At 60.2% G+C, this 53394-nt stretch carries 65 protein-coding genes and 1 pseudogene; 28 read left to right on the forward strand and 38 right to left on the reverse strand.

The genetic code is table 11. From position 1 onward, the window contains the following. The first annotated feature begins 253 nt into the window (after positions 1-253). The 7 genes from AC1ECN_RS17760 to AC1ECN_RS17790 all read left to right on the forward strand — a co-directional run bounded on the left by AC1ECN_RS17760 (position 254) and on the right by AC1ECN_RS17790 (position 7374). The gene (locus AC1ECN_RS17760; RefSeq protein ID WP_245484715.1) at positions 254-1321 is read left to right on the forward strand and encodes a lysylphosphatidylglycerol synthase transmembrane domain-containing protein; all 1068 of its coding nucleotides are present in this window, start codon (positions 254-256) and stop codon (positions 1319-1321) included. A gap of 3 nt (positions 1322-1324) precedes the next feature. Continuing rightward, complete coding sequence (locus AC1ECN_RS17765; RefSeq protein ID WP_477953689.1) at positions 1325-2656, forward strand: glycosyltransferase family 2 protein; 1332 nt, start codon at positions 1325-1327, stop codon at positions 2654-2656. Positions 2657-2658: 2 nt separating this feature from the next. Continuing rightward, positions 2659-3441, forward strand: coding sequence for a class I SAM-dependent methyltransferase (locus tag AC1ECN_RS17770; protein ID WP_128440272.1), 783 nt, complete (start codon positions 2659-2661; stop codon positions 3439-3441). A 2-nt stretch (positions 3442-3443) separates the two neighbouring features. Further along, positions 3444-4193, forward strand: coding sequence for an FkbM family methyltransferase (locus AC1ECN_RS17775; protein WP_204333912.1), 750 nt, complete (start codon positions 3444-3446; stop codon positions 4191-4193). Positions 4194-4209: 16 nt separating this feature from the next. Then, positions 4210-5073: an FkbM family methyltransferase gene (locus tag AC1ECN_RS17780; protein ID WP_130672202.1), complete on the forward strand. Its 864-nt coding sequence runs from the start codon at positions 4210-4212 to the stop codon at positions 5071-5073. 312 nt (positions 5074-5385) lie between these two features. Further along, positions 5386-6393, forward strand: coding sequence for a fatty acid desaturase family protein (locus AC1ECN_RS17785; protein ID WP_130725826.1), 1008 nt, complete (start codon positions 5386-5388; stop codon positions 6391-6393). Between the two features lie 51 nt (positions 6394-6444). Continuing rightward, positions 6445-7374 carry a class I SAM-dependent methyltransferase gene (locus AC1ECN_RS17790; RefSeq protein ID WP_130672200.1) on the forward strand — a complete coding sequence of 310 codons (930 nt, stop codon included), beginning with the start codon at positions 6445-6447 and terminating at the stop codon, positions 7372-7374. A 12-nt stretch (positions 7375-7386) separates the two neighbouring features. Here AC1ECN_RS17790 and AC1ECN_RS17795 read toward each other — a convergent pair whose 3' ends face one another. From AC1ECN_RS17795 to AC1ECN_RS17865, 15 genes are all read right to left on the reverse strand, one after another. After that, entirely contained in the window at positions 7387-8025 is a 639-nt protein-coding gene (locus AC1ECN_RS17795) for a hypothetical protein (protein WP_477953692.1), read from the reverse strand. Positions 8026-8304: 279 nt separating this feature from the next. Further along, positions 8305-8604: a hypothetical protein gene (locus AC1ECN_RS17800; protein ID WP_197727390.1), complete on the reverse strand. Its 300-nt coding sequence runs from the start codon at positions 8602-8604 to the stop codon at positions 8305-8307. After that, on the reverse strand, positions 8604-9608 hold the full coding sequence (locus AC1ECN_RS17805; RefSeq protein WP_130672197.1) for a tail fiber domain-containing protein: 1005 nt from the start codon (positions 9606-9608) through the stop codon (positions 8604-8606). Before AC1ECN_RS17805 ends, AC1ECN_RS17800 begins: the two co-directional genes overlap by 1 nt. Next, positions 9574-9990: a GNAT family N-acetyltransferase gene (locus tag AC1ECN_RS17810; protein WP_113546232.1), complete on the reverse strand. Its 417-nt coding sequence runs from the start codon at positions 9988-9990 to the stop codon at positions 9574-9576. The genes AC1ECN_RS17805 and AC1ECN_RS17810 overlap by 35 nt, the downstream gene beginning before the upstream one ends. After that, positions 9987-11810 (reverse strand): hypothetical protein, encoded by a 1824-nt coding sequence (locus AC1ECN_RS17815; protein WP_130672196.1) that lies wholly within the window; start codon positions 11808-11810, stop codon positions 9987-9989. The genes AC1ECN_RS17810 and AC1ECN_RS17815 overlap by 4 nt, the downstream gene beginning before the upstream one ends. Further along, entirely contained in the window at positions 11807-12514 is a 708-nt protein-coding gene (locus AC1ECN_RS17820) for a phage adaptor protein (protein WP_477953695.1), read from the reverse strand. Before AC1ECN_RS17820 ends, AC1ECN_RS17815 begins: the two co-directional genes overlap by 4 nt. A gap of 16 nt (positions 12515-12530) precedes the next feature. Further along, on the reverse strand, positions 12531-13103 hold the full coding sequence (locus tag AC1ECN_RS17825) for a hypothetical protein (protein WP_130672194.1): 573 nt from the start codon (positions 13101-13103) through the stop codon (positions 12531-12533). Positions 13104-13420: 317 nt separating this feature from the next. Then, positions 13421-14206 carry a hypothetical protein gene (locus tag AC1ECN_RS17830; RefSeq protein WP_130672193.1) on the reverse strand — a complete coding sequence of 262 codons (786 nt, stop codon included), beginning with the start codon at positions 14204-14206 and terminating at the stop codon, positions 13421-13423. 22 nt (positions 14207-14228) lie between these two features. Further along, on the reverse strand, positions 14229-15203 hold the full coding sequence (locus AC1ECN_RS17835) for a phage major capsid protein (protein ID WP_017990701.1): 975 nt from the start codon (positions 15201-15203) through the stop codon (positions 14229-14231). 15 nt (positions 15204-15218) lie between these two features. Further along, the gene (locus AC1ECN_RS17840) at positions 15219-16292 is read right to left on the reverse strand and encodes a hypothetical protein (protein ID WP_130672192.1); all 1074 of its coding nucleotides are present in this window, start codon (positions 16290-16292) and stop codon (positions 15219-15221) included. Between the two features lie 62 nt (positions 16293-16354). Further along, on the reverse strand, positions 16355-16666 hold the full coding sequence (locus AC1ECN_RS17845) for a hypothetical protein (protein ID WP_130672191.1): 312 nt from the start codon (positions 16664-16666) through the stop codon (positions 16355-16357). A 13-nt stretch (positions 16667-16679) separates the two neighbouring features. Further along, positions 16680-18797 (reverse strand): hypothetical protein, encoded by a 2118-nt coding sequence (locus AC1ECN_RS17850; RefSeq protein WP_130672190.1) that lies wholly within the window; start codon positions 18795-18797, stop codon positions 16680-16682. Then, the gene (locus AC1ECN_RS17855) at positions 18797-20368 is read right to left on the reverse strand and encodes a terminase (protein WP_130680860.1); all 1572 of its coding nucleotides are present in this window, start codon (positions 20366-20368) and stop codon (positions 18797-18799) included. Before AC1ECN_RS17855 ends, AC1ECN_RS17850 begins: the two co-directional genes overlap by 1 nt. After that, entirely contained in the window at positions 20334-20807 is a 474-nt protein-coding gene (locus tag AC1ECN_RS17860; RefSeq protein WP_130672189.1) for a terminase small subunit-like protein, read from the reverse strand. Before AC1ECN_RS17860 ends, AC1ECN_RS17855 begins: the two co-directional genes overlap by 35 nt. Before the next feature lie 22 nt (positions 20808-20829). Then, the gene (locus AC1ECN_RS17865) at positions 20830-21066 is read right to left on the reverse strand and encodes a spike base protein, RCAP_Rcc01079 family (protein WP_130672188.1); all 237 of its coding nucleotides are present in this window, start codon (positions 21064-21066) and stop codon (positions 20830-20832) included. Positions 21067-21764: 698 nt separating this feature from the next. Here AC1ECN_RS17865 and AC1ECN_RS17870 point away from each other — a divergent pair. After that, positions 21765-22646 (forward strand): dienelactone hydrolase family protein, encoded by an 882-nt coding sequence (locus AC1ECN_RS17870; RefSeq protein ID WP_130664258.1) that lies wholly within the window; start codon positions 21765-21767, stop codon positions 22644-22646. Positions 22647-22863: 217 nt separating this feature from the next. Here the strand turns inward: AC1ECN_RS17870 and AC1ECN_RS17875 are convergent, their stop codons facing one another. Next, positions 22864-23394 (reverse strand): YidB family protein, encoded by a 531-nt coding sequence (locus AC1ECN_RS17875; protein WP_018068858.1) that lies wholly within the window; start codon positions 23392-23394, stop codon positions 22864-22866. Positions 23395-23547: 153 nt separating this feature from the next. Then, complete coding sequence (locus tag AC1ECN_RS17880) at positions 23548-23889, reverse strand: hypothetical protein (RefSeq protein ID WP_024322773.1); 342 nt, start codon at positions 23887-23889, stop codon at positions 23548-23550. A gap of 193 nt (positions 23890-24082) precedes the next feature. Here AC1ECN_RS17880 and AC1ECN_RS17885 point away from each other — a divergent pair, with 193 nt between their 5' ends. The 3 genes from AC1ECN_RS17885 (at position 24083) to AC1ECN_RS17895 (ending at position 25354) form a co-directional block, all read left to right on the forward strand. Continuing rightward, positions 24083-24412, forward strand: coding sequence for an ArsR/SmtB family transcription factor (locus tag AC1ECN_RS17885; protein WP_018485380.1), 330 nt, complete (start codon positions 24083-24085; stop codon positions 24410-24412). Continuing rightward, the gene (locus AC1ECN_RS17890; RefSeq protein ID WP_477953701.1) at positions 24409-24873 is read left to right on the forward strand and encodes an SRPBCC family protein; all 465 of its coding nucleotides are present in this window, start codon (positions 24409-24411) and stop codon (positions 24871-24873) included. The genes AC1ECN_RS17885 and AC1ECN_RS17890 overlap by 4 nt, the downstream gene beginning before the upstream one ends. A gap of 64 nt (positions 24874-24937) precedes the next feature. Beyond that, on the forward strand, positions 24938-25354 hold the full coding sequence (locus AC1ECN_RS17895; RefSeq protein ID WP_018068861.1) for a GFA family protein: 417 nt from the start codon (positions 24938-24940) through the stop codon (positions 25352-25354). A gap of 98 nt (positions 25355-25452) precedes the next feature. Here AC1ECN_RS17895 and AC1ECN_RS17900 read toward each other — a convergent pair whose 3' ends face one another. The 6 genes from AC1ECN_RS17900 to AC1ECN_RS17925 form a co-directional block, all read right to left on the reverse strand. Continuing rightward, positions 25453-25860 (reverse strand): GFA family protein, encoded by a 408-nt coding sequence (locus tag AC1ECN_RS17900; RefSeq protein ID WP_130672187.1) that lies wholly within the window; start codon positions 25858-25860, stop codon positions 25453-25455. Positions 25861-26147: 287 nt separating this feature from the next. After that, a complete protein-coding gene (locus AC1ECN_RS17905) occupies positions 26148-26546 on the reverse strand; it encodes a hypothetical protein (RefSeq protein ID WP_130672186.1) in 399 nt (132 codons plus the stop codon). A gap of 180 nt (positions 26547-26726) precedes the next feature. Beyond that, positions 26727-27629 carry an NADP-dependent oxidoreductase gene (locus AC1ECN_RS17910; RefSeq protein ID WP_130725825.1) on the reverse strand — a complete coding sequence of 301 codons (903 nt, stop codon included), beginning with the start codon at positions 27627-27629 and terminating at the stop codon, positions 26727-26729. Positions 27630-27713: 84 nt separating this feature from the next. Beyond that, positions 27714-28112, reverse strand: coding sequence for a DoxX family protein (locus tag AC1ECN_RS17915; RefSeq protein WP_018068866.1), 399 nt, complete (start codon positions 28110-28112; stop codon positions 27714-27716). A gap of 32 nt (positions 28113-28144) precedes the next feature. After that, positions 28145-28525: a glutathione S-transferase N-terminal domain-containing protein gene (locus tag AC1ECN_RS17920; RefSeq protein ID WP_130672185.1), complete on the reverse strand. Its 381-nt coding sequence runs from the start codon at positions 28523-28525 to the stop codon at positions 28145-28147. Then, positions 28522-29370 (reverse strand): DODA-type extradiol aromatic ring-opening family dioxygenase, encoded by an 849-nt coding sequence (locus tag AC1ECN_RS17925; protein ID WP_130672184.1) that lies wholly within the window; start codon positions 29368-29370, stop codon positions 28522-28524. Before AC1ECN_RS17925 ends, AC1ECN_RS17920 begins: the two co-directional genes overlap by 4 nt. A 151-nt stretch (positions 29371-29521) precedes the next feature. On the opposite strand from AC1ECN_RS17925, the gene AC1ECN_RS17930 reads away from it, so the two are divergent. The 3 genes from AC1ECN_RS17930 to AC1ECN_RS17940 all read left to right on the forward strand — a co-directional run bounded on the left by AC1ECN_RS17930 (position 29522) and on the right by AC1ECN_RS17940 (position 31913). Continuing rightward, entirely contained in the window at positions 29522-30418 is an 897-nt protein-coding gene (locus AC1ECN_RS17930) for a LysR family transcriptional regulator (protein WP_197727389.1), read from the forward strand. Positions 30419-30517: 99 nt separating this feature from the next. Continuing rightward, positions 30518-30922 carry a hypothetical protein gene (locus tag AC1ECN_RS17935; protein WP_245484713.1) on the forward strand — a complete coding sequence of 135 codons (405 nt, stop codon included), beginning with the start codon at positions 30518-30520 and terminating at the stop codon, positions 30920-30922. A 199-nt stretch (positions 30923-31121) separates the two neighbouring features. Then, complete coding sequence (locus tag AC1ECN_RS17940; RefSeq protein WP_024322786.1) at positions 31122-31913, forward strand: aldolase; 792 nt, start codon at positions 31122-31124, stop codon at positions 31911-31913. Between the two features lie 15 nt (positions 31914-31928). Here the strand turns inward: AC1ECN_RS17940 and AC1ECN_RS17945 are convergent, their stop codons facing one another. Beyond that, entirely contained in the window at positions 31929-32279 is a 351-nt protein-coding gene (locus tag AC1ECN_RS17945; RefSeq protein WP_130672183.1) for an AraC family ligand binding domain-containing protein, read from the reverse strand. Positions 32280-32343: 64 nt separating this feature from the next. Then, the gene (locus AC1ECN_RS17950) at positions 32344-32793 is read right to left on the reverse strand and encodes a VOC family protein (RefSeq protein ID WP_018068872.1); all 450 of its coding nucleotides are present in this window, start codon (positions 32791-32793) and stop codon (positions 32344-32346) included. 51 nt (positions 32794-32844) lie between these two features. Here AC1ECN_RS17950 and AC1ECN_RS17955 point away from each other — a divergent pair, with 51 nt between their 5' ends. Next, positions 32845-33447 carry a TetR/AcrR family transcriptional regulator gene (locus AC1ECN_RS17955; protein ID WP_130672182.1) on the forward strand — a complete coding sequence of 201 codons (603 nt, stop codon included), beginning with the start codon at positions 32845-32847 and terminating at the stop codon, positions 33445-33447. Positions 33448-33455: 8 nt separating this feature from the next. Here AC1ECN_RS17955 and AC1ECN_RS17960 read toward each other — a convergent pair whose 3' ends face one another. Then, positions 33456-34394, reverse strand: a complete 939-nt coding sequence (locus tag AC1ECN_RS17960; RefSeq protein WP_130672181.1) for an AraC family transcriptional regulator — start codon at positions 34392-34394, stop codon at positions 33456-33458. A 79-nt stretch (positions 34395-34473) separates the two neighbouring features. On the opposite strand from AC1ECN_RS17960, the gene AC1ECN_RS17965 reads away from it, so the two are divergent. Continuing rightward, positions 34474-35301: an oxidoreductase gene (locus AC1ECN_RS17965; protein ID WP_130672180.1), complete on the forward strand. Its 828-nt coding sequence runs from the start codon at positions 34474-34476 to the stop codon at positions 35299-35301. A 24-nt stretch (positions 35302-35325) separates the two neighbouring features. Here the strand turns inward: AC1ECN_RS17965 and AC1ECN_RS17970 are convergent, their stop codons facing one another. The 4 genes from AC1ECN_RS17970 to AC1ECN_RS17985 form a co-directional block, all read right to left on the reverse strand. Next, the gene (locus AC1ECN_RS17970; protein WP_130672179.1) at positions 35326-35565 is read right to left on the reverse strand and encodes a hypothetical protein; all 240 of its coding nucleotides are present in this window, start codon (positions 35563-35565) and stop codon (positions 35326-35328) included. Beyond that, positions 35562-35882 (reverse strand): hypothetical protein, encoded by a 321-nt coding sequence (locus AC1ECN_RS17975; protein ID WP_018067968.1) that lies wholly within the window; start codon positions 35880-35882, stop codon positions 35562-35564. Before AC1ECN_RS17975 ends, AC1ECN_RS17970 begins: the two co-directional genes overlap by 4 nt. Before the next feature lie 75 nt (positions 35883-35957). Continuing rightward, on the reverse strand, positions 35958-36677 hold the full coding sequence (locus AC1ECN_RS17980) for an SOS response-associated peptidase (protein ID WP_018067967.1): 720 nt from the start codon (positions 36675-36677) through the stop codon (positions 35958-35960). Between the two features lie 202 nt (positions 36678-36879). Then, positions 36880-38262: a tetratricopeptide repeat protein gene (locus AC1ECN_RS17985; RefSeq protein ID WP_477953707.1), complete on the reverse strand. Its 1383-nt coding sequence runs from the start codon at positions 38260-38262 to the stop codon at positions 36880-36882. Positions 38263-38342: 80 nt separating this feature from the next. Between AC1ECN_RS17985 and AC1ECN_RS17990 the strand changes: the two genes are divergently transcribed. From AC1ECN_RS17990 to AC1ECN_RS18005, 4 genes are all read left to right on the forward strand, one after another. Beyond that, on the forward strand, positions 38343-38618 hold the full coding sequence (locus AC1ECN_RS17990; RefSeq protein WP_130654921.1) for a DUF4242 domain-containing protein: 276 nt from the start codon (positions 38343-38345) through the stop codon (positions 38616-38618). Between the two features lie 374 nt (positions 38619-38992). After that, entirely contained in the window at positions 38993-39583 is a 591-nt protein-coding gene (locus tag AC1ECN_RS17995; RefSeq protein WP_130672177.1) for a TetR/AcrR family transcriptional regulator, read from the forward strand. 72 nt (positions 39584-39655) lie between these two features. Then, positions 39656-40285, forward strand: coding sequence for a hypothetical protein (locus AC1ECN_RS18000; protein ID WP_130672176.1), 630 nt, complete (start codon positions 39656-39658; stop codon positions 40283-40285). A gap of 231 nt (positions 40286-40516) precedes the next feature. After that, the gene (locus AC1ECN_RS18005; protein ID WP_130672175.1) at positions 40517-41095 is read left to right on the forward strand and encodes a DUF308 domain-containing protein; all 579 of its coding nucleotides are present in this window, start codon (positions 40517-40519) and stop codon (positions 41093-41095) included. A 137-nt stretch (positions 41096-41232) separates the two neighbouring features. On the opposite strand, the gene AC1ECN_RS18010 is transcribed toward AC1ECN_RS18005, so the two are convergent. Together AC1ECN_RS18010 and AC1ECN_RS18015 are read right to left on the reverse strand one after the other, a co-directional pair. After that, positions 41233-41703, reverse strand: coding sequence for a hypothetical protein (locus AC1ECN_RS18010; RefSeq protein WP_197727388.1), 471 nt, complete (start codon positions 41701-41703; stop codon positions 41233-41235). 238 nt (positions 41704-41941) lie between these two features. Continuing rightward, positions 41942-42919, reverse strand: a complete 978-nt coding sequence (locus tag AC1ECN_RS18015; RefSeq protein WP_163862058.1) for a DUF4238 domain-containing protein — start codon at positions 42917-42919, stop codon at positions 41942-41944. Between the two features lie 244 nt (positions 42920-43163). Between AC1ECN_RS18015 and AC1ECN_RS18020 the strand changes: the two genes are divergently transcribed. Then, the gene (locus AC1ECN_RS18020) at positions 43164-43610 is read left to right on the forward strand and encodes a hypothetical protein (protein ID WP_130672173.1); all 447 of its coding nucleotides are present in this window, start codon (positions 43164-43166) and stop codon (positions 43608-43610) included. A 246-nt stretch (positions 43611-43856) separates the two neighbouring features. On the opposite strand, the gene AC1ECN_RS18025 is transcribed toward AC1ECN_RS18020, so the two are convergent. Next, positions 43857-44453, reverse strand: coding sequence for a TetR/AcrR family transcriptional regulator (locus tag AC1ECN_RS18025; RefSeq protein ID WP_024322798.1), 597 nt, complete (start codon positions 44451-44453; stop codon positions 43857-43859). A 127-nt stretch (positions 44454-44580) separates the two neighbouring features. On the opposite strand from AC1ECN_RS18025, the gene AC1ECN_RS18030 reads away from it, so the two are divergent. The 3 genes from AC1ECN_RS18030 to AC1ECN_RS18040 all read left to right on the forward strand — a co-directional run bounded on the left by AC1ECN_RS18030 (position 44581) and on the right by AC1ECN_RS18040 (position 46295). Then, positions 44581-44961, forward strand: a complete 381-nt coding sequence (locus AC1ECN_RS18030; protein ID WP_130672172.1) for a DUF4267 domain-containing protein — start codon at positions 44581-44583, stop codon at positions 44959-44961. 1 nt (position 44962) lies between these two features. Beyond that, entirely contained in the window at positions 44963-45283 is a 321-nt protein-coding gene (locus tag AC1ECN_RS18035; protein WP_130672171.1) for a DoxX family protein, read from the forward strand. 199 nt (positions 45284-45482) lie between these two features. Beyond that, a complete protein-coding gene (locus tag AC1ECN_RS18040; RefSeq protein ID WP_130673496.1) occupies positions 45483-46295 on the forward strand; it encodes an alpha/beta hydrolase in 813 nt (270 codons plus the stop codon). Between the two features lie 146 nt (positions 46296-46441). On the opposite strand, the gene AC1ECN_RS18045 is transcribed toward AC1ECN_RS18040, so the two are convergent. Continuing rightward, the gene (locus AC1ECN_RS18045) at positions 46442-46576 is read right to left on the reverse strand and encodes a hypothetical protein (RefSeq protein WP_425328906.1); all 135 of its coding nucleotides are present in this window, start codon (positions 46574-46576) and stop codon (positions 46442-46444) included. A 79-nt stretch (positions 46577-46655) separates the two neighbouring features. After that, positions 46656-47588 (reverse strand): LysR family transcriptional regulator, encoded by a 933-nt coding sequence (locus AC1ECN_RS18050; RefSeq protein WP_130672170.1) that lies wholly within the window; start codon positions 47586-47588, stop codon positions 46656-46658. 121 nt (positions 47589-47709) lie between these two features. Here AC1ECN_RS18050 and AC1ECN_RS18055 point away from each other — a divergent pair, with 121 nt between their 5' ends. Both AC1ECN_RS18055 and AC1ECN_RS18060 read left to right on the forward strand, forming a co-directional pair. Beyond that, complete coding sequence (locus AC1ECN_RS18055; protein ID WP_130672169.1) at positions 47710-48402, forward strand: type 1 glutamine amidotransferase domain-containing protein; 693 nt, start codon at positions 47710-47712, stop codon at positions 48400-48402. Positions 48403-48769: 367 nt separating this feature from the next. Beyond that, positions 48770-49717 (forward strand): sialate O-acetylesterase, encoded by a 948-nt coding sequence (locus AC1ECN_RS18060; RefSeq protein ID WP_130672168.1) that lies wholly within the window; start codon positions 48770-48772, stop codon positions 49715-49717. A gap of 128 nt (positions 49718-49845) precedes the next feature. Here the strand turns inward: AC1ECN_RS18060 and AC1ECN_RS18065 are convergent, their stop codons facing one another. Beyond that, on the reverse strand, positions 49846-50319 hold the full coding sequence (locus AC1ECN_RS18065; protein ID WP_130672167.1) for an AtaL-like protein: 474 nt from the start codon (positions 50317-50319) through the stop codon (positions 49846-49848). Positions 50320-50353: 34 nt separating this feature from the next. Beyond that, entirely contained in the window at positions 50354-51223 is an 870-nt protein-coding gene (locus AC1ECN_RS18070) for an SDR family oxidoreductase (RefSeq protein ID WP_130672166.1), read from the reverse strand. A 104-nt stretch (positions 51224-51327) separates the two neighbouring features. Here AC1ECN_RS18070 and AC1ECN_RS18075 point away from each other — a divergent pair, with 104 nt between their 5' ends. Beyond that, positions 51328-52218, forward strand: a complete 891-nt coding sequence (locus tag AC1ECN_RS18075; protein WP_130672165.1) for a LysR family transcriptional regulator — start codon at positions 51328-51330, stop codon at positions 52216-52218. Positions 52219-52371: 153 nt separating this feature from the next. On the opposite strand, the gene AC1ECN_RS18080 is transcribed toward AC1ECN_RS18075, so the two are convergent. Continuing rightward, on the reverse strand, positions 52372-52545 hold the full coding sequence (locus AC1ECN_RS18080; RefSeq protein WP_130672164.1) for a transposase: 174 nt from the start codon (positions 52543-52545) through the stop codon (positions 52372-52374). 51 nt (positions 52546-52596) lie between these two features. On the opposite strand from AC1ECN_RS18080, the pseudogene AC1ECN_RS18085 reads away from it, so the two are divergent. Further along, positions 52597-52740: pseudogene (locus AC1ECN_RS18085) on the forward strand (SDR family oxidoreductase); the annotation flags it as partial. Between the last annotated feature and the right edge of the window lie 654 nt (positions 52741-53394).

A 53394-nucleotide genomic window follows, 5' to 3' on the forward strand; every position in this document is an offset into this window, starting at 1 on the left:
GCTTAAGCTCCACTTTCGCAGAACGCCACTCAAGGCAACGAAAGCACCAATTCGCTGCCGGGCGATGGTTCGGCGCAGTTGGCCACGCCGGAATAAACACGCCTGTGTGCGACCTGGAAATAGGAGACCTGTGGGTACCGTAAATTGATGCTGCGCCGCAATAAAACTATTGGTAGCGGGCAGCCGGTTTGTGTTGTAGGGGGTCGTTTCATCCTTGACTCGCACTTGCCGCCAATTGAAACGCAGGCCCTTTATGCTCAAACGTCTCGTCAAAAACGCTCTACCCAGTTCGCACTGGCGGATGCGTGAGAGGTTGCACAAATCATGGAGCAAAGCAGCGGCGGCGGCTCCCGCGTATCAACGGCTGCAGATGCTTATAGCCTCGGCAATAAGCATTGTCCTCCTGATATTCCTGCTAAGGGCGGTGGATTGGGAGGAAGCCATCCGCATTTTTCGTAGCGGAATATCCGTCACATCGCTCCTGTGGTTTCTGCTTGTTACCTTCGGTATCGCTGTAGGTTATGCGGTGCGATGGCGCCTGCTGCTGGATGGTAAGATCGGTTACGGAACGTCCCTCATGGCCTCCCTACTCGGTCTGGGCGCCAACATGTTCCTTCCTGCGAGAGGTGGAGACCTTTTGCGTGTACATTACAGCCGAGTTGTCGCGACTGTCCCCTACGCAGACGCACTCGGTAGGCTTCTGATCGAAAAGATGGTTGACTTGGTGACGATCATTTCTGTCGGCATATTTTCTTTGGTTTTACTGAGCCATACATTGAATTCCGAATACCGAAATGTTCTTCTGGTCATCATGCTTGGTGCAATAGTTGGGATATTTCTATCGGCAGTGCTGGTAAGGTATTTCGGCGATCGGCTTGTCCCGATATTGCGGCCAGTCTTCGGTCTCCTGCGACTGCGGGATTTCTTTGACCGTCACATTATCTATTTCATTCGAAGTTGCGCACAAAGCTTATCTCTTTCCGTGACCATCGTTCCGGCCGTTCTCACGCTAGTTTTGTGGCTTTCGGTATACGCCCTTGCGTATATCTTCGTTGCCCGATTTGTCGGCGTCGCGCTGAGTTATCAAGAATCGTTGTTCGTGTTGTTTGTCGGCGGGTTGGGCCTGATGATCCCAGCTGCGCCATCCGGAGTCGGTACCTTTCATGCATCCGTCGTTTCGGCATTCGTACTACTAGGGCGTTCGCCCTCGGAGGGGTTGCTCCTGGCGACGGCCGTTCATTTTCTCTTTTTTGTGGTGTACGTCGTGCCTGCAGCCCTCATTCTGGGACATTGGCGCTTGAACCGCTTGGCGCCGAGGTAACTTATGAGGGACTATTTCTATTCTCAATTGAGAAGGTACATTGGCCTCTTTGTCTTGGGCCAGAATTCCGTGGTCGAGATCGATCCGACGACGCCGCTGCTGATTGGCAGATTTCCTCAGGGCAAGGTAACTTTTCGCTCGATAACGCAAGCTGCAGAACCTATGAATGAGTTTGACGAGCACAAGGTCGTCAAGATCGAAGACGTCACTGACACCAAACCTGATTACCTGGTCATCAGTGGCCTCATCCATTACGAACGAGACATACAGAGCATGTTCGCTCAGGCCCGTGCATTGTGTTCGCCTGAGACACGCCTTGTTCTTACCTATTACAGTAGTATGTGGCGGCCGCTTGCGACTCTCGCATCCAAGTTCGGTCTGCGCCGGCGGGTTCCTGAATCAAACTGGCTTGCCCATGAAGACGTCCAGAATCTTCTGACGCTTGAAGACTTCGAATTGATACGACTGGACCAGAAGATCCTGATCCCGTTCTATATCCCACTTATCAGCGGCTTCGTTAATCGCTGCCTTGCTCCTCTTCCGCTCCTTCGAACTCTCTGCCTTCTCAATATTGCGATTGCTAGGCCGATTGGCTACGCCGCTCCGAAGGCCGAACCTTCGGTGTCGATCGTCGTTCCAGCGCGAAACGAGGCCRGCAATATCGAGGATATCGTCAAGCGGCTCCCGGATATGGGGCCGGATGACGAACTCATTTTTATCGAAGGCAATTCTACGGACACGACTTGGAACGCGATCCAAGAGGTGCAGCAGCGTTATGGGAGCGAGCGGTCCATCCTGATTGCCCAGCAGGACGGCAAGGGAAAAGGCGACGCCGTCAGGAAGGGTTTCTCCATCGCCACAAAGGATGTCCTGATGATTCTTGACGCGGACATGACCGTTCCGCCCGAGGATTTGCCCAAATTCTACAATGCGATCAAGGACGGGAAAGGTGAGTTCATTAACGGCACTCGCTTGGTCTATCCCATGGAAAAGGAGGCGATGCGCTTCTTCAACCTTCTGGGCAACAAGTTTTTCGCATTGGCTTTCTCCTTCGTTCTCGGCCAGAGGTACAAAGATACCCTATGCGGGACCAAGGTAATCAGCCGCTCCAACTATCTGAAGCTTCAGGCGAACAGATCCTACTTCGGTGATTTCGATCCTTTCGGCGATTTCGACTTGATCTTCGGTGCAGCGCGGATGGGCCTTAAGATCGTCGAGGTTCCGATCGGTTATCGCGAGCGAGTCTATGGTGAGACAAACATCTCGCGTTGGCGCCACGGTGCCATTCTGTTGGCCATGCTGGTTTTTGCCGCCAGACGAATAAAGTTTCTCTGAGGATGGAAACCGAAAGCGCTCTTTATGATTCCGACCTTGCCCAGACGCTGGCAAATCGCGAGCGGCTGAGCGCAAATCCAAACCTGATGCACTGGTATGGTGAGCTCTACAAGGAGATGTTTCGGCAGGAGCCGGATATCGCCACGAAGACCGTGCTGGAAATCGGAAGCGGAACATCGCCTCTCAAGCGCTTCCTGCCGAATGTCATCACTTCCGATGTTCTGAAGCTAGATTATCTGGATATTGTCTTCGATTGCCACGAGATCGGGATGCTGCCTGATATCGCGGACCATAGCGTCGATGTGATTACCATGACCAATGTTCTGCATCACCTGAAGGATCCCCTCGCGTTCCTGCGCGGCGCGACGCGCAAGCTCGCAAAGGGCGGCAGGGTTTATGCAACAGAACCTTATTTATCTTGGCTGTCCTACCCGATGTATAAACTTCTTCATCATGAGCCGGTGGATCTCAGCATCCATCGTCCGGTTCTGGATACCGTACAGGGGCCGCTTTCGACCTCAAATCAGGCTATGCCGCATATGATTTTCTTTCAGCGGCCGGACTGGCTCGCCGAGCTTACGGATTGTTATAGCCTGGATGAGACTAGAATCAGCTATTTTACTTCGCTCTCCTATATGGCGACTGGCGGAATATCGAAGAAATTTCCTGTGCCCGGTTGGGCTTATAAGCCGTATTTCAAGATCGATAAGGTAATGAGCAGAACGCTGCCCAAGGTATTCGCCTCGTTCTTCACTGTCTGCCTCGTTTCAAAAGGCGAGGCGTGAAGATGGTTTTGCTTCGCCTCGCCGATTGGCTCTACCGACATTGCTATCCCATTTACTACCCGCTCTACTCCCTGTGGAAGGCGGTCTCGGAACGACGTGAGCGCACGCTCATGCGCAACATGATTTCACCGGGCATGATCGTCGCGGATATCGGTGCAAACATCGGAATATACACCCGCATGTTCTCCTCACTGACCGGAGCAACCGGCCATGTGCATGCCTTCGAGCCCGCACCGGCGAACTTCGAGAAGCTTGAAGCGACGGTAAACGGCATGTCGAATGTATCGCTGCGGCACGCGGCGGTAGGAGCTGGCAGCGGCACCATAAAGCTGTATGTTTCGAACGAGCTGAACGTTGATCACCGAACGTTCGATAGCGGCGACGGGCGAGCGAGCATCGACGTCCCGTTGGTGAAGCTGGATGATTATTTTTCGCCGGGACAGCGGGTCGATTTTATCAAGATCGATGTTCAGGGTTATGAGCTGAGCGTTCTGCAGGGTGCGGAGCGGGTTCTGCGGGAAAATCGCGATATCAGGATATTCATGGAATTCTGGCCTTACGGTTTGTCGAAGGCGTTTGTGAATCCGTCCGAGCTGACCCAATTCTTGGAGATGCTGAATTTCGAATTCCACAATATTGCGGATCCACCAGGCACAGCTTTCAGCTACGAAAGCCTCGATCCAACCAACGCGGGCCACTACTGCAACCTAGTCGTTGCAAGAAGAGCTTCCGCTAAACAAGATATCAATTAAAGGCAGCGTGCGGACGATGTTATCCACCAGCAACAAAATCCTGATCGCTCGTTACCTATCCAGGGCCGTCTTGTTCGTCCGCGGTTGCGTTGGCTTGCCTGCAACGATCGTAGCGCAGCGTCGCGGGATAAGCTGGTCGCTGGACTTGAGGGACGGCGTCGATTTCGCGATCTACCTCCTGGGTGGGTTCGAGGTGCGAACGCTCGACAGATATAGAGAGCTGATAAGGGACGGAGATATAGTCCTCGATATCGGCGCCAATGTCGGTTCTCACACCTTGCCTTTGGCTCAGTTGGTGGGCGGAAAGGGCAAGGTGATCTCCTTCGAGCCCACGGCTCACGCATTTTCGAAACAGAAGACGAATATCTCGCTCAACCCGACGCTCGCCCAACGAATTGACCCTCACCAGATGATGCTGATGGCAAGTGCGTCCGAAACAATGCCAGACGCGGTCTATTCGAGCTGGCCGCTTGAAGTCGCAGACGATCTGCATAGCGAACATCACGGTCGTCTCATGTCGACGCAGGGCGCGCGGCTCGGTACCCTGGACGAAACTCTGCGGGGTCTTGGGGTCGACAAAGTTGATTTCATAAAACTTGACGTTGATGGCAATGAGCTTGAGGTTCTGCTCGGGGCGACGGCAACTCTTGAAAGATCCAAGCCGCGCATAATGCTTGAATTAGCGCCGTATGTTTATGCCGAGAATCCCGGAGACTTCGATCGGTTGCTGAAGCTTCTCTGGGACGGTGGCTACCAAATTGGAGACGTGGCATCGGGTAGAAAACTGCCGGAAGACGCCAGCAAAGTACGCGCGATGATAGCTGATGGTGGTGGTATGAACGTGATGGCTTTCGATAAGAGTCAAAAGGATTCTAGGTAACATGCCTCAGCTGCCACTTGCTGCCGTGCGTCCTTTCCTTAGGGTGGCCGTGGCTTTTAGTGGAGGATTTTTCCTCTCGGCAGGAGACAGGCGATACGCAACGCGCTAACCCGTTTCTACTTGGTTGCCATCTCAATTGTGGTGTATTAATCCGGCGCCGGACACCGCAAGCAAGCGATACAGCCGACGAGGGTCGTGGAGAAGCTCTTTGTCGCGCCGTTTCATCGTAAGACTAAGCAGTTTCGATATCGGCCTTTGGGCTGGCGCTTGCAGATGCGGTTAAATCTTCAATATCTGAGAATTGGTCACTGAATGGATGCGCAGTTCAATGAATGCATGAAGGTAGCAAGAAAGCTTGTCGACCCGAGTTTCCTTGAATCGTTGAAACAGCCTCAACCGCGCGCGATCATCGTGGCGACCGCGATGATCTGGCTTCAGATAGTTGCCTCCTGGTCGATCGCACTCCTCGGCCCTTGGTGGCTCCTATGGCTGCCATTCCTGATCAACTGCGCAGTAACGCAGGGCATGTTGCTCTGGGTTCACGAGGCATCGCATTTCCATCTCTACTCCGACCGCCGTAAAAACGATATCTGGTGCGACATGTTCTTTGCTGCACCTGTCGGGATGTCGGTCGCCGCGTATCGATTCCGCCACATGAGCCACCATGCACATCTGGGTACAGAGAAGGATGCGGATGGCTATCCCTATCGCGAGCCGATCAAGGGCTTTCGGGCGCTCGCCTGGGTCATGGTCAAGGCGTTGAGCGGGGGCATGGGAGTGTGGCTGGCGGCAGACAAATATGGTGGTTCGGCCCGAAAGCAGGCATCGGGGAACTCGCTGTCGCCTTCCTGGTTGGCGCCGATGGTAACTATCGTCTTCAACGGCTTGCTGTTTGCGCTCTGCATTGTGACAGGCCGCTGGTATCTTTACATTCTGCTATGGGGCTATCCCATCGCGGCGGTAGCGATCGCCCTGAATATCGTGCGCACCATTGCGGAGCATCAGCCAGAGGACTATCCAGTTTATAAGGACGGACGGGAACAGGCCATGATGCCGCTGGCTCGGACGACGGCGCCCAATTGGTTTGAAAAATGGCTTATGTACCAAGCAAATTTCAACTATCACATCGAACATCACCTATTCCCCGCCATTCCGCAGCACAATCTTGCAAAACTTCATAGGCACCTCTTCGAACGGGGGTTCTATGAGCATTTTCCGGGGTGCCTGCAGCGCAGCGGTTTTGCAAAATTCATCCGACTCTCGAGAAATCGTAAGAACGATGATTTCTCGGATTCGGTTCAAGATGCATTGGCTCTCTAAGGCGTTGCACGCGGAAAAACGAAGATTCAAGTGACAGCTCAGATAAGATCAATGTCGACGGCATGCTCCAGTTGTGGCAGTCAGGCCTCCACTATTGTTGCTACCGGGCAGGACTACATATATCACGGCACCGAAGACAACTTCAGATACGTTCGATGCGATGGTTGCGGTCATTTCTATCTCAATCCGAGGCCCGACATCAGCCAGCTGTCTTTGATGTATCCGGCCAACTACGGCACCTTCTCGAACAGATTTCAGGGCCGTGCAAATCTTCTTGGTCGAATAAAGACCATCGTCAATCGAAAGCGCTTGAAGGGTGTCGTCGCGCATCTTCCTTCGGGGGGAAGGGTGCTCGATGTGGGATGCGGCAACGGCGAACTTTTGATCGCACTTCGTCAAGCGCGTCCCGATCTTGAACTTTTCGGTCTGGATTGGCATTTCCCGGCTGAAACGCGCAACAGCCTGGAAAGCCAGGGAATAGGTCTAATCGAAGCGCCGCTTGAGGCTGCGGAACTGCCGGCACAACCCTTTGATTTCATCATCATGCTCCAGCTTATAGAGCATCTATGGGAGCCGGAGGAGAGCTTGCGACGCCTCGTCCGTGCCTTGGCGAACGATGGCCGGCTGTTGATCGAAACGCCTAATACTGACGGCTGGGACAGGCGGCTCTTCGCGGGCGGTGCGTGGGGCGGGTATTATTTCCCGCGCCACTTGAACCTTTACAGTTTTGAGCGATTGGCTGAACTCCTGCGCAGAGTGGGGTTGGCCGTTGAATCTCAACGCAATCTTCCCGCTCCATTGATCTGGATTTACTCCCTCCAAGGAGCTGTGCAGGCGCGTTTCGGCTGGAAGAGCTCCTTGACGAAGATTTTCGGCGTCAAAAATATACCTTTGATTGCTGCCTTTGCTTTTCTTGATATCGGCGCCATCGCGATGAGGTTTACAACGTCAAACCAACAGGCAATATCGAGGAAGGTTTAGCCGCGATATCTGTTACCAGCCACCACCACCGCCGTTTCGACCGCCAGCTCTAAGAAGCGCCCGCGTAAGAGCAGCCTTCGCGCCGGCTTTACGACCACCTCCGGTACCGCCTTCCGCCGGCATCATAYGGCGTCTTTTTAAAGCATCCATACCGAATCCTTTCAAAGCCTCTTCGGCAGCGCCGTCAAAGGCCTGCTCGGCTCGGTTGCTGAAACCACCTTCCCCGTCGCCGAAACCTTGAGCAGCAGCGAGCGCGATGTCGCCCATCCTTCCTGACGGCAACTTAAAAGCTGCGTCCGAGGCCACCTCTCCGAGACCTTGCAGAGTTTTGGAGATATACGGATGCTGGTCGTCGAAGGCCTGATCCATCCCGCGCTGAATAGCGAGTGCGTTGTCATAGCGCTCTCCAAACGTTCGGCCCGGCAGCGGCGGAAACAAAAAATCGGGCAGCAATGGGTCGAAAGCGGGCGCCAGAAATGCAGCTGTCCCAGCGTCCATTTCGTCGAGGTAGGAACCGACGACCGTGCCGCGGCCGATGGCGCGTATGGCATTGTTAACCGACAGATCGCCCGATTGCCCCGCGTAAGGGTCATTTCTAAGCTCGGCAACTCTTCTCGGCGGTGCAACCGGTGTTCTATTAAAGTCTGACATTACGACTCCTGTGGATGGTGGTTGGGATCGACATGGCTTCCGAACAGCAGCTTGGAGATCTGCCTCAGTTTTAGGACGGGTCGGAGCGGACCGCCGGCTTCTTCAGCGCTTGCAGAATTGCATCGCCATCGCGCGCTGCCGCAGTGGGACATTCGCGTTGGCAATGGCCTTCAGAAGCGGCTAGCCTCGGTCCGCTCATCGGATTTGGGGTTGAAGATGGCTGCTGAACCGCGAGTGGGATGCTGGCGCCCCAAGACGGCAACGAAGGCTCATGAGTTGTCAGGGAACACTGCGCTTGCCGCCGAAGATCGACGGCAGGAAGCCGGGAAACTTCGCCGGCGGAGTTGAAGGCATGCCCGTTGGCGCTGCGGAGGCCTCGGCTGCCCGCTGCTCCTCATCCTGCTGCCTGATCTCCAGCCCGCCCATCAGCGCCTGCGCCAGCCGCGCCGCGCCCTGCCACGGAGATTGCACCGGGCTCATGTCCATGCCTTGCTGCAGCATGGCGTAAGCCAGCCGCTTGCGCTGGTCGCTGAGGTCACCCTGTGTCTTGCCTGTATCGCCGCCGAAGATATATGCCATCAGCCCACCGCCCTTCCGTAATCGACGCGGTCGAAACCGTCTGCGTGTTCGAACACCGCGTCCGGATGCATCGTGCGCACATCGTCGGACATCAGGCCGATCTGCATCGGGCCACCGTCCTTGTATTTGAAGGCGTAGACCGGCAGGCCGTTGTCCAGCGTGCCGACGCGTTTGATGTCTTCCTTCAGCCGACGGTCGGATTTCGCCCAGCCGCCGAGCAGCGAGCCGCCGAGACCGAACAGGCCGCCCATGGCGGCGTTCGACTGGGCAAGCTGCTGATTGTAGAGGCCCATCTTCTGGTTGAAATTTTCGTTGATCAGCCCAGCCTGATCGACGGTCGGCAGCTGCGTCGTCGGCGTGTTGACATAGCTCGGCTGGTGGACCTGCGAGCCCGACATCAGCGCCGAAATCTCGTTCAGCGGCTGGTTTCGTTCGGTCAGGATCGAGTTCTGGGCATTCGAATACATGTCGCCGAGATACTGGTCGGATGCGGCCTGCTTGCGCGTCGAAAAATCGCGCAGCGCATTGTCATAGGCGGCCGAACCCATCGAGATGCCCTTGTCGGCAAGGCTCTGGTCGAGGCTTGCCTGATCGCGATCCCACTGGTTGTTGAAGCCGGACTGCCAGTGATCGTTGACATATTTGTCGACATTGCCGGCGCTGAGATCGACATTGGTGCCCAGCACGCCCGAAATCTTGCCGGTCTGGTCGTTGGCGAGCTTGGCAAGGCCGAGTTGCGTCTGCTGCGTCTGGTCGTAGATCGCCTGGTTCTCGGGCGAATAGGTCTGATAGGCCGAATAGGTCGGCAGCCGATAGGTCTTGCCGTTCTGGTCGGTCATCGTCTGGTAGCCGCTGACCTTGTATTCCAGCGAACCATCCGGCGTGTACTGATTGGTGTGGCTGAGCCCCGCATTGGCGATGGCGGTGTCGACGTTGGTGGCCGTCTGCGCCGCTGCGGTCTGTGTCGGATCAGGCGCCTTTGGGGCCTTCGGCGTGGAGACCATAGGGAAAATCCTCTTTCATGATTGCGTAAAGCAGCGCGTCGCAGTCGCCGAAATAGGCCTGCTGGCGGCCCTCCAGGCGGGCGCCGAGTCTTGCCAGAACCTTCTGGGATTCGGCATTGTCGGCGCGGGTTCTTGCGGTTGCGCGGCGGCAGCCGAGCTGATGCACGACATAGCGGAAGACCGATCGCATCAGCGTCAACGTCAGCCGGTCGGCGGCCAGCGAGACCTCGACGTCATGCTCGGTCCAGACGTTGAAGACGAAGCCGGCGATGATCCGGCCGCGGTCGATATGGGCGAGCGTGGTGTAAGGCGGGTGGAAGCTCACGCCGATCCTGTTGCCGACCCATGCCGCGATCTCCTCGCGCGGTTCGGAGACGATCAAATCGGCGCGCCCTTTTCGTAAAGCACCGAGCCGCCGACCACAGCCGCTTCGGAGACGGAGCCGGACGAGCCCGAGATCAGCGCCCGGATCGTCGGCGCCAAGGCCGAACCGGCGCCGCCGGCGGAGGCGAATTTGCGGACAAGCGAAATGCCCGGGAATTTCGCGACACCCCAGACCGCCGTTCCCCACTTTGCCGCCGTGTTGTTCTCGATCGACGACAGAAGCGCATTGGGAATCTTGGTCTGGTAGTCAACCGAGATCCCGGCATACATCAGCGTCGACACCCCGATCTGCGCCGTCACCCCGATCAGCTTCGAGAGCTTGGTCGAGAGGCCGTCGCCATAGCGGCTCCAGGCGCCGACCATCAGCGCGTCGATCGCCACGCCATTGTCGTTGGCGCCGACCTCGGCCTCATAAACCGTGCCGTCGCCCGCCCCGAAGAACAGCCGGTCCTGCCATGTCGCCCAGCAGGAGGCCGGCATGCCAACGAAGCGGCACCAGGCCCCGGTTTCGGTGTTCATCACATATTGATAGGGGCCGAAGGAGGACGGCAGGTTGACGATCGCCATCTGCCGCGCCGGAAAGCTCGAAAGCTGCCACTCCTCAGAGGTCGTGCCGGTCGCCGCAACGGTCTCGCGCCAGGTCGGGCCGATCTTGGCGGTGATCGCCCCGAGGCTGGTCGCACCCCGGTCGAGCTGCACGGCCTTGGTGATCGGCACGATGCCATCCGTCGTCATGATCGCCAGATCGGCGCCGACCGACAGCAGGCATCGATCGGTGCCGAGCGGCCGGCCGAGCTTGAAGGTGCCGATCAAGCCCCAATTGGAAGCACTCGAGGGATCGGAACCCTGGAAGACGATCACCTCGCCCTCCGAGGAGATCAGCACCAGGCACTGCTGCAGGCCCGTCGAAACCGGGATGGTCCAGACGTTGATCGCAATCAGCGTGCCGCCATATTTCATGTTGCCGCCGACCGGCAGCACCGTCGCCGTACCGCTGACGGCGTCGGTGGCGAGATACCAGACATTGGTCGAATTCTTCTCGATGAACCACAGCCGCGAGCGATAGGCCGTCACCGCAATCAACAGCGAGGCGTCCGGAATACCTGATATCATCGTCGAGGGGACATAAGGTGTCGCGACGGCACCTTTTTCAAGCTGCGCATTGGTGACCGTTCCCGAGACGTTGACGACAAGCGTGCCGGCCGCCGGCGTGAAGGTGAGCGTCACTCGATTGGCGACGCCCGTGCCGTTCAGCGTGCCGGTGAAGGCGCCGGAAAGGGTGATGGAGCCGGTGCCGAAGAAGCTCAGCGTATAGGGCGTGTTCCTGATGGCAACGTTCTGGGTGGCGAGTGTGGCCGTGCCGACCAGAAAATTGTTCGTCCAGGCGGTGCCGTTGAAGAGCAGCGGCGTGTCGAGGCCGTTGACGAGGCGCAGAAACTCCTGGCCGGCCGGGTTGGTATATTGCTGCACCGACCAATGGGCGCTTGCCATGCCGGAGACGACGGGCGCACCGACGGCACCGCCCGCCGTCACGTCGAAGATCTTGTCGCCGGCGGCGGCAAAGAGCCGGTTGCCGACGCCGGAATAGGGAATGACCGTCTGCACGTCGGCGCCAAGCCCGGTGGCGAAGGCGAGGAAGCCATAACGGGCGCGCACCCGGTTGGCCTCGGGAAAGAAGTTGTCGAGCTGAAAGGCCGCATCGGCGGGCATATCCGCCATCTCGACATCGGTTCGCCAGCCGCCGATCGGTGCGATCCAGTCTTTGCTTGGCGAAACGCGGCCGGTGCGCCCGTTTTGAGGGACAGGTCTGCGGGTCATGGGTTGGACACCGTGATCGTGCCGGGCCAGTAATTCTCAGGCGCCTGCCCCCTCGCCGGCAGCGAGAGGTCGACCGGGCTTGCCGCCCGATCGGCGCCGATCGCGGCTTCCTTGGATCGCTCGAAACTGGCGATCTCCTCGCCATAGTCGAGGCCCTTGGCCCGCTTCCAGCGCCAGATCAGCGAAAGTTCGAGGAGGTCTTCGGGGAAGCGGGCGGTATCGGTGTCGCCAGYCCAATTGGCGGCATAGGTCGCCTCGCCATTCAGCGCCACCCAGAAGCCGGAAATATACGCGTAAGCCATCGTTTCGCCGGCAGCGTTCGGGTGGATGTCGAGCTTGCCGCCGGCCATGCGCCAGATCTGCGGCACCGGGTTGGAGTTGAGGATGCTGTTGCGCTGCCAGGTCTGCGGCTCCACCGGGCCATTCATCTGCCAGAGGCGCGAGGCGTTCCAGATCTTCGAATTGGCGGCGAAGCGGTCCCAGTCAGCGGGCGGCTCGGCCGGCTCCGGGTTGGCGCCCGTCGTTGTGAATTGCCGCTGCACCATCAGCGTCGACCAGTCATGTTCGCGCATCAGGTCGCGGCCGGCGCGGGTGGAGAGGATGCGCAGCTGCATGATCTGCGGATCCGCCGAAGACATGACGGCCGTCGGCGGATCGAGGTCGATTTCCGCGCAGACATTCTGAATGATGGTCAGGAGCGACATGCGCGGGATCTCCGGTTCAAGCGGCGACGTGGCCGCGGGACTTGGCCCCGGCTTGACGTTCGTTTTCGAGCGCCTCGAAGCGGGAGGCCATCTCCCTCATCTGCTCCTGCAGCCGCGTCACCTCGTCTTTCAGCCGCTCGTTTTCGGCGGCAAAGGCCGAGGCAGCACTCGAGTTTTCAGCGGTGGCCAGATAGGCCCGGGCGGCAGCGACGAGTTCGTTGGCCCCCATGCCGATCTTCTGCTTGACGCTATCGGAGAGTGCTGCGAGCTGCTCGACGGTGTAGATGTTGACCGCCTCCAGCTCCTTGATCTGGCTGGGCTTCAGATAGGGCCATTGCGCCAGCGGCGTGCCGGTCAGCTGCTCGCGGGCGGCGGCGCCTTCCTTGAAGCGCTTATAGGCGTCGGAAAAGCGCTGTTTGTCGTTGTCGGTGACCTCGCGATAGACTTCGGTGTGTTTGTCGCCGGAGATGAAGATGCGGACGAATTCCTTGTCGGCGAAGATCGGCCGGCCTTCCTTCTCCGTCAGAAAGGTCTGTTCGACCGGTTCGAGGCTGAAGGAGGCATAAATTCCGGTGTTGCTGTCGGGCATGGTGTGTGTCTCGCTGTTGATGGCGGGGAAATGGGGAACGGGCACCGAGGCGCCGGCTTGATGTCGTGCGGATGGCTGCCCCTCACCCTAGCCCTCTCCCCGTTCTGACGGGGAGAGGGGACGTGCCCCGCGATAGGTCTGAGAGGAACAGAGAGGTCTCGGCATACTCCTTCGCCCCGCGCGCGGGGGTCCGAAGGACGGGTCGAGACCCGTGGCTCGACCCCGGTGGTGGCGGCAGCCGGATGAGGGGCAGGCCGCGCATGACGAAAGAGAGGTTGAAAGTCTGGCGGGCGCCGAAACGCCCGTCGATGCTTGGTTTAGTTCACCTTCGACAGGAACGGACGCATCAGCGTTGCCTCGAGCACGCCCGTCGCCGTGATGGTGATGCCCGTGCCGTTGGCGGTGGCGTTGGCTGAGAGCGTGATGCTCTGGACGACGCCATTCGGGCTGTAGGTGATGCCCGAGATGGTCGTTCCGCCTGATATGCCGGTACCGGAGACGGCCGCACCGATGAACGGGCCGGAACCGGCATTCAGACCGGAAAGGCTCGTCAGCAGGTTGGAGCCGTTGACCGTGGTTGCAGTGAACGTCTGGTTGGCCGCCGCGAAGTTGACGTTGGCGATGGCCTTGGTGGTTGCCGTGGCGGATGCCGGGGCGCTCGCCTGGCCTGCCGTGGTGGTGGTTTCGGCAACGACGAGGGCGGCTGTTGCGGTTGCGACCAATGCCGGCGCCTGGCCATTGCGCTGCAGCCAGACGTAATAGGTGCCGGGTGCAAGCGTGATGGCACCGACCGGGCCGCCCGTGATGGTCGGCGGTTGGGCGGCGCCCGAGAAGACGCCGCAGCGCTGGCCGACGACGGCGGCCGCCGTGGTCAGCAGCGAAGCGACATAATCCCTGGTCCACTGGAACCACTGGCCGGGCTGAAGGGTCGTCTGCGAGGCCAGCACCAGCTGGCAATAGACCCATTCGGATTCGCGGTCCCCGCCGGCGACGGCGCCGAGGGAGAAGTTCGGGCCCGGAATACCGGAGCCGGAAACGATCGGGCCTTCGACGACGAACGGGTTCGCGCCAAGACGATCGGACTGGATTGTTGCGACCGACATTTGCTTTTCCTTTCGTTGACGATCAGGCGAACAACACGCCCTGCAGGAAGGCGTTGTTCATGGTGAGGTTGCCGGCGAAGCCCATGAGCTGCACGAAGGCGTCCTGGTTGGTGTTCATACGTTCATCGCCGATCGGCGCCATGTCGCGGTCGCGGTGCGGGCGGTAGAACAGATACTTGGTGTTCAGGAAGAACATCTGGTTGAGAGGCGCACCGCCGCCGAAGCCGCCATCGAAGATCACGTCGGCGCCCATGTACTGGAGCGACTGGAAGCCGGCCATGCCCTTGTCCGCCGAGGTGATGCGCTGGATCGCCTGCAGCGATTCCCAGTAGAGGCGGAAGAAGTTGTTGTCGGCGACGACGAGATCAGGCGCGTCGGAGCCGCGAACGCAGGACATGTAGAGCCGGTTCATGTAGCTCTGGATGTTGGCGTTCGAGGCGGCGGCACCGCCATCGGCCGAGGCCGAGAATTTCTGGTTGCGCCAGAAACCCCAGGTGGCGCGCGAAATGCCGCCGACGGTGCCTGATGTCGGAGAGGTCGAGATCAACAGCTGCAACCCGCCGATCTGACGCCCGCCATCGGCCGTGCCATCGGAATAGCAGTCGAGCGCGATGTTGTTCTTCAGCGTCGTTTCGGCGTTTTCGATGCGCTGCTCAAGCAGGTCGAGGATTGCATCCTCGCCGGAGTTCTGCAGCTGTTCGAGGCCGGACATCGAAACGGCGACCGCAGCCTGCTTGAGGTCGTATTCGGCAGCGGTGATGACGTCGGAGGGTTGAACGTTGAGGATATCGTAGCCGGAATAGCGCTTGAAAGTGCTGTTTTCCTGGTACTGCAGTTCCTGAACGATGGTGCGGCCGCCGGAGATGGGCTTCTTGCGGCCACGGCTGTTCAGACGGGTGAGAAGACCGTTGTTCTTCGTCACGTCGTCGGCGACCGTGCCGCTGCGGTTGCGCAGCGTCGTGGTCACGATTTCAGAGAGGTTGGGCGAGATGGGCATTGATCATTCCTTTGATCAGACTTGACCGCGCGAAAAACGCATGGCGTCGCGCAGCGAGTCCCGGATTGAGGTGGGCTGGCCTCTTGCCGCATCGCGGGTCGGGCCCGGCGCGGAAGATCCAGAGATGGATCGCGAGGCGCGGCGGGCTTGATCTGCCGCTGCTGCCCTCTGGGCTTGCTGTTGGTGAACGGGCGCCTGCGCAGTCTGGCTGATCAACTGCCGGCGAATGTCCGGGCGCATCCAGCATGCGGCGTCGTAGGCGTCCTGAAGCGATGATGCCCGCCCTGCGTTGATAAGGGCGATCATATCGTCCAGCACATCATCGGCGTGCGCGTTTGCCGGGTCGGAAAGGAAGGCATCGACTTGAGTTTCGGTGTCCCTTTTCCGCAGAACATGTTCGACCGTCGCCTCGACATTGACGTGTCGCGGCTGCGGTCCTCCTTGTTGTAGTCCGGGCTGTGGTCCGGCCTGCTGCGAACTCCGCTGCAGGACGTGGTCCATCTGGCCATTGACCAGGGCATGAAGATTGACCCCGGCCATCCTGGCGACGTGAACGACGGTGTTGACGGGATCGTGGATCAGCGCCTTTTCCCAGTCGATCGCCCGGCGCATGACATCGGCATGGGTCATGCCGGCCTGGCGGACGAGCGGCGTGAACTCCTCGAGCCCCTTGTAATCCTGCAGGACGCGGAAGCCGTTATCGACCTCCTGTTCCCGCTTGGTGATGGCCGCCTGCACTTCTCCGGGAAGGGTCGCGAATTGCGCCTTGGCTTCCGCCGACCAGCCGGGCGGAACCCGGCCGCCGATGGCTGCCGGCTGTTCCCGGGTCTGCATCTGGGTCTGTGCCTGGGGTGTCTGTTGAGCGGCGTTTGCCGCGGGCGCCTGCCCTGCCCTCGCCGCTGCTGTCGCTTGCTCCTGTCCCTTGGCCAGGAAGCGGCCGTTTTCCCCGTCGCGCGGCTGGCCCGCAATATCGCCTTCGACGGTATCGATCGCCGCCTTCAGGCTGTCGCGGATGCTGACCGGCCTGTCGTCGAACGCGCCAAAATCTTCGCTGCCGTTGCCGGCCTCGTTCAGGTCTTCCATGTCCATGTCGGAAACTTCCTTTGTCGGGGATTGATGCCCGTAAAAACAAAAGGTTAGAGCAGTTTGTTCTAGGCGTTGTATTCGGCGTGAACTCGCCGCAGCTCCTTGCGGATCTCGGCGCGATCCGTCTTCGGCTTTTCGATCGGCTGCGGCCTTTCATTGCCGATCTCGACCACGCCGGCTGCCCGGTAGGCGGAGCGCAGCATGGCTTTCGAGGTGTAATGCCTGCCGTCATGCATCGACTGGATGTCGATGCTGTCGCTGACGAAATGCGGCGCCGGCAGATCGGACTGCGCCGGATTCTCAGCCGGCATGCAGTTGTGCGGCCACTCGTCGAGCTGGTGCCAGCCGCCGCAGACACGGCAATAACGTTCTCTCATGCTTCAACCCCAATCATTGATAGGCGGGCTGCTGCGCCTGGAACTGCTGCAAGGCCTTCGCCGCTGCCTCACCGCGCGCCTGCTCGACTATGGCGCGATGCTCGATCTCGGCCTGCGCAACGCCAAGCTCGGCCTTGCGCTGTTCCGCACCCGCCTTCACTTCAGCCGTTTTCAGCTTGATCATCTGCTCGGCCGGTGGCTCCGGCGGTGGTTTTGGCGCGGTGGCGGCCTCGGAGAGCTGGGCGCCGACCTGTTCCAGCGTGCTTTCCAGCTGGCGGCCGGCCCTGAAGCCGCGGGCGGCAAAGAGCAGCGTCTCGACCATCACGGGCACCAGCATCGGGTTCTGCTGCGCCATGGCGCCGGCCTGCTGCAGGAAGCCGCCGATCATCTGCACGAATTCCATGCGGCGCTGCTTTTCGGCGTCCTCGTCGGGCTCGATGGTCGAATCCGTTTCGATGTCGATCTGGAAGCCGCGAATGCTGTCATTGCGCAAGAGCTGCACGACCTCGTCGATCGTCGGTTGCTGCATCATCTGTTGAAGCTGCGGCGGCATCTCTGGTGGCGGTGGTGCGCGTTGACCCATCTGCTCGGCACGCGCTGCGGCCTGCTGTGCGGCCATCTGCATCTGCTGCATCTGCATTTGGACCTGCTGCTTCTCGGCCATGCTGGGAAGCTTGATGCCGCTCACCAACATCAGCGTTTCCGGCTGGAACTGGTCGCAGATGATTTCGCCGGCAAGCCGGATGATATCGCGGGCGAAGCGGGCAAGCTCGGACTGGCGGTCGCGAATGCGGATCGAGCCCCACTGGCTCTTGATGCGCTGGGCCGTCGCCGTCTCGGACGCCTGGGTATCGCCCCGGACGATGTCGGAGATGCCGGTGATCTGGTAGACGTCCTCGATCAGCTGCTTGCGGGCCTGGATGCAGGCGATGATGACCTTCTGCACCTCGTCGATCGGCAGCGTCACTATGGCTTTCGAGCCGCCCTTGTCGGTGAAGGCAGCCCATTCCGGGATCGGCACCATGACGGTATCGTTTTCCGGCCGCATCGCCTTCTCGATCGCCGGCGAGATCGCACCGTCGCCGGAGGGATAGAACACTTTCAGGCGCAGCTGATCGGTCAGCTTGTTGACGCGCTTCGTCAAGAGATCGATCTCGTCGCATTGCTGCTGATAATAGACATAGTCGGGAACCGGGATCAGCGAGCTAGTCGACATCGTTCCATAGGCCGGGCGCGGGCAAGGCCAGAAGTGTGTCAGATCCAGCGGCGGCTCCGACACTTCGAGCGCCACCGGCGCGCCGTCGGCGATCCAGACGGTACAGTTTTCGCTCTTGCACCAGATTTCCCAGACATGGGTCTTGCCCTCGTTTTCGGCGCGCTCCGTCTGGTTGCTGCCCTTGTTGCTGCCGGCAGCTTGCGCCTGGAGCGATGTCATCGCGTCCGGGCCGAACCGCTTCTGCATCTCCTCGTCGGTCATCGGAACGCGCCGCGCCACCCATGTCACATCCTTCCAGCGACGGGCCGGCGAATGCAGGAAATCCGACCAGTGGACATAATCGATGCAGACACGCTCGTCGCTGATTGCCTCCGGCGGAACGCCATTCTCGCCCATGCCACCGGGCAAGCCGCCGAGGAGACTCTCGGGCAAGCTGCCATTGGCCGGCGGGTCGGAAGGCTGGACGCCCATGTCGAGCGGCTCGAAATCGGCCTCGTAGCGCAGCCACACCGTGCCGCGGGCACAGAGCAGGAAATCATCGCGCACCGCCCGCATGATCGAATCGATGTCGGCTTCGTCGCCCATATAGGCGAGATTGCGTTCGACGAGCTCGGAGGCCATGCGCGCCACCGGCTGAGCGTCTTTGAAGCGGCGCTCGACGACGGGCTGCGGCACCCGGGCATAGACGGCCGGCTGCAGCACCGAGGTGTTGGCCCACAGCATCGGAAACCTTCGCTTGGCCGCATTCGTCTGGTCCGACTGCTGGTCGAGATAGATCTTCTCGATCTTGACGCAGCGGTCATGCCAGGATTTGAAATAGCGCTGGGCACGCTCGAGCTCCTGCTGCCACCGGGCTCCGACCTTTGCCAGGTCCCATTGCTGCCCGCCCTCCAAAGCCGTTGTTTCGTCTTCCATCAAACACGCTCGCTATAACAAGGGGTGGAATCGGCAAATTCGTTGAATGTCATCGTCTGGAAGGTCGGCAGCGCCTTGGCCTGGGGCTTCAGCGGTTCCGGCGCCAAGCCGGTGAAGATGATCGCCAGCCCGCCGAAAGCATCGGCGCCGTGCGAAGCCCAATTGTGCAGCGGATCGTCGCGGAAGACGCTCAGATCCTCATCCCAGTCCTTGCGGTAGTTCCTCAGGCATTTGACGCCCTGGATGCAGCCGGCCTGATCGAACTCGATCTTCGCCAGAATGCGCCTGGTGCCGTTGATGCGGTCGTGGACATAGGCGCGCTCGATCTTACGGACCGTGCCAAGGCCGCGGGCCTTGACCTCTCTCAGCATGACTTCGATGCGGGTCATGCCGCCGCGCGTCCATTCCCTGACCTTGATGTCATGCGGCATGTTGTGGACGCCATAGACATAATCATGTTCGGCCCCGCGCCGCTCCAGCTCGTCGAGCATGCCGTCCATGCCGGTGCCGGTATGCTCGAAATAACCGATCATCCGCACGCGGCCGGGCAGCACCTGAAACAGCCAGACGCTGTTGGTATCGTCCATGCCGATGTCGGAGATGGTGTGGACGGGATAACCTTCGACATGCGGGAAAACCCCGATCCGCTCTTCGGCGTCGGCGACCGCCATCTGGTCGGCGTAATAGGCACCCTCGACGCTGGCTTCGAAGGCTTCTGCCGGCGTCGAGGGATATTCGCGCTTCATGTCGCCGAGCTGGGTTTCGGCCTTCTTGACGTACCAGGCCTTCTGCCCGTTCGTCAGCGTGATGCCCTGATCGGCCAGATTGCGGAAATACTTTGCGAAAGCATCGGTGATGATGACGCCTTCAGGCGCGATCGCATATTGCGGTTCCTTCCACCAGGGGAAGAAATGGAATTTGAAGTCCAGTTCGGTCAGCTTCGCCGCCTGGCGCTGCTTGACCTGGCCATCTTCGCAGAGCGTGTAGAAATGCCCTTCCTGGCCCTCCGCAGTGCTTTCGACGAAGACCAGCTGGCCGGCCTGCACCGTATTCAAAGCGCCGGTGCGGACTTCCCTCGCCTTCTCAGGATATTTCGCGCAAAGCTTTCCATATTCGGAAATATGCAGATATTGCAGCGTTCCCGAGCGCAGCGAGGTTCCGACACGAATGCTCGAATTATTGCCAAGCAGCAGTTCGGTCTGGTTGGCTCTGACGACCGGCACGGCGTTGCGGATACCCTCAGGCAGATTGTCATAGGGGTATTTGATCTTATCCCGGAAGATCGTCTGCACGTCGCCCAGCGTATGGGCGATGGTGCCTGCCCTTATATCTCGGTTGAAGACGCAGGCATCGAGCATGAAGATCTGAATGAAGGTCGTCAGACCGAGCTGACGGGCCTTCAGCAGCACATTCAGATAATGCATCTGCTCGAAAAAGGTCATCTGCGTCCAGTTCATCTCGAACCTGACGCGTTTGCCCGATTTGTCGGTGATCCAATAGAGGTTGTTCAGCCGCCAGCGCCAGTCGGAAAACTGGTCAATTGCCGTTTGGAAGTCCGCGCGTCTTGCCATTGATATCTTCCAGCAACTGCGAAACCTCGCCGGTCACGGCGCCCTGGTCGGGCTCGACCTTGGAACCGTATTTCTTCGGCTTCAGCTTCTCGGCGACCCACTGACGGGTGGCGATGCGCAGCTGCGAACGCCGGATGGCTTCGCCATTCTCCTGCCAGCCGGTGGTCTCGCCGCTCGCGTTCTTCTTTTCGATCCAGTCGTCTGCGCGGTCATCGGCAATCTCGACCATCTCGTCGACAAAACCATCCGCCTGAATCTCGCGCGCCAGGGCGTATTTGGCCCGAAAACCGGCCTTGCTCTCATCGGCGAGCCAGGACAGCACGCTCGACATCGCCGGCATCCCTTCATCCCGGCAGATCGACCGGAGGCTTTCCCTGTCGGCGATGCGCTCGCAAATCCGGTCAGCAATCGCCTGGGTGAACTTGATGGGTCTGCCCATGAGGCGCGGCTTCTGTAGGGTTCTAGAACAGCGCGACGATGTTGGAGGCCGTCGTCCCGGTCAGCGCCACGACGGCGGCGTGAACCGGCAGGATCGTCCCGGCCGGAACGCTCTTGAAGATGACCGGGTCCATGTCCCGGCGAGGCGCAATGGCAACGTCACCCGCCGTGCCGATATAAAGCGCGCGCGCACCGACAATGGCGGTATCGTTCGGCGTCACCGCCGCGGCCCGCGAGGCCGGAGCAATCGAAGCGTCCATTGCAGTTCTCCTTGGAAGAGGCGAGCGCTACCCGGCCCGATCCCCAATGTGATCGAACATGAAAGGTCAGGCGGAAGAGGATGAGGGTCAATGATGATCTGGGGACGCCGGCCGGACGGTGACAGACACACCGATCGGAGGGCGGCGCCGACTTGGTCGACATCACCTTCTGGATTCAAATTTCGCAGCTTGGATTTACGGTAGTCATAACTGATTTGCCGGGGGGTGATCAACGGCTAATCGTGAGTCTCGCGTCAGTTCGAAACCGAGCCTGCTCGACCCGATGGTGCCAGATTGCTCTACCCCGCGCCGGCGGCAGATTTGTCGGAACACCGCCCCATACTCCGTCATCCTCGGCTCAGGTGTAAAGCCCGAGGATGACGGAGCAAGGGGTGGGCGCTGTGGAAAATCTGCGGTGGTGGCTCACTGACGCTGACGGATGTTATTGACCGATCAGCGCGGTCTTGGCCCGCCTCGCGATCTGGTTCGGCATGTCACCGTACGATCGGAGGGCGGCGCCGACTTGGTCGACATTCCCTCTTGATTCAAATTTCGCAGCTTGGATTTGCGGTAGTCATAAATGATCCGCCAGGGGGTGATCAAGGGCTTTTGATTGCAGGTCAGGCGCCGGTTTGAAATCCGACCCAATCGGCGGCAGAACGCCTCGCCGCTTTGCGAGCCTTCAGGTCCGGCGTACAATGAGCAGGCTGTTGATCAAACGGTGGAGAAGTTCAGTGAAAACCACGAGACTTTTTCTTTGCCTTGTCGCTTTTCTCGGCGCCACGTTCGCTGGAAACCCGGCTGATGCCGACGAATTGGTTCACTTCGAAAGCGCTCCCATCAAGCTCAGCCCGTTTCGAATACGCAAGGCCAATGAACTGGGAGAGAACCTCCCTCAACCGCAAGGCACGCCATTACTGGGATATGTGTCCCGCCCCCAAGGTGATGGTCCCTTCCCGGCGGTCGTCGTCATGCATGGATGCGGCGGCATGCGTTTGAGCGTCAAAGACCTTTGGCCGAAACGGCTGGTCTCATGGGGTTACGTCGTGCTGGTTGTCGATAGCTTCACCACCCGCAATATCAAGGACACGTGCCAAAGCTATCTGCCCGATCGCGTCTTCGACGCCTATGGCGCTTTGGACTTTTTATCTAAATCGAGCTTTGTCGATGCTCAGCGCGTTGCCCTGATCGGCTTTTCAGCGGGCGGCACGGCGACGCTGGAGGGAACAAAAATCGAAGGCAACGAACAGCTCATGGACCGCAAATTCAGGGCAGCGGTTGCCTACTATCCCCTCTGTGCGGCAAGTCAGGGCGATGCGACAGTGCCGACCTTGATCTTGAGTGGCGACCGAGACAATTGGAGCCCGGCCGACCGATGCCGCAAGAGGCTTGCCGGTCTGAGTGACAATAGCCCGCCCATCGAGCTCAATATCTACAAGGGTACCTACCACGATTTTGATGCCCCGGAGTTTAAGGTGGGGCGGAGGGTGTTTGGCCATATCGAAAAATACAATCCAGACGCCGCCGAAAAGTCCATCAGCAGCGTTCACACATTCCTTCAGAAATACCTCTCGAACTAACGCGCGTACTCGAAGCCTGTCGCCGGCGGGGCGTATGGCTGAAACATACCCCCAACCGCCGTCATCCCAGGCCTCGAGCCTGGGATCCATGCCGCTGCCGGCGAAGGCCGGCGTGGTTCGTCGGGCAAGCCCAAGGGAGCCGGAGTGCGGGTGAGCTCTCGGGCCAATACAGCGATGGCAGACGCAGTGACGCTGGTCGCGCGCCACTACCTCGATATCAGATGGTGCTCGGCCGCGCGGAGGTGGTGGATTGGCTGGCGGAAGACATAAACTCCTCGGCGGTCGGCAGTTTTCCCTGTGGGGTCAGGTCGTCGACGGCCTTGGGAAGATCGCGGCTCAGCCGATCGAGAATCTGCTGATGTGAAAGGCCGGTATTCGAAGCAATCTCGTTCAGAACGTCCGGGCCCAGTGCTTCGGCAAGCTGGCCGTCATTGATGTCGGCATTCTGGCCTGGCTGCACCCATGAGTCGATTTTGTCACCGTGACCGTTCTGCTGAAACGTCTTCAGCAGATCGCCCAGACCGCCGCTGACGATGCCGCCGGATGTCAGCCCGCCGAGCAGGCCGCCGAGACCACCCGAACCACCCAGTCCGCCAAGGATGCCCCCAAGCCCGCCCGGCTGCTGGTTTCCCGCGCCAGGCTGCTGAGGGTTCTGGATGCCCCGCAGGAGCTCCCCGATCTTGTCCCTGTTCTGGTAGCCGGCAACGGCAAGGACGGCGAGAAGCGCCTTCAATTGACCGCTCATCATGATGAATCCTCCAATGGTGCTTCAAAGATGCAGGCAGCCCAAAGCAGAGCGCTGCATGGGCAGCAATGTTCGGATTGCTCAAAGGTTCCGCGCCAGCCGAATTCGTTCGAACGATGTCGAAGACGCGGCCGATTTTACTGCTGACGCCGCTGGTCAGATTTCCGGGCAGCCTCGCTGGTTGGCGAAGGTCATTCGCTCCGGTCCACGGCGCGTCATCCCCTGGACAACGACGCTCCGGGGAGACATGCGTATGATCTGCGCCCTGCGAAGTCCTTCGCCGCGTGCGATGTCGAGGGCATCGTCCGGATCGCAGCCTCGCCGTCCGCGCCGGTCATATCGGTCATATCGGTCAGGGTCGCGATCACGATCGTAAACGCCTAGTCCGCCGGGGCCGACACGCAACTCTAAGTCCTGCGCGGCTGCGATCGTCGGCGAGATCGTCAGCCCGGTTATCGCGGCCAGGCCGACCAGCACGAATTGAACAGATTGATGCATAAACTTCCTCCCACGGTGCTATCACCATCGGAGTAGCAACATCGCCAGGCGCGTTTTGTTCCCAATGCAAGAAGGCGTTGGATCATTCCGTAAAGAACAGCCGGATGCGCACCACCTGAGCGGCGTAGCGACTGGCTATCGAAAAAACAAATTAGTATTGACTCATCAATTAGCATGCGCTATTGATTTCTTCATGACCGAAGCCGTTTCCATCACCGCCGTCATGCGCGCGCTTGCCGATCCCACACGTCGGGCCGTGTTTGAGCAGATCGTCAACGCCGATGAGATCACCGTCGTCGAACTGACGCGGGCAAGCAGCGTCACGCAGGGCGCGGTTTCGCAGCATCTCAAGACCCTGAAACAGGCGGGCCTTGTTACTGAGCGCCCCGAAGGCCGGAAGGTCTATTACCGCGCCGAGCCGGAAGGCCTGGAGCCGCTTGTCGACTGGATGAGCCATTACGGCGTCTTCTGGCGCGACCGTTTTGCCAATCTCAGAACTTTGCTGAAGGAAATCGATCCATGAGCGACGCCGCATTGAAGCCCGACACGCAAGAGATCGTGGTTGACGAGGTTTTCCCGCATCGGCCGGAGACGCTCTGGAAAACGCTGACCACGGCCAATCTGATGGGCCGCTGGCTGATGATGCCGGCGGGCTTCGAGCCGGTGGAAGGCAAACGCTTCACCTACYAGACGACGCCGGCCGGCGCCTGGGACGGCACCATTCACTGCCAGGTGCTGGAGGTGAAGCCGAACGAGCGTCTCTCCTATGCCTGGAAAGGCGGGCATGAGGGAAATGCCGGCTACGGCTCCCCGCTTAACACTGTCGTCACCTTCATTCTGTCCGAGGTCGAAGCCGGCACGCGGCTTCGCCTCATCCATTCCGGCTTCGTCCTGCCCAGGAATGAAACGGCCTTCCAGAAGATGGGCGAAGGCTGGAAGAAGGTCGTGAAGAACATCGGCGCCATCGTCGACGAGACGGACTGAGGCGGCAGACATCGCGCTTGCCGACGCAACATTTTATTGAGCAGCGCTTCATCAGGAGAAAGATATGAGCAAGCCTTACACCGGCGGATGCGCCTGCGGTGCGATCCACTATGAAATCGCAGCCGAGCCGATTGCGATGAACGACTGCCAGTGCCGCGACTGCCAGGCGACCAGCGGCACCGGGCACGGATCCTATCTGACCTTCCCGAGCCGGCAGGCGGTGAAGCTCGACGGCAAGGCGACGCATTGGGACATGGTCGCCGACAGCGGCAACGTCAAGACGCGCGGCTTCTGCCCCGCCTGCGGCACGCCGGTCTACCTCACCTTCTCTGCCATGCCGGATCTCTTCACCATTCACGCCGCAAGCCTCGACGATCCCACCCGATACCAACCGCAGATGGTGACCTACACTGTGCGCGGCCTCGCCTGGGACCGGGTCGATCCGGCGGTGCCGAAATTCGAGACGATGCCGCCGATGTGACGCTGGGGCAGCGGCCCTCGAAACGCACAAGAGCGGCTGCTGCGCGGGCGATATCGAGCGCCCGCTCAAGCTGGTGATCCAGGCGATGCCCGCAGAGTTCAATTTCCGGCAAGACGCTCGATCGGCTCGGCGAGATCGAGCCAATGCGGACGATTGTCCCACCAATGAACATGATCCGGCGCGGGAAAGGACGGATCGGCGAATGTGCCGCCGGCGACGACGACGGTGCCGGGAAAATATGTTCCGGATTTCGAAAATCCGCCCCCGCCGCAGATCCGGCAAAAGGCTTTCATCACATCCGGTGTGGTTTCGCCTTGCGGATACCACACGGAATATTCTCCGGAGACGACCCGGACATTTTCCTCGGGGAACCACACATTGTGCGCAAGCGCACTGCCGGATGCACGCTGACAACGCGTGCAGGTGCAGACGTGGTTGTGCACAGGATCGCCATCGACCTCCAGGGACAGGGCGCCACAGGTACACTTCGCATGAAAGATGGGCATAGGGGCAAATTCCGTGTTTCCTGACGGCAATCGATCCTACGACGCAGGAATCGACAAGGTCGATCATCAATTTACCCACGCTTTCGAATGCGACCAAGCGTCACCGGATGGAAGCGCCGTCGTCGCGGCGACGATGCACCGGCGTTTTCGAGAGATCCGGCTCACGCATGTCGCGCAAAAGTGTGCAGCGGTTTTGCGATAACGACATGCGTAAAAACAAGGACCTAAAGCGCAAGGAGCAAATCTGAAAGATTGCGACGCGCTTTAGAAGCGTTGCATGGCGGCACTCAAGGGAAGATGCCCGCCATTTTGAGTTTGTCGCAGAAGCTCGCTATGGCTTTCGCGACGCCCTCGCTGCAGGGAAACTTGAACGGTCGCGTGGCTTCCTGGGTGAGAATCGGCTCGCCCGTTGCGGCGTCACGGCCGGTAACATGCGTCGTCAGCAGGATGCCGCAGGCCGCGCCGGCAGCCTCGTCGATCGCCATCTGGACATCGCCAAGATAAGCATCGCTGGGGACGTCGATGATGAAGGCCGTGAAATATCGCACGCCGCGACTTCCCGCCACGGCCTTGGCCAGGCTTGCATGCGCCTCGGAGACCCCAATCTCCTTCTCCGGCGGCCACATTACATCACTTGCAGGCCACGCATCATCTTCCACGGCTTCGCCGATCGGCTGCTCACGCATATCCGCTCTCCATATCTTCGGGTTTTCAGATGGCGGCCGCCGCGCCGATGTTCTTATTATGTTCTGATAGCGAAGAGAGTCAAGACGGGTGTTTTGCTATGAGCAACCTTTCAGTGCAACCGCCGGAGCGGGGTGCAGGATCAAGAGATCTGCACCCCGCTCCGGCCCTGTCTTCAACCCTCAATGCTTGAGCACGACCTTGCCCGGGGCTCCGGCTGCGACTGCATTCTGCGCCGCACCGATCTCCTCCAGGGTGAAGGTATGGGAAATCGGGATGACCAGGAGGCCGCGCACGGCGGCATCCAGCACGGCGTCGAGCGTCGCCGCGTCGGTGCGGTGGAAGAGTTTATGGATGGTGACGCGGTCTCCGGCATTGGCGCCTTCCGGCACCGGAACGATGCTGGCGACCGTACCGCCATCGCGGACATGACCGATCAGGTTGCCGGCCACCGGGCCGGCAGCGCTGATCGCATAGGCAAAGTCCGGGCTTGCGGCGGGGAGCGTGATGTCGAGCGCTTCGCCGGCCAGTTCCCGGCCTTCGCTCAGCCGCTCGGGACGGACGCCGGCCACCGGCTTGGCGCCGATCTGCTTGAGATATTGGATGGCCGAACGGCCGACGGTTCCGAGGCCGCCGGAGACCAGAACCCGGTCGCCGGCCTTGACATCAAGCGCCTCGACGGCCTGGCGTCCGGTCAATCCGGCCTTGACCAGCGACGCACCCTCTTCGAAGCTCAGGCCAGCCGGCAGCTTGGCGGCGGATGTGGCGGGAAGCACGCCATATTCGGCATGGGCGCCTTTGCCGTTTGCCGCGAAATCGGCGACGACCCGGTCACCGACCGCAAAGCCGGTGACGCCGTCGCCGAGTGCCGAGATGGTGCCGGCGGCGTCGCCCCCGAGCACGGCCGGCAGCGGCAGCGGAATGAACTTGGCCATGAAACCCTGGCGGAGAATGAGGTCGAAAGGATTGACGGCGGAAGCTTCGATCTTGATCAGGATTTCGCCCGGTCCGGGCTTCGGCGTCGGGATATCGCCGATTTCGAACTGATCGACATCGCCGTAGGATTTGAGAAGGGCGGCTTTCATCGTGGATCTCCAGAATTGTCGTCGCGTTTGGGCGTGAGACCAGGCTGCCGGCCGGCAGCCCGGCATGGGCCGTTTCCTATCGTCTTAAGCCGTGGCCGGACGACGCGCGGTGTCGAGCGTCCATGCCCCGCCACCGGCAAAGGCGATGTAGAGGAAGATGAAGCAGAACAGGATGGCGACTTCGCCCATGTTCAGCGCCGGCCAGAAGCCATAGGGCATGTGGCCCATGAAATAGGCGGCCGCCATTTCGCCCGAGGCGATGAAAGCGGCGACGCGCGTTTGAAAGCCGACGAGCATCAGAGCCGAGGTGATCACCTCGATGGCGCCGGCGATGATCATGATGGTGGGAAGCGGATAGGGCACGCCCTGAATCGGACCCGGAAATTGCAGGAATTTCATGGTCGCGTGTTCGAGGAAGAGAAGCGCGGTGATGATGCGCAGGATGGCGAGGACATATGGCGTCCATTTGCTGGTATCGGTCATCGGGATTTTCCAAAGAGGGTTGATGGGAGGGTTCAGGCGGCGGATGCCGCCTTCTTCAGTTCCTGGTTTTCTTTCCAGAGCTTCATCGACATGGCGAAGACGCCGTCGACATAGTTCTGGTAGACCGTCATGCCGGCCGGATCGCGGCCTGCCTTGGCTGCAAAAAACGCAACGATGTCGTCGGATTCGGTGACGTATCGGCCGGGCTCAAGCTGCGCGGCGGGAAAGCTCACCTTGTCGAGATGTGGCTGAAGCTCGGCGCGGATCTTCTCCTCGCCCTCGCTGTCGGGGGCGAAGTCGCGGGTTTCAACGTCCGAGGCCAGTCCCGATTCCAGAAGGAACAGGCGAACCTTGAGGCAGAAGGGGCAGTTTTCCTTGAGATAGACGATCGGCTTGAACGTTGCGCTGGTCATTGCGCATCTCCTTTTGATTGAGGGGCGGAGGGAACATTGCCGAAGCGGAAGCTCGATGCGGTCAGGCCGCCGGCGAAGTCTTTCTGGTGATAGGTAACGGCGCCCGGTTCGTCCTCGGCCGCACCCACCGCCACCATCAAGGGGATCAGGTGGTCCTCACGCGGATGCGCCGCGCGGGCGGCGGGGGCCTTCTCCCATTCGACAAGCCGCTCGGTGCGCTGGTCGAAGGGCGAGCGGATCAGCGTCTCCTGCAGCCAGGCGTCAAAAAGACGGGACGGGCCGTGTCCGGCCGTGCCCTGTATGGCCGACAGGTTGTGGTAGCTGAGGCCGCTGCCGATGATCAGCACGCCTTCGTCGCGCAGCGGCGCGAGCGCCCGGCCRACCTTGAGATGCAGCGCCGGATCGTAGCCGGCATCCAGCGAAAGCTGGACCACAGGGATGTCTTCGTTCGGATAGAGCGGCTTCATCAGGCTGAAGGTGCCGTGATCGAAGCCGCGAGTGGGGTCGGGCCTGGCGTCGATGCCGGCGGAATGCAGCAGATCCTGCACGTGACCCGCCAGCTCGGGGGAGCCCGGCGCGCCATATTTGATCTGATAGAGATAGTCGGGGAAGCCGCTGTAGTCGTAGACCATGCCCGGGTTGCTGCCCGAAGAGACGGCAAAGCCCCTCTCCTCCCAGTGGCCCGAAACGACCAGCACCGCCTTCGGCAGATCTTGAAGTTCGGCCCGCATCTCGATCAGCGACTGCTCGAGCTTGTCGAAATTGCTGCGAAAGCCACCGGTCATGTAGGGCCAGGGGCCGCCGCCATGGCTGAGGAAATAGGTGGGCAGTCTCGATGTCTTCACGTCGCCATTCCTTATCGCCACCGCCGCGTCGGCTGAACATCCGGCGGATCGATCGCCTCAGTCCGCCAGCCTTGTCAGCGACTGTCTTGATTTTCCCTGGATTGATCAATTGGCTTTGCGTACACGCATCATTTCCTCTAGGTTGATGATCATGGACACGATGATCAGCCTGCGGGTGTTTTGCCTGATTGCCGAGCTCAAGAGCTTCACCGCGGCAGCACGCCGTTTGAACCTCTCGCCGGCGATGGTGAGCAAACATGTGATGCATCTGGAGACGCGCCTGGGAAGCCGGCTCTTGAACCGGACCAGCCGGAGTGTCACGCTTACCGAACCCGGCGCGCTTTATTTCAACCAGACACGGCAGATGCTCGAAGGGCTCGACGAACTGGAAGCGTCGATCGGCAATGTCACGGTTGCGCCGCGCGGGACGCTCAAATTCAGTGCGCCCGTATGGGCAGCCAGTTCAGGCTTTGTCGATATTCTGGCCGAATACAACCAGCGTTATCCGGATGTCAGCCTGGACATGGATCTGAGCGGCCGGATCACCAATCTGGTCGATGAGGGCTTTGACCTTGCCCTGCGGGCCATGTCGTCCGAACGGCTCGATCCGGGTCTCGTCGCGCGCCCCTTGGCGAAGATAGAATTCCGCATGATGGCATCGCCGGATTATCTCAAGCGCGCCGGGCGACCCCAGAGCATCGCCGAGCTGAACGGCCATGCGCTGCTTCGCTATAATGGCATCAATGTCAGCGAAAGCCTGCTGTTGGGCCGCCAAAACGACCGGCATAAGGTCACCTTCCGCAATGTGCTGCTGAGCAGCAACGAGACACTTCTGCACCTGGCGGCTTTGCGGGGCATGGGCCTGGTCTTCCTGCCGGAATGGCTGGTGGAGGAGGATCTGAAAGCAGGCCGGCTCGAAGTGGTGTTCCCGAAGACGCTCGGCATCAGCAATACGCTGCATGCCGTCTATCCGAGCCGGAAATACCTTTCCGCCAAAGTCCGCACCTTCATCGATTTTCTCGTCCTGCGCTCGCCACAGGTATTCTGACGCGCGCAGAACGCCCGACCGGACAATTCAACCAGTTGCAGATGTCACGGGCGTCGACACTCAGGGAGCCGCCTGACACGCAACCGCAGGAACTGAACATTGACACAACCCGCAGCCGACAAGGTCCGCTTCAACTTTGTTACGCAATGTCCAAGGGATGATGGCTGCGGCGTTTTCGTCTTGCAGATGCTGACGGGCAAACCCTACGACCAGCTTGCCGGCATGATCGATTGGGGCGTTCAGACCAATCATTACACAACGTGGAAAGAACTGCGCGGCGTCCTGACCGCGTTGGGCTGGCAGACGGGCGGATTACGCAAGGCAGAGAGCTGGGGCGATGTTTGCGGCGTAGCGGTCGTCCATGTCGAAGGAGACCACTTCATCCTCTATGACGGCGATAACGGCGTCTTCTATGATCCGGGGCAACCCGATGGCCCCGATCTGCAGAGCGGCCTCGTTCCTATGAACTACCTTCCAGTGCAATCGCCGGAGAGCGGTGCGTAAAAATGCAAAAGCGCGTCCCCAACCTCCGTCATTCCAGGCTCGCGGATACGGAAAGACACACCCGTCGAGCAGCGTACTCACCCAAAATAGGCAAATGAACCGAATCATGTTTGTCTCCAGCCGCCTTGATGCGAGGCTGATCCGGGGGTAATCCAGAACACAGCCACCCTCTCCTTCGACACCAATCTGAAACGACCCCATGGCGCACTCCCTCAATACGGCCCCATCGCCCGCCGGCGGCCCCAACCAGCCGAAACTCGACACGGACGACATCTGGCAGGCCCGCGTCGATCTTGCGGCCTGCTTCCGGATGGCGGCAAGGCTCGGCATGGAGGAAGGGATCTGCAACCATTTCTCGGCCGTCGTTCCCGGCTATGACGACCTGTTCATCGTCAACCCTTACGGCTACGCTTTCGCCGAACTGACGGCATCGATGTTGTTGATCTGCGACTTTCACGGCAACGTCGTGTCGGGCAGCGGGCAGCCCGAGGCCACCGCATTTTACATCCACGCCAGGATTCACAAGAACGTCCCGCGCGCCAAGGCGGCATTCCACACCCATATGCCTTATGCCACCGCTCTGTCGATGACGGAGGGCGATCCGCTTATCTTTGCCGGGCAGACCGCATTGAAATTCTATGGACGCACGGCCGTCGACCGCAACTATAACGGCCTGGCGCTCGACGCGCGCGAGGGCGATCGGATCGCGGCTGCGATCGGCGATGCCGACATCGTCTTCATGAAGCACCACGGCGTGATGGTCTGCGCACCCAATATCGCCGAGGCCTGGGACGACCTCTATTATCTCGAGCGTGCCTGCGAAGTGCAGACGCTCGCCCTGTCAACCGGACGCCAGGTCCTTGCCGTCGCGCCTGAGATCGCCGAGGCGGCGTACCGGCAAATGCGCGAAGGAGACCCGGAGTCGGCCCGGCTCCATCTGGAGTCCGTGAAACGCGCGCTCGATCGCAGCGAGCCGGAATACAAGCGCTGAGCCGCAGACCGCGGCTTACGCGTGCGCCGGGCGCCAATGCGGATAGGTGACATAGGCGGTGAGCGCGCCTTCCTCATGCGAGCGGATGGTCACCGCTTCGCCCTTGGGCATGTAGACGATCTCGCCTGGCCCGGCGGTGACTGTTCCCAAATCCGTCGAGACCGATAGCCGCCCTTCCAGAACGATCATGACGTCGTCGACTTCAATCGTCTCGGTCAGGCTCTGGCCGGGCGCGTAGCGTCCATAGCCGATGGTGATCGGCCCTCCCTGTCGCTCGTCGACCAGATTGCCGACGAAGATGTCCGCCTCCTGCCCGGGGGAACGCTCCAACGCCACGTCGGTAACCGCGAACTTACGGATTTTCATCGTCTTCCTCCATCGCCGCGTGCAGAGGTAGCGCGGAAATCCAGCCCGCCAAGGGCTGCGGCACTCACGCCGACATGTCCTCGTTCCAGCGGCGTTGCATCTCCTCAGGCGTGACCTGCTCGATGGTTTGCGACAACATCCAGCGATGACCGAAGGGATCAAGCACCTGCGCCACCCGCTCGCCAAAACTCTGGTCGGTCGCCGGGCGCAACATCGTCGCCCCGGCCGACAGCGCCTGCGCCAGTGCTTCGTCGGTCGACACCGTGTCCATGTGGAAGGTCACCGGCGAGCCTCCGACGGCGTCGGGAGACAGGGCGCCGAAGTCCGGATATTCGTCTGCCAACATCATCAGCGTCTCTCCGAAACGCAGCTCGGCATGGCCGATCCGCCCGTCCGAAGGATCGGTCATGCGGAAGACTTCCGTGGCGCCGAAAGCCTCCTTGTAGAAGTCGATGGCCCGTGCCGCATCCTTGACGATGAAGTAGGCGCTCACTTTTCGGGCAAAACTCGGCATGGATGATCCTCCTTGACTGGGTTATATATTAACGTTACGTATCGTAAAGATATGAGTCAAGAGAGTAGTGCAAAACCGAAGAAACGAGGGCGGCCGCCAAGCGCTGCCGCGCAGAGGCGTGCCTTGGAGGCCGCCCATGAAATCCTGATGGCCGAAGGTTTTGGCCGCATGACGATCGAAGCCGTGGCGGCGCGGTCCGGTGTCGGCAAGCCGACGATCTACCGCTCCTGGGCCAACGCGCAGGAACTGGCGATGGCCGCGCTTCTGGTCAACCGGCTACCGGAAGCGGAGGTTGGAGGGGGTACGGCGCAGGCGGCTCTCGGCGCGCAGATGAGCGGACTGGTGACTGCCTTTGCGAGCACGCGCGGGCGGCAGATCACGATGGCACTTGCGGCCGCCGACCCGGAAAGCGAATTCACCAAGGCCTTCCGCAATCAGGTGATCCTGTCGAGCCGCAACGCGGGTCGTGTCATCCTGGAGGAGGCTCTGGCTCGGGGAGAGATCGTTCCGCCGCTTGATATGGAGGCGCTGCTCGACATGATCTACGGACCGGTCTTCTTCCGGCTGCTGGTCGGCCATCGCCCGGTCTCGCCGGAGTTCGGCGATGCGATCGTCAGGACCGCGTTGCGGGCCGTTGCACCGTCGGACGCGTGAGACTTGCTTTAGCCGTGATCGTCACCCAGTTCGCCAAGGTGGCGCTGGACCCACTTGATCTCTTCGGATGCGGTGCGCCCGAAATGCCGTTTGAAATCGCGGCTGAACTGCGCCGGGCTGGCGTAGCCGACCGAAGCCGCGACCTCGGCAATCGTTCCCGTCTGGCGCGCGATCATCAATCTTGCCTCGTGAAGCCGCATGGCCTTGACGTATTGCATCGGACTGTTGCCGGTCAGACCCTTGAAATGGACATGATAGGACGGAACGCTCATGCCGACGTCTCTTGCCAGATCGGTGACCGCAATCTCCAGGCCATAGTTTTTCCGCAGCCAGGCTAGGCTCTGAATGATCTTTCCGGATCTGCCTTTCTGCTGGAGGGCAGCGATCATCGCGCCGCCTTGCGGACCGACCAGGACCCGGTAGTGCAGTTCGCGCAGAATGCCGGCGCCAAGCACATCCGTCTCGACGCGGCTGCGGAGCGCCATCAGCAGGCGCAGCAGCACATCCTCGATRTCGCCAGACATCCTGCTCGACACGAGACTTCTCGGCTCGTCGCCTGGCAGTTCGGCATGTTTTTCCACCTGCAGTGCGATCTCGGCTGCAATCTGCATATCGAACTCGACATAGACCGCAAGCAAGGGCCGCTCGGGACTGGCGGTCGACGTCATCCGGAACGGGACGGGCAGCGACACCGCCAGATAATGCTCCTCATCATAGAGGAAGACCTCGCCTTCGAGGATGCCCTGCTTGCTGCCCTGCAGGACGAAAACCGCGCCCGGCCTATAGAGCACCGGGATGTCGTGGAGCACCGCTTCGGTGCGCAGGATGCGGACGGAAGCAAGCGCGGTCGGATTGTATCCGTGACGGGGGGCGAGACGTCCGGCCAGCGCGACCATCTCCGCTCGCCTGGATGGGCCGCGATCCCCTTGCATAGGATTTGGCAACATATTCAGAGAATCCGCCATCGCGGCATGGGTTTCTTTATACTATTTGTCAAATCCCATCCTCAATCAAGGAATATTGCCGATGTCAGGAAAGACCTTCTTCATCACCGGATCGAATTCCGGCTTCGGGCTGGCCATCGCTTCCGCCGCTGTTCAGGCGGGCCACACGGTGATTGGCACCGTGCGCTCAGAATCCTCACGCATAGTGCTCGCCGAAACCCTGCCTGGCCTGCGGCCGGTCCTCTGCGACGTCACCGAGTTCGACCGCATCGATGATGTCGTCGGCCACGCGGAAGACGAGCATGGGCCTGTCGACGTGCTGATCAACAATGCCGGTTATGGCCATGAGGGCGTGCTCGAGGAGTCGCCGATCGAAGAGATGCGGCGGCAGTTCGACGTCAACGTCTTCGGCGCCGTCGCCGTTGCCAAGGCATTTCTGCCGAGGTTTCGCGCGCGACGCCGCGGGTTCATCGTCAACGTTACCTCGATGGGCGGCATGATCACCATGCCCGGCATCGCCTATTACTGCGGCAGCAAATTTGCGCTTCAAGGCATATCGGAGGTGATGCGCGCGGAAATGGCCCCGTTCGGGGTGCATGTGACGACCCTTTGCCCCGGCTCCTTCCGGACGGACTGGGCCGGACGATCGATGGTCCGCACGGAGCGGTCGATCGCCGATTATGACGGCCTTTTCGATCCGATACGCGAGGCGCGACGGGCCGTCAGCGGCAAGCAGCGCGGCGATCCCGCCAAACTGGCCGCCGCGGTTCTAGAGCTCATCGAATCCGATAATCCTCCACCGCAGCTTCTGCTCGGCAGCGACGCCCTCAAGCACGTGTCGGACAGGATCGTTCGCCTCCAGCAGGAGATCGAAGCGTGGAAGCCTGTCACCGTTTCGACCGACGGCTGACGGCGGAACTCAATCAGCCAGCCCTCATGGGATGATTTTCCCACCCTCGGCCGCCTCCAGCTTCCGCCTGAGCGCCTGTTCCTGTTCAAATGTCTTGTACGGGAAGTGTTCCCAACACCACCAGCGCGTTGGCACGGCCGGGGACGGGCTATTGCCCCAGCCTCCCCATTCCTTGCAGCGTGTGCCGTCAGCAAGCCGGTGCTCGCAATAATGCTCAACGATCACATTGGCGCCCGGTGCACTCGAATGGCCTTCGATGCTCATGGGTGCGCCGTCCTCCGTTTCCCGCTCTTGATGCTCTCGTAGATCATTTCGAGCCGCCTTGAGGCGACGTAGGCACTGTCCTCGTATCCAGCCGACGGCCAATCCAGTCGATGGCTGCCGTCTGTCGCCACGATCCAGAACCATCGATTATCGACCACTCCGCCTGCCTGTGACCGGAATATCCTTCCGATCTGGGTATCGCCGTCAAAAGCGACGTAATCGTCGCCGGGTTTCTCCCTCCAGGCGTGCCGCCATTTGTATTTGATTTCCCGGCCGCTGACATATTCCCACGATTTCCATGTGATTTGTTCTGGCATGCGTCGTCCTGTCCTCTCGCGAGGTATCTCTTTGACCGCATGGTTGATGGATGGCTCCCGCCCGAGCCGGTGAATTCAGATCAGCGTCGGTTCCGGATCGGGGTCGATCGGATCGATGATGTCAGCCGTGTCATTCTTGGGCGAACCCACATTGCGGCCGATCGGCCACATGGTCATCAGTTCCGCCGGGAACGGCTTCATCAAATCGGCCGGATCAGGCTCCGGCGATAGCCAGCGCTCGTAATCTTCGCGGTGCAGGACGACCGGCATGCGGTCATGGATCTGCGCCATCATCGCATTCGGCTCACAGGTCACGATTGCGAAGTTTCTGATGTCTACGCCTTCCGGGCTGCGCCAAATCTCCCAGATGCCGGCGAGCGCAAAGGGCGAGCCGTCAGCCATGGCGATCGCATAGGGCTGCTTGTTCTTGCCGGTGCCGAAGATATCCTTCCACTCGAAGAAGCCGTTGATCGGCACCAGGCAACGGCGCGACCTGTAGGCCGAGCGGAACAGGCCGTTGGTACCGATGCCCTCGCAGCGCGCATTGATCGGCGGCGGACGCCCTCCCGGCTTCATCCATGCCGGCATCAGACCCCAGCGAGCGCTTGCGAATACCGGCCCCATAATATCAGGTTCGCGGACCATGTCGCGAATGATGATGGGATAATCCAGCGTCGGCGCGCCGTTGTAGCGTGGAAATCGGTTCCCGAGCGCATCGATCGCACCACGCTCCGCGAAGGCGAAATTGCGCACCAGTTCCTCAAGCGAGGTCTTGATATAGACGCGGCCGCACATCCAGAACTCCATCCTGCATATTAGATGTTCCGATTATGTTCTGGTGGTGCGAGGCGAGTCAAGGCCAGTCGCTACAACCGACGCCATCATCGCTTGCACCGGAGTCAAGGTGCAGCCTGACGAACGGTAGTCGGTCGTATGGCGACGGAATCAGTCTGCCGAGGTCCTCGAATGCGGCAAAGCATTCGTTTGCCGCGTAAGCTCAACCTGAAGAGAGCTCGTTCGCTTTCCGGTCATATCGGTCAGCCTGCTCTTCCTCGCCCATTTCTGTCAGGAGAAGGGATAGATTTCGATACGTCTGCGGGTCAGAAGGACGCAGTCTTATAGCGGTGAGATAATGTGACTTGGCATCCGATAGGTCGCCTTTCTCATGAAGAAGCACCGCCAGATTATTGTGCGCTTCCGCATATCCCGGCGACGACCTCAAGGCTGCTCGATAGTGTGATTCTGCCGCCCCGATATCTCGCCCTTCGAGAAGCATCGCATAGTTGTAGTGAGCTTCGGCGTAATCCGACCTAACCTGCAGCGCCTGCCTATAATGCGATTCAGCCTCTTCAGCATCACCGTGTTTCTCAAGGAAGACTCCGAAATTGTTGTGGGCTTCGGCAAAGCCGGGCCTCAGCCTTAGCGCCTCTTTGAAGTGATGATGCGCTTCGAACCGATCCCCCCATGCGTCGAAAAGTCCGGCGAGACGCAGAAGAGCGTCCACGTAGTCTGGCCGGCACTTCAGAGCCTGCCGATAATGTACTGCCGCTTCATCAGGGCGGTCGGTTTCCTCAAGAAGGATCGCGAAATTGTAATGAGCTTCCGGATATTGCGGCCAGAGACGAATGGCATCCAGGTAGCGGGCCTCGGCGGCGGTTCTGTTGCCAGCGGCTTTCAAGATGACACCGAGGTTATTGTGCGCTTCCGGATAGTCGGCGCGGAGCTCCAATGCTTTTTCGTAGCAATGCCGTTCCTCTGCCAACTGCCGCCTATCCMTGCCGGCTATCCCGGCCCCTTTCAAGAACCAGTCCTCGGCAGTCATCCGCTCTTCGGACCGTGCAGCAAGTGCCATGTGGTCGACTGACACCAACCGATAAAGATGCCGCCTGGGTAGGTAGTCGCCTTTGAGTTCGAAAACGTCAACCTCGTGAAAGAGGTAGACCGGCAAATCGATGAGATCGAGCACTGTCTGCGTGACGAAGAGCGTATCCGGTTCGGCAGACGATTCCRCGCGCTTCGCGATGTTCAATGCACGGCCGATCCAGGCATCGTCATCGTGCATTCGAGAGCATTCACCGAAGTGGCAGCCCACCCGGATTGGCAGGTCATGCGCCTGGTCGGAGGTCAAATGACGCCGTCGTTGCTTCCAGTAGGCGATGAGCTTCAACGAGAAATGGACGGCTACATCAGCAGATTCGAATAGGTAAAGATGCCCGTCCCCTGTAAAGTTCTCGTGCCGTCGCCCGTATTGGCTGGCAAGCATCTGAGACAGGTATCGATACTCCGCAATTGCGCTCGTGATCGTGTCGCGCGAAACCCTGTTCCAAACCGCTGAGTGTCGGACGAGGTCTGTGAATACGGCGGCAAAATAGATGTCCATTCTTAACTGCCGGAAGTTCAAAGCGAACGCGAAACATGTTCAAACGCTTGCCATCATCGCTCAACCCAAGGACAACCATCATGCCACAGTATATGGTCGAAAGACACCTCCCCGGCATTACCTCCGATCAGCTAAGCGCCGCCGCGTCCCGGGCGAAGAACGTCACCGCAGAGATGACCCGCCAGGGTAAGCCAGTGCGTTATCTTCGCTCGACATTCGTACCATCGGAAGAACGATCATTCTGCCTGTTCGACGCTTCGTCGGAGCAAGATGTGAGGGAGGCGAATGAACGCGCGGAGATCCCGCTGGTGAGAATTACCGAAGTTAAGCACATCTCTGCCGACGACGTGGCATAGCGCATCAATAGCCGATAAAAGCGCAAACGATGTAACGACCGCTTCAGGCCGTTAGCTGCCAAGCTAAGGCGGGATCACCGCCGGAACCGGACATAACGCAGGGAGCCATGACCGCATCGGTCCGATTGCAGGCATCCGCAGCGATCCCGTGAGTGCGGGCGTTATGGCAAAATAGCTGCCCGCGGCTTATCGCCGGCAACCCGAACTTCGGACACGGGCTCATGCCGCTTCGCCGGACCTGATAGAGCGCAGCACTCAGGACTTAGGTGCGGCCTGACGAGTACTTTTCTGCTTCTGCCGCTGCCACCGGCCCTCGACCGCAGGAGTTCAGCTTTCCGCTTGACAGCCTTCCTACTGGAAGGTAGATAAGAGCCATGAGCAATCTTTCGACGACGTCCGACGAAATCCTGACTTCTGCCCGAGCGCTGATCATGACCGGAGGCTATAACGGCTTCAGCTATGCCGATATTGCTGCCGTCGTCGGCATCCGCAAGGCCAGCATCCATCACCACTTTCCGAGCAAGACCGACCTGGTGCGGACGCTTGTCGTGCGATATCGCGAAGATGCGGAGGCGGGTATCGCCGGCCTGGAGCGACAGGTGCGGAATCCTCTGGCACTCCTCCAAGCCTATGCGGGCCACTGGGCCCAGTGCATCGAGGACGCCAGCCGGCCGTTTTGCGTCTGCGCCCTGCTGGCAAGCGAACTGCCGGCGCTGCCGCCGGAGGTCGCAGCCGAGGTCAGGGCTTTCTTCCGCTTTGCTTCGACATGGCTGACCTCGGTGATGGAGCGAGGCTTGACGGACGGGAGCTTGAAACTGTCGAGCGAACCGCGTGTCGAGGCTGAAGCCTTCATGGCCTCCGTCCACGGCGCCATGCTGTCAGCCCGTGCTTACGGGACCCCGGAGGTCTTCGCCACCATTCTGGCCCCCACCTTGCAGCGGCTCACTCCGACCGCCGCTCGATAAAGTTCCGGGCGGAATAAAAGCCCGGAGCGACAACGACGTTCAGCAAAACTACCAACTAGTAGGAAGAACGACATGATCAAGAACATCCTCCCCGCCCTCGTGCTGGGGCTCACCGCCGTCGCGTCGGCGGCACTTCCAGCGGCGCCCGTCCATGCCGAAGACCAGAAACCCGAGCAGATCCATATCAGGGGCAGCATCGTCAGCTACAGCGGCTCCGCTCTCAAGGTGAAGACCCGCGAGGGAGAGACCGTCGATGTCACGCTTGCCGATGGCTGGAAACTGGCGAGCGTTGCAAATGCTGCGATCACCGACATCAAGCCGGGCGACTTCGTCGGCATCGCATCCCTGCCGAGCGCAGACGGCGGCGACGGCGCGCTTGAAGTGCTGATCTTCCCGCCGGCGATGAAGGGTGCGGGTGAAGGCAGCTACGGCTGGGACCTCAAGCCCAACAGCAGTATGACCAATGCGACCGTCGCCGACGCCGTCAAGGGCGTCGATGGCCGCACCGTCACCGTCTCCTATCACGGCAAGGAAAAGAAGATCGCCATTCCGGACGGCACGCCCGTCGTGACCATCGCTCCGGCCACCAATGACGATCTCGTGCTCGGCGCCGTCGTCTTCATCCCCGCCGAAAAGGCTGCCTCGGGCCCCCTCGCCCATCAGGTGCTCGTCGGGAAAAATGGCGTGGTCCCGCCCATGTGACCACGTCGTCGCCGGTCGGCCGGGCCGCCCCCGGTTCGACCGGCGATTTACCAGGGAATGCCGCCTGACCGGCAGGCATGGACCCGAACGGCGGAGAACGTCGTCTCGACAGCCGCCCGGCAATGCTCGGGCAGTGCCGGCAAGCCATGGAACCCCATCGTGATGACGGACGCCGCCATGCATGACGGTGAGCCCGCCAAATCAGACACCATCACACACAGGAAAGAGATCATGATGACCACCGATCAAACCACCGTCGCGTCTGGCGACAGGGAAGAGTGGCTGACGCGCTATTACTTCACGCGAGCAGCCTTTTCCGCCATCTGGGTCGCCGCAGCCTTGACGGCCGGCGGCCAGTCGCCTGCCGTCGCGGCCGCCTTGCTGATCCTCTACCCGGCCTGGGATGCCGCCGCCAACCTCATCGACGCAGCGCGGAGTGGCGGCTTGGCAAACAACCGCAGCCAGGCGACCAACGTCGCCGTCAGCGCGGTGACGACCGCCGCCGTGATCGTCGCCCTGACGATGAGCATGAACTGGGTTCTCGGCGTCTTTGGCCTCTGGGCGATCTTTTCCGGCCTGCTGCAGCTTGGAACCGCTGTCCGGCGCTGGAGGACCAATGGCGGCCAGTGGGCGATGATCCTCAGCGGCGGCCAATCCGCGGTGGCAGGCGCCTTCTTCATCGCCCAGGCGCAAATGCCGGAAGCGCCGTCAATCGCCAACATCGCCGGCTATGCCGGCCTCGGCGCCTTCTACTTCCTGGTGTCGGCCGTCTGGCGGAGCGTCACGCAGATGCGGCGGAAGCGGGCGTGAAGCAGCCGAGAGAGGGATCGCCTAGGCGGGGGCGGCGAGCAGCGTCGGAATGGCGCGCCCGCCGCCCCGTACTTCCTGTCATTTCATGATTGGTGGCGGGACGTCGTCGTGCGTCGATTGCGCTGTGAAACCATCGATCAGCGGGGACCAGCCGCATAGTCTGGAAACTTGTAGTAGCTGCAGGCATTCATCGAAAAGAACTCCACACCAGTACTTATTTCTAGGCGATAAAGCTCCCATTCGAAGGTGTCGTCGCCACCGAGTCCGGCAAACAGCGCCATCCTGGTCAGTTCCGTGAACGGCCCGGGAGGAAACACGGCTCCGTACACGATCGCGTCTTTTCCAGGGTATTTGCCCTTAATGACTCTCTTGATCTCCAAATCCATCCGTATCATGCGCGTCGGAACGCCGTCCGCCGCGAGCAAACCGGATTCGCCGATCGACAGCGATTTCACGCGCGCCTCAACCACGACCTCGGCTTTCGCCAGCAGTTCATCCTGAGGAGGGCATTTCGGCGTTCCGGCTGCGGGCCTTAGACCTATAGTCAACAAAGCAAGAATTGCTGTGAAGCCCAGTCGCATTTGCGGATTCAGGAACGCTCGCGGCATCGGTGTCCTTGCTTATGCATAGGCGTGTCTATTTCGCCTTGATTGCGTGAGGCTGAAACGGACATCCTCGTTCAATCGCACAAACCACCGCCTTATCCTGCACCGTGCAAGGCCCTGACACGACGCTGTCGCAGTTTTCCATCATCGGCCACGCCTTCGGAGGTTTAGTCATGGAAGCATCGTCTATCGCCGATGGCGCGCAAGCTTTGAAATGGATATGGCCCGGACGCGCCAATCGCTATTTTTCGCCCTCGTCTTCGTCAATCGACCTCAGACGACAATCTGGATCGCAGTGAAGATCCTTGCCGGCACACATCTGGTCGCGCTTCACGTATCGGAAACTATCGTTGTATGCGTAAACCTGCGCCGTAGCGCGTGCAATGACCGCTGAATTCGCCAGTGCTACAAGCGTTGTCGGCGCCTGGATCACGCCTTCATCCCCCTCGAAAGTCCCCATCAAAGCGCACTTCCTAGTTAAAGGAAACAAAAGCATCGTTTCCTTCAAGCCGTGGCCTACGCCTGGATGAGACTGCCGAAGGCTGGTCAGGACGACGGGATGATCCGATGTGACGAAGTCGCCCGCCTGATCATTGGCGATTTGTAAAACCCACTTTCTAGCAATCAGCGTCTTCAAAACCGATTCGAAGACGTCCAACTCAAGCCTGATAAGGGTATTTTGGTGTGTCTCAAATTCGTATCTGTCGGACTTAATGAACTCCCTAAAATCCTCATAGGGCAGCTGCGCCAAAGGCTTCGCATGCGGCATCTCCGCCTCCATGCGCTTCCTAAGCTTGTTGTACCGGTCTTCGGTCGCAAATGACGTTTCGAGCACTATTCGGTAAAGGCGGTTCGTAAAATCAGACCAGTTCTTCCTTAGTCGCGGATTTCTAGTTGCCATCAGTGCGATGAGGTTCAGTACCAGGATCTTGTCATCGCCTTCAAACGCGCCAGACTTCGCAACACGTTTGATCGCTGATGCCGCCATGCTTTCGAAGCCTGCATAAGCGTTTTCTAGTGCGTTCGGATCATGACCCTCCGCGTCGATCCGGTTGAAGTCTCGAATGGCCGCGATGTTGCGAACTGATACGGTGAACGATCTCCCCTGAGTCAGATCGATCGTCAGCAATTTTGCCTTCTTCGGGTAGGCGGGCGGGTAGACCGCAAAACCACGAAGGTAACCCTGCGGTACATAGTGATGGTTCCTGGTTTCGCTCACAGATGCCCTCGGCCTCGGGACGATAAGTTCGGCAGCGTTCGTCCCTCTCCGCCCGTTATATTGTACGTTAGCTGCGCCTCATCATATCGAGCATTGCATATGTTTTGCGGATCTCCGGATCGAAATTCCGCCCCACAATTTTGCCCATGAAAGGCCTCGCCGAGGTTTCAAACGCGCCATTGGGCGACGTCAGCCCGATAGCGGGAAGTTGACTGCGAGCGCTGACCGGTTCTATCCAGAGTAGATGAAAAACCTTCTCAGCTTCAAGTTCGAAAACAAGGACGAAGAGACAGTCGCCATCGTTCCGTGCGTGGATGGAGTGGGCTTGGATCAACTCGTGGCGGACTTCGAACGCGCCGCCGGCTATGGCGATCCTGCCGGCGGATATGGCGGGCTCGTACCCTCATTCTACCGCTTCGGTCCGCTATCGAGCTACTTCCTTGGTCGGGAGGAACCCGTACAAGGCGGTGGACAGGGCGAAATCTATGTCTTGTCGTGTGAATGTGGCGAGGTCGGATGCTGGCCCCTTGTCGCCCATGTTCGCCTGCACCAGGACAAGGTGATATGGGGCGGGTTCAGCCAGCCGCATCGGCCAAGGCGGAATTATGCGAGCTTTGGCCCGTTTGAGTTCGAACGCCAGCAGTACGAACAGGCCGTTGAGGGCCTGGTTCGTTGCCACGGTGTCGACTGATAATTTTGCCGCCCCCTTTGGTTGTCGAAACGCCGCCCCACCCTCCGTCATCCCAGGCCCTGAGCCTGGGATCCATGCCCGCTGCTGCTCGAGATGAGAGTGGGTCCTCGGGTCAAGCCCGAGGAGGACGGAGGGTGGGTGGCGTCTGGAGCAAGGACAGCGACGCATCCGGCGGTGACCGGCGACAGCTCTCCGTTGAAGATGCACGGTCCACATCCGGTAGCCGATGCGTCATCCGACGGAATGTCATCCGCCACGGCCAGGCGCGTTTCCTCCTGCATCCACGATCGCCTGAACAACAAGCGCGATGCGTTTGTCACGCATGCCGGGCCGAATGCGGCCTGAACGTTCGAGCTCGGCAAGCCCATGCAGGGCTGCCCAGAAGGTCTCGGTCACGATCTCCACATCGGCACAGAACGGCGACACGGCTGCTGCAATGGCGTCGAAACCGGCCCGAAGTTCCGATCTCGTTTCAGCCTCGGCGAACTGCAGTTGGGTCGGCAGGATAAACATGGCCTCGTAGAGTGCCGGGCGACTGAGTGCGAAGGCAAAATAGGCCATGGCGACATCCATGAGGGACTCTCGTTGCCCGTTCGCCCCGCCTGCCGCTTCCCGAAGAACGGTTGCGAGCTCCTTGAAACCCTCGACTGCAACCGCGGCAACGATGGCGTCCCTGTTCGCGAAATGCGAATAGAGGATTGGCTGGCTGTATTCGATCTCCTTGGCCAGGCGGCGGATCGTCACGGCATCCCATCCTTCGCTCTCCGCGACGGCACGTGCTGCCGCGACAATGCGCTCTTCGCGCCCTGCCCTTTCCCGGCTTTTTCGCTCTGCGATCCCCATTGCTCGATCTCCATTCCCCTGCAAGCCCAGCACATCAAAGATTATACCAATGCTTGACTAACTAGCAATGCTAATGCATTTTACCTAGCAGTGCTAGTTTTTGTATCCACGATAGAAGGATTGTCTCATGCTTTGGTTTGCCAACGGGGCCGGGTTGCTGCTCGCCCTCGCTATTATCGCAATCGGCACCGGCTATATTGCCAGCCCAACGACCATGATGCGCAGTTTCGGCCTGCCGCTTCCCGAAGATGGCCCAAATGTCGCTTGGTGGCTCGGCCTCAAGGGTGTTCGCGATATCGTCGCCGGATTGCTTGTTCTGGCGTTCATGATGTGGGGTGCAGAACGCGAGGTCGGCATCGTGCTTTTGATCGAAGCGATGATCCCTGCGGGCGACATGCTGCTCATTCTTGCCGCGAAAGGTTCCACCAAAAGCGCCTTCGGCATTCACGGCCTCACGGCGGTGATCATGGTCCTGGTCGCCATCCCCACGATGATCGGGGCCTACTAAGATGGTTCACGTTCTTTCAATCTGGTTCCTGGTTGTCGCCTTCTTGGGCGCCGGCCTCGTCAACGCGATCGGCACGTCGGGGACGCGAAGCGATTTCGCCCGGTGGGGCTATCCGCGCTGGTGGGGCATCGTAACGGGTGGACTGGAAATTTTGAGCGCCGTCCTGATCGCGCTTCCCGTCAGCCGCATGGTCGGCGTGGCGCTTGGGGCGGTCATCATCGCGGCTGCGGTCTTCACGGTTCTACGCCACCGCGACCATGCCCACCTTGCGCCACTGAGTGTCTTCGTCACCCTGATTGCCGTTGCTGCGATCGCATCTTGAGCACTGCCGGCAAGGCGCTGGTAGGTTGCGGCGAACAGTTGGCGATCAACAGGACGAGCACGATCGTCGTTTCTCGAGCCTCTTCTCCACAGGAACGCTTTGTGCCTATATTGCCGCTGCGCTGAGCACACCACGCCGCAACGGCCCGCGGTTGCCGCAAGCGTTCTGGTCATTGCCAAACCGGTGGGTACAGTCTGTCGTGAGCGCTACACGGTACTTGCTGATCTTGCCGCTGATGGCGGTCGTCGCCTACGTGGCGCTCGTGGGTCTGATCTATCTGTCTCAGCGAGCCCTGCTTTACCCCGGAGCCGGCGCCACACCTGCTCCGGAGCACGCGAGTTGGGGCGAGACGGTCCACATCAAGACGCCCGACGGAGAGATGCTTCAGGGACTGTACAGCCAGGGCGACAGCGACAAGCCCTGTGTGCTCCTCTTTTTCGGAAACGGTGACCGCCTCGACAATTACGCGTTTCTCGCCCAGGCGCTGACCACGCGGAGGATTGGATTGCTGGCGATTTCCTATCGCGGCTATCCCGGATCGACCGGCTCCCCCAGCGAACAGGGCCTGCTGACAGACGGGATCGCCGCGTTCGACTGGCTTTCTGCACACGGCGGAAGCGAGATCATTGTGCTGGGCCGGTCACTTGGCACTGGCGTCGCCGTGAATACCGCCGCGAAGAGGCCGGCCGCGGGCGTCATTCTTGTGTCTCCGTACCTGTCGGTACTGTCGGTTGCGCAGACGCATTATCCGCTCCTCCCGGTCGAGGTTCTTCTCAAGGATCCCTTTCGCTCGGACCTCAACATAGGCAAAGTAAGACAACCGAAGTTGTTCCTCCACGGCCGGCTTGATGATAGCATCCCGCTTTCTTCAGGGCAGGCGTTGTACCGCATCGCACCCGAGCCCAAGCGGATGTTGATCTATGACGGTGCGGGTCACAACGATATCTTGAATGATAGAATGGTCGGTGACGTCATCCGTTTTGTGGAAGCGCTGAAAGGAAACCGGCCCTAAATCCCGTCACGGACCGGAGCGGTTTCCCGGTCGTAGTGGGAGGCAATGCCCGGGAGCGGCTCGACCCGGACGTGGCGAACTTCGAAAAGATGCCGCCTATGCCCTGAGGTTCGGCCGCGACCGGCAATCAGCAATGCACCGTCGCCTCAAGCATGCGCCGGACGCCAATGAGGATAGGTGACATAGGCGGTGAGCGCGCCATCCTCATGCGAGCGGATCGTCACGCTCTCGCCCTTCGGCATGTAGACGATGTCGCCCGAAACAGCGACGTATCCTGACATGACTGGGCGCCCATCAACACCGACTTTTGCCCCCACGATTTCGCCCATGAAAGCCTCGCCGAGGTTCGAACTCGCGCTCTCAATTTCCAGCCATCGCTTCTGCCACCGCAGCGTCGGAGATTTCCTTTGCCACCTCTGATATCAATGACCTCAACCACCGATGAGCCGGATCGTTTCGATAACGGACATGCCATGCCAGCTCTACCGGGAAGCTGCCGAGATCGACCGGCGCGGGCAGGACTTTGAGACGCGGGTCGCGGGCAAGGCGATGGCAGATCAGCCGGGGCAGCGTCGCGCAATAGTCGGTGACGGCCACCATTTCCGGGACGGCCAGGAAATGGGTGACGGAGACCGAGACGTCGCGCCTGAGACCGGCCTGCTGCAGCATCTGGAACAGGCCGACGCGCATCCGGCCGGGCGGAAGCACGTTCACATGCCGCATCCGCTGATACTGTTCCTCGGAGATGCTTTCGGCGATCTCGGGATGATCTCTGCGCACGACACAGGCCAATCCATCATCCATGAGATGCTGCACGACCATGTTATCAGGCGGCTCGACGATCCGGCCGAGCACCATTTCCGTCGCCCCTGACATCGCGCCGGTCTCGGCCAGATCATTGCCGAAGGGCGTCAGGCGAAGCCTGATCCCGGGAGCGCATTCGCGCAGCCGCGCCACGATCACCGGCATCAGGACAAACTCGACGTAGCTATTGGGGGCGATGGTGAACTGCCGTGTCGCCCGCGCCGGATCAAACGCCTGCTGACCGAGGATGACATCATCCAGGCTCGCCAAGGCCCCGCGGATCACTGGAGCAAGTGCCTCAGCCATCTCAGTCGGCTTCATGCCATAGCGCTCGCGGATGAACAGCGGATCGCGCAGCGTCTCGCGAAGGCGGTTCAAGGCGTTGGAGACGGCCGGTTGCGTCATGCCCAGTTGTTCGGCTGCGCGCGTGACATTGCGCTCTTCCATGAGCGCCACGAAGACAGGCAGAAGGTTGAGGTCATACTTCATCCAGATATATTGCCGAAAGCATAACTGAAATCAAAGAAATAAATTTCCGGAATGATAGCCGCCGAGGCATGATCCCCTCATCGAAAGCAACCGATCACATCTGTCTCGAAAGGATCTCCAGATGAAAATCCTCATGGTTCTCACCTCGCACGACCAACTGGGCGACACCGGCCGGAAGACCGGCTTCTGGCTCGAAGAGTTCGCCGCCCCCTATTATGCCTTCCTCGAAGCCGGCGCCGATATCACCGTCGCATCGCCCAAGGGCGGACAGCCGCCTCTCGACCCGAAGAGCGACGAACCCGGCTTCCAGACCGACCAGACCCGTCGCTTCCATGCCGACCCGGATGCCCAGGCCGTGCTCGCGTCGACCGTAACGCTCGCTTCGGTCTCCCATGAAGATTACGATGCCGTCTTTTATCCGGGCGGCCATGGCCCGCTTTGGGATCTGGCGGAAGACAAGAATTCGATCGCCCTCATTCAATCGCTCTATCAGGCCGGCAAGCCCGTCGCCTTTGTCTGCCACGCCCCGGGTGTGCTGCGCCACGTCAAGGCTGCCGACGGCACGCCGCTGGTTCAGGGCAGACAAGTCACCGGCTTCAAGAACTCCGAAGAAGACGGCGTCGGACTGACCCAGGTGGTGCCGTTCCTCGTCGAGGACATGTTGAAGGAGAACGGCGGCATCTATTCCAGCGGCGATGACTGGTTGTCCTATGCTGTCCAGGACGGCCTGCTGATTACCGGGCAGAACCCCGGCTCATCGGTTAAGACCGCCGGCATTCTGCTCGCCGCCGTGACGGCGGCAAAGGCCGCTTGATCAACATTCTTTGTGATAAAGCCAAGGGCGCCCGGGGGGAACCCGACGCCCTGGCCCCGCCCCGCCCCGCAGAAGCGTGACGAGCATCGGGAGTGTTCTCCATGGAACTGCATGCTGCACAGCAAGCACGATCTCTAACCCAACCGGATGATTGCAATCACTGGTCCGGCTTATAGTTTACAGGTTTCCGGCGACTCCACGCTAAATAGTCGTCGATTGGGGCTCGATCTTCGCGACGACCCGTTCTCTTAAAGATCATGCCCGAAGCAAGCAGATGTGGCTGGCGCAAAGGAACGCTCATGGCTGAAGCAGCCTTGATCGGTCCGATAGGCTCCATGGCATCGGATGATGTTTGAAAGATAACGACATGCGCAACACAATGGCAGCCGGTCTGGCCGCCATGATCGCCATGTACTTTCTCGGCGGCATGAGCGCGAGACATGAGATCTTTCCGTGGCCACAACTTTCCGCGCTGAGGAAAATGGTTGGCGGAGAGAAGGCGGCGGCTCCAAGTCGTTATACTTTCGACGACAAGGGAAGACTCACCGGGGATGAATCAAAAACGCCTGTGACCTGCCCGATTCAGACTGACCGAACTGCTGTCTTACTCATTCTTGGCCAATCGAACGCGGCCAACGACGGTGGACAACGGTACAGGTCAAATTATGGCGCGCGCGTTGTAAACGTCTTTGAGAAACGGTGCTTCATCGCGGCGTCGCCACTTCTTGGATCGACCGATACCAAGGGAGAGTACTGGACGCTTCTTGGGAACAATTTGATCGCGTCCGGACAAAATGACAGCGTCATCCTCGCAGCTCTCGCATATTCCGGATCTGAGGTCGCACGATGGGCGACAGGCGGCGACCTCAATCCTGTGTTGGTCGATACAATGAAACAGCTTCAGGATGCCGGTTACCGGATAACGAGCGTCCTCTGGGTGCAAGGAGAGAAGGACCTCGTTATCGGCACTACTGCGGAGGCCTATCAGGAACATTTCATGTCGATGGTTGACACGTTGCGTCAGCACGGCGTCCAAGCGCCCGTTTACATTTCGATCGCATCGAAATGCCTCGAACCGAGCAACGGCGGCTTCAAGGAGCATATTCCAGACAATGCGATAGTACGGGCGCAACTGGCCCTGTCAAAAAGCGGCCACGGTATCCGAGAGGGCGTAAATTCTGACGCGTTACTCGATGCAGATGACCGCTACGACGATTGCCACATCGGGGGCACAGGCGCGGAGAAAGTGTCGCGGGCCTGGATGAACCTTCTGCGCGGCGATCGCCGTCTGGAAACTCGCGATAATCCTCCCTGAACCGGTTTTCGCGCCTTCGCGAGCGTCGGCCTCTGGCTCTGTCCGGTATTCGACACCTTGTCACTTGTGCCCCCGCAAGGCAGGGCGCCTCGTTAAGAGGCCGCCCTGTTGTTTGTTTCTTTTGCTGTTTAGAGTTTTCCCTCTGCCAGCAGTTCGCGGGTCCGCTTCAGCGTCGACAGCAGGGCGGCCTTGTAGCCCGTTTCGCCATCGAATTGTGCCTGCTCGGCCCGCTCTTCCGGGCCGTTCGGCTGTTTGCCGCGCAGGCCGAGATAGCAGTAGAAGCGCAGCTGCAGCTGACCTTCTTCATCCTCGAAGAGCTCATTGATGATCGCTCCCTCGCGTGGCCCCGCCGCCTGAAAGAAGGTGACCTTGCTTTGCCGTTCCAGGGTGATGATCTCGCGCAGATCCTGCCCGGCAATCGTCGCATCGCGCACGAAGTGGGTCGGGCTTTCCGCAACGACATCGCAACGGCTGCAGAGACCGGCGGGAAGAAAGAGCCGGGCGTCGCGGGCCTTGCGTTCGAGACCTTGCCAGGCCTCAGCGCGCGTCAAAGGGGTTTCGCCTTCCGGGTTCACCGGAACTGTGGCTGTGGAATAGATCATGGTGATCGTCCTTTCGAGATCGCTGTCGCCTGCGTCAGGCGGAAGCAACAGTTTCCGCGGCGAAGGCGCGATAGGAGCGCAGCGGACGTCCGAGCAGGGCCGTCAGGCGCTCGACGTCGCCGGCCGCAGGCAGCATGCCGTCGGTCAGGAAGCGCTCGCCCATCAGGCGCATGTCGTAGGCCATCCAAGCAGGCATGAACTGCTTGAGATTCTGCTCGAAGCCCTCGGTATTGTCGCCGCCATAATGGATCGGGCCGGCGAGCACGTCTGACCAGATGGCGGCGATATCGGTTCCGGTCAGTGTCTGCGGACCGACGAGGTTGATCCGGTCGAGCGCCAGCGGCTCTGCAGCCTGTTCGCGGCGCAACAACTCAATCGCGGCGATCTCGGCGATATCGCGAACGTCGATCATGGCGAGACCCTTTGGCCCGATCGGCATCGGGTAGGCGCCGTAGCCGGTGATGACGTCTTTGACCGTCAGATCGTTCTGGATGAAGTAGGCCGGGCGCAGGATGGTCGCCTTGAAACCCATCTGCTCGATCATCCGCTCGACGCCGAACTTGCCGGCGAAGTGCGGCACGTTCACATAGAGGTCGGCGTGGATCACCGAGAGATAGACGATCCGCTCGATGCCGGCCGATCGGGCGACGTTCAGCGCAATCAACGCCTGGGTGAATTCGTCCGGCACCACGGCGTTGAGCAGGAACAGCGTCGATACGCCTGACATGGCGTTGCGTAGCGAGTCGACGTCGAGGAAGTCACCCTGCACGACGCTGACATCTGCCGGGAAATCCGCTTTCGATGGGTCGCGGACAAGAGCGCGGACATCGGCGCCGCGCTTGACGAGGTGTTCGACGACTTGGCGGCCAACATTGCCTGTGGCGCCGGTGACGAGAATGGTCATGGTCTTTCTCCGTGTTGGGTTGCTTGACACCTCGAATATGTGTGGTTCACTGGCAGCCCGATAGACGGCGATTTTAGACAGACCGTCTCGCTGGTGGAACAGACATGGACCTTCTTGCGCTTGCCGATTTCAATCTCGTTGCCCGCCATGGTGGCTTCGGCAAAGCGGCACGGGCGACAGGCCGGCCGAAGGCGACATTGTCGCGCCGTGTCGCCGAGCTGGAAAGCAGCCTCGCTCTGCGGCTGTTTGAACGGGGTGCGCGTAACCTGAAGCTCACCGAAGAAGGACGGGCGCTCTTCGAGCGGACGGGGGCGCTGCTCGCCGAACTGGACGAGACGGCTGCGGCGATTGCCTCGGGCGGTCAAAAACCCAAGGGAAGATTGCGGATCAGCGCACCTTTGCATTTTTCCCAGACCGCCATGGGGAGGATTGCCGCCGGCTTTGCCCTCCAATATCCGGAGGTGAGGCTCGAGGTGACGAGTGAGGACCGGCCTGTCGATATGATCGAGGAAGGCTACGATCTGGTCATCCGGGTCAATCCAGATCCCGATGAGAGCCTGGTCGGGCGGGCGTTTCTGCGCGACCGGCTGGTGGTGGTGGCAAGCCCCGATCTTCCCCGCCCGACCGGTGGAGTTGCCGCTCCCGGCGTCGCGCGCGGGGTAGGCGAAGCGCGAACATGGCACGTGAAGACAGCCGGCGGCCGGGCGACGATCAGAATCGAGCCGGTCCTCACTTTGTCAACGCTCATCACGATCCGGGATGCGGTGCGCGCCGGCGTCGGTGCAGGACGTCTTCCGATTTCGCTGGTGAGCCACGACCTGGCTGACGGCACATTGGTCAATTGGGGGGATATCGACGGCCCCGAGATCGCTCTCTGGACGCTCTACCCCTCTCGGCGGCTGCTCAGCGCGCGCGTGTCGGCGTTCCTGGACTTTCTCAAACAGGCCTTCCCCAATGGCACGGCTGACGAATTAGCCGCCTATATTGGCAGGTGATGACACGCTTTGCCGGTGTGGCGGGTCTGGCCTAGGACCGATCGACAATACGCCTAGCGGGATTTGTCGAGCGCTGAGCAATCATCCGAATTCAGAAGCTCCATTTCTACACCCATGCAGATATTCCCGCCTAATCGGATGATCTTGTGGGGCTTATATCACTAACGGCCAGCATGAGCCGCAAAGACCGGGGTCATCGCTTTCGACGTCAAAAGAACGTTTCGCGACGAGCACGCGGCGGTCATTTACCCGCCGAACGCCGCGCGGCTTGTTGGGCAGCATCGGCTTGATGGCGGTCCATTCAGAATCGCTGAGTTCGTAGCGCATGATTCGAGGCTCCGGTTTCCGAGCTTGAATCACGGCTCGGGCAGCACTATCAACACGGTTGCCATGATCCCGATGGGCCGCATGGCGAGGCCCGAGGAGATCGCCAACGTCGTCGCATTCACGGCGAGCCCAGCGGCGAGCTATATCACCGGCGCCAACCTGGTGGTTGACGGCGCCTTCACGCGACGCATCTAAGCTAACGTGTCGGACGTGGAATTGGATGCCGGTGGCCATGGACCGCCACGCTGCCGCTAGGGCCAATGTCGCTGTTGGGTCATTCGCGACCGGGTCGAACCGGCAACAAGTCTGGGCATGTCCGTTATTGCGCCGAAACCGGAACCAGATTCAGAGCGTTAGGGACTCCGCCGCGAACCACTACGTGGTCATATGAACGGCAGGATGCCATGATCGGTGATGCTTTCAGTTTTGGTGATGATCTCGACTGGTAAGCCGGCAGCGGCAAACCTGCTTGATCGGCAACTCCGCTTTGGCACATAGCGTCGTTTCGCTGCCACGCAGCAACGCGTCGGCCATTGGGGGTATAGCGGACTCTGTCAGGCTGTCAGTCCAGCAGATTTATGAGTTCACGGCCTTATGCAATTACGCCGGAAAGGCGCAGGCTGAGCGGCATTTCGATTCCAAAATAACAGGCCTTCCCCAATGGCACGGCGAATGAGCTGGCCGCCTTCATCGGCAGGTGATGACCGCGCTTTGCCGGCCTCATGGATGAGCCCCGCGGCACACGATTCGTGGAGCGCGCCGCGGCTCAAATGAGATGACGGAGGGTGGGCGCGTGCTTTCGGGGGAAACCCACCGTCGAAGAAAAAGCTTTCCTGCATAATTCCTCGA

This window comes from Rhizobium sp. 01N447_2, from assembly GCF_056399245.1.

Excerpts from the sequence above, each read along its gene's own strand:
- AC1ECN_RS17760 (WP_245484715.1), top strand. The coding sequence starts at position 254 with ATGCTCAAACGTCTCGTCAAAAACGCTCTACCCAGTTCGCACTGGCGG.
- AC1ECN_RS17770 (WP_128440272.1), top strand. The coding sequence starts at position 2,659 with ATGGAAACCGAAAGCGCTCTTTATGATTCCGACCTTGCCCAGACGCTG.
- AC1ECN_RS17775 (WP_204333912.1), top strand. The coding sequence starts at position 3,444 with ATGGTTTTGCTTCGCCTCGCCGATTGGCTCTACCGACATTGCTATCCC.
- AC1ECN_RS17780 (WP_130672202.1), top strand. The coding sequence starts at position 4,210 with ATGTTATCCACCAGCAACAAAATCCTGATCGCTCGTTACCTATCCAGG.
- AC1ECN_RS17785 (WP_130725826.1), top strand. The coding sequence starts at position 5,386 with ATGGATGCGCAGTTCAATGAATGCATGAAGGTAGCAAGAAAGCTTGTC.
- AC1ECN_RS17790 (WP_130672200.1), top strand. The coding sequence starts at position 6,445 with ATGTCGACGGCATGCTCCAGTTGTGGCAGTCAGGCCTCCACTATTGTT.
- AC1ECN_RS17800 (WP_197727390.1), bottom strand. The coding sequence starts at position 8,604 with ATGGCATATATCTTCGGCGGCGATACAGGCAAGACACAGGGTGACCTC.
- AC1ECN_RS17805 (WP_130672197.1), bottom strand. The coding sequence starts at position 9,608 with ATGGTCTCCACGCCGAAGGCCCCAAAGGCGCCTGATCCGACACAGACC.
- AC1ECN_RS17815 (WP_130672196.1), bottom strand. The coding sequence starts at position 11,810 with ATGACCCGCAGACCTGTCCCTCAAAACGGGCGCACCGGCCGCGTTTCG.
- AC1ECN_RS17825 (WP_130672194.1), bottom strand. The coding sequence starts at position 13,103 with ATGCCCGACAGCAACACCGGAATTTATGCCTCCTTCAGCCTCGAACCG.
- AC1ECN_RS17830 (WP_130672193.1), bottom strand. The coding sequence starts at position 14,206 with ATGTCGGTCGCAACAATCCAGTCCGATCGTCTTGGCGCGAACCCGTTC.
- AC1ECN_RS17835 (WP_017990701.1), bottom strand. The coding sequence starts at position 15,203 with ATGCCCATCTCGCCCAACCTCTCTGAAATCGTGACCACGACGCTGCGC.
- AC1ECN_RS17840 (WP_130672192.1), bottom strand. The coding sequence starts at position 16,292 with ATGGACATGGAAGACCTGAACGAGGCCGGCAACGGCAGCGAAGATTTT.
- AC1ECN_RS17845 (WP_130672191.1), bottom strand. The coding sequence starts at position 16,666 with ATGAGAGAACGTTATTGCCGTGTCTGCGGCGGCTGGCACCAGCTCGAC.
- AC1ECN_RS17850 (WP_130672190.1), bottom strand. The coding sequence starts at position 18,797 with ATGGAAGACGAAACAACGGCTTTGGAGGGCGGGCAGCAATGGGACCTG.
- AC1ECN_RS17855 (WP_130680860.1), bottom strand. The coding sequence starts at position 20,368 with ATGGCAAGACGCGCGGACTTCCAAACGGCAATTGACCAGTTTTCCGAC.
- AC1ECN_RS17860 (WP_130672189.1), bottom strand. The coding sequence starts at position 20,807 with ATGGGCAGACCCATCAAGTTCACCCAGGCGATTGCTGACCGGATTTGC.
- AC1ECN_RS17865 (WP_130672188.1), bottom strand. The coding sequence starts at position 21,066 with ATGGACGCTTCGATTGCTCCGGCCTCGCGGGCCGCGGCGGTGACGCCG.
- AC1ECN_RS17870 (WP_130664258.1), top strand. The coding sequence starts at position 21,765 with ATGAGCAGGCTGTTGATCAAACGGTGGAGAAGTTCAGTGAAAACCACG.
- AC1ECN_RS17875 (WP_018068858.1), bottom strand. The coding sequence starts at position 23,394 with ATGATGAGCGGTCAATTGAAGGCGCTTCTCGCCGTCCTTGCCGTTGCC.
- AC1ECN_RS17880 (WP_024322773.1), bottom strand. The coding sequence starts at position 23,889 with ATGCATCAATCTGTTCAATTCGTGCTGGTCGGCCTGGCCGCGATAACC.
- AC1ECN_RS17885 (WP_018485380.1), top strand. The coding sequence starts at position 24,083 with ATGACCGAAGCCGTTTCCATCACCGCCGTCATGCGCGCGCTTGCCGAT.
- AC1ECN_RS17895 (WP_018068861.1), top strand. The coding sequence starts at position 24,938 with ATGAGCAAGCCTTACACCGGCGGATGCGCCTGCGGTGCGATCCACTAT.
- AC1ECN_RS17900 (WP_130672187.1), bottom strand. The coding sequence starts at position 25,860 with ATGCCCATCTTTCATGCGAAGTGTACCTGTGGCGCCCTGTCCCTGGAG.
- AC1ECN_RS17905 (WP_130672186.1), bottom strand. The coding sequence starts at position 26,546 with ATGCGTGAGCAGCCGATCGGCGAAGCCGTGGAAGATGATGCGTGGCCT.
- AC1ECN_RS17910 (WP_130725825.1), bottom strand. The coding sequence starts at position 27,629 with ATGAAAGCCGCCCTTCTCAAATCCTACGGCGATGTCGATCAGTTCGAA.
- AC1ECN_RS17915 (WP_018068866.1), bottom strand. The coding sequence starts at position 28,112 with ATGACCGATACCAGCAAATGGACGCCATATGTCCTCGCCATCCTGCGC.
- AC1ECN_RS17920 (WP_130672185.1), bottom strand. The coding sequence starts at position 28,525 with ATGACCAGCGCAACGTTCAAGCCGATCGTCTATCTCAAGGAAAACTGC.
- AC1ECN_RS17930 (WP_197727389.1), top strand. The coding sequence starts at position 29,522 with ATGGACACGATGATCAGCCTGCGGGTGTTTTGCCTGATTGCCGAGCTC.
- AC1ECN_RS17940 (WP_024322786.1), top strand. The coding sequence starts at position 31,122 with ATGGCGCACTCCCTCAATACGGCCCCATCGCCCGCCGGCGGCCCCAAC.
- AC1ECN_RS17945 (WP_130672183.1), bottom strand. The coding sequence starts at position 32,279 with ATGAAAATCCGTAAGTTCGCGGTTACCGACGTGGCGTTGGAGCGTTCC.
- AC1ECN_RS17950 (WP_018068872.1), bottom strand. The coding sequence starts at position 32,793 with ATGCCGAGTTTTGCCCGAAAAGTGAGCGCCTACTTCATCGTCAAGGAT.
- AC1ECN_RS17955 (WP_130672182.1), top strand. The coding sequence starts at position 32,845 with ATGAGTCAAGAGAGTAGTGCAAAACCGAAGAAACGAGGGCGGCCGCCA.
- AC1ECN_RS17965 (WP_130672180.1), top strand. The coding sequence starts at position 34,474 with ATGTCAGGAAAGACCTTCTTCATCACCGGATCGAATTCCGGCTTCGGG.
- AC1ECN_RS17970 (WP_130672179.1), bottom strand. The coding sequence starts at position 35,565 with ATGAGCATCGAAGGCCATTCGAGTGCACCGGGCGCCAATGTGATCGTT.
- AC1ECN_RS17975 (WP_018067968.1), bottom strand. The coding sequence starts at position 35,882 with ATGCCAGAACAAATCACATGGAAATCGTGGGAATATGTCAGCGGCCGG.
- AC1ECN_RS17980 (WP_018067967.1), bottom strand. The coding sequence starts at position 36,677 with ATGTGCGGCCGCGTCTATATCAAGACCTCGCTTGAGGAACTGGTGCGC.
- AC1ECN_RS17990 (WP_130654921.1), top strand. The coding sequence starts at position 38,343 with ATGCCACAGTATATGGTCGAAAGACACCTCCCCGGCATTACCTCCGAT.
- AC1ECN_RS17995 (WP_130672177.1), top strand. The coding sequence starts at position 38,993 with ATGAGCAATCTTTCGACGACGTCCGACGAAATCCTGACTTCTGCCCGA.
- AC1ECN_RS18000 (WP_130672176.1), top strand. The coding sequence starts at position 39,656 with ATGATCAAGAACATCCTCCCCGCCCTCGTGCTGGGGCTCACCGCCGTC.
- AC1ECN_RS18005 (WP_130672175.1), top strand. The coding sequence starts at position 40,517 with ATGATGACCACCGATCAAACCACCGTCGCGTCTGGCGACAGGGAAGAG.
- AC1ECN_RS18010 (WP_197727388.1), bottom strand. The coding sequence starts at position 41,703 with ATGCCGCGAGCGTTCCTGAATCCGCAAATGCGACTGGGCTTCACAGCA.
- AC1ECN_RS18020 (WP_130672173.1), top strand. The coding sequence starts at position 43,164 with ATGAAAAACCTTCTCAGCTTCAAGTTCGAAAACAAGGACGAAGAGACA.
- AC1ECN_RS18025 (WP_024322798.1), bottom strand. The coding sequence starts at position 44,453 with ATGGGGATCGCAGAGCGAAAAAGCCGGGAAAGGGCAGGGCGCGAAGAG.
- AC1ECN_RS18030 (WP_130672172.1), top strand. The coding sequence starts at position 44,581 with ATGCTTTGGTTTGCCAACGGGGCCGGGTTGCTGCTCGCCCTCGCTATT.
- AC1ECN_RS18035 (WP_130672171.1), top strand. The coding sequence starts at position 44,963 with ATGGTTCACGTTCTTTCAATCTGGTTCCTGGTTGTCGCCTTCTTGGGC.
- AC1ECN_RS18045 (WP_425328906.1), bottom strand. The coding sequence starts at position 46,576 with ATGTCAGGATACGTCGCTGTTTCGGGCGACATCGTCTACATGCCGAAG.
- AC1ECN_RS18050 (WP_130672170.1), bottom strand. The coding sequence starts at position 47,588 with ATGAAGTATGACCTCAACCTTCTGCCTGTCTTCGTGGCGCTCATGGAA.
- AC1ECN_RS18055 (WP_130672169.1), top strand. The coding sequence starts at position 47,710 with ATGAAAATCCTCATGGTTCTCACCTCGCACGACCAACTGGGCGACACC.
- AC1ECN_RS18060 (WP_130672168.1), top strand. The coding sequence starts at position 48,770 with ATGCGCAACACAATGGCAGCCGGTCTGGCCGCCATGATCGCCATGTAC.
- AC1ECN_RS18065 (WP_130672167.1), bottom strand. The coding sequence starts at position 50,319 with ATGATCTATTCCACAGCCACAGTTCCGGTGAACCCGGAAGGCGAAACC.
- AC1ECN_RS18070 (WP_130672166.1), bottom strand. The coding sequence starts at position 51,223 with ATGACCATTCTCGTCACCGGCGCCACAGGCAATGTTGGCCGCCAAGTC.
- AC1ECN_RS18075 (WP_130672165.1), top strand. The coding sequence starts at position 51,328 with ATGGACCTTCTTGCGCTTGCCGATTTCAATCTCGTTGCCCGCCATGGT.
- AC1ECN_RS18080 (WP_130672164.1), bottom strand. The coding sequence starts at position 52,545 with ATGCGCTACGAACTCAGCGATTCTGAATGGACCGCCATCAAGCCGATG.